A 56,901-nucleotide genomic window follows, 5' to 3' on the forward strand; every position below is an offset into this window, starting at 1 on the left:
GCACCTAATCGAGCGCAAATTCCCGAGCCGGACCGCGCAGCAATTCGCCGTCAGCACGCATCGTTCCGAACTGGTCGGCATGGTCGCGCGCCGAACCTTGCTGCCGGGCCAGCCGATCCCGGCCCGGTCGGTCGAAAAACCGCTATTGGTCCGGCGAGGCGAACCTGCCCGACTGGTGTTCCGCGAGCAGGGACTGGTGATCATCATGCAGGTCGAAGCGCTGCAGAATGGCGGAGCCGGAAATTTCGTTCGGGTGCGCAACATAGACAGCGGTCTGGTCGTGTCCGGCAGGGTCCAGGAAGACGGCACCATCCGCGTGGAGAACTAAGAAATGACCCGGATACTCCTTTGTTTGCTCGCCCTGATACTGGCCAACCCGGCGAGCGCCATGGTCCGCATCAAGGACATTGCCAGCCTGCAAGGCGTGCGCGACAACCAGCTGGTCGGCTACGGTCTTGTCATCGGTCTCAAGGGGTCCGGAGACACCTTGCGCAATTCGCCGTTCACGGAACAGTCGCTGCAATCCATGCTGGACAGCCTCGGCGTGAATGTCCGCGATGTGCGCCTGCGCACCCAAAACGTCGCCGCGGTGGTCGTGACGGCCGAAATGCCGTCTTTCATCGGTATGGGGGCCACGATTGATGTGTCCGTTTCCTCCCTTGGCGATGCCACATCGCTTGCGGGCGGAACACTTGTGGCTACCCCGCTGCTCGGCGCGGACGGTCAGATTTACGCAGTCGCGCAGGGGCCAGTGGCCGTATCGGGCTTTGCGGAACTCGGCCAGGCGGAAAGCCTGACCCAGGGCATTCCCACTGTCGGACGGGTTCCGAATGGCGGTCTGATCGAGAGAGATTTGCCGGCTAAGTTTTCGCAAATACCGGGACTGGTGCTGGAATTGTCCAACCCGGATTTCCGGACAGCGGTGCGCATCACGGACGCCATCAACCGGTTCACCCGCGAGCGCTACGGCGTGCCGGTGGCCAGGGAGCGCGACTATCGGTCCGTTGTGCTGACGCCGCCCAAGGACCTGAGTCTGACCCGTTTCATCGCCGAAATCGAGGCCATCCGGGTCAATCCCGATCAAAGCGCGAAGGTCGTGATCGATGAGCGCACCGGAACGGTCGTGATCGGCAAGGACGTGCAGATTTCGACGGTGGCTATCACCCATGGCAATCTGACGGTGCGCATCTCGGAAGCGCCGGAAGTCTCGCAGCCATCGCCGTTCTCGCAGAACGGACAGACCGTGGTCGTACCGCGCACTTATGTCGACGCGCAGGAAACAGGCGGCCAGCTGGCCGTGGTCGGGGGAACGGATTTGCCGACTCTGGTGCGCGGTCTCAATCGCATCGGGCTCAGGCCAACCGGGATCATCGCCATCCTGCAAACCATCAAGACGGCGGGTGCGCTGCAAGCCGAGCTGGTGGTTCAGTAGACCCTGACCGGCTGACTCTTCGAAGATCTTCAGAACGCCGCTTTTCGAAGCGGCGTTTTTCGTATGCCCGCCAGCCCCGCGCAAGCTCGATCGCCGATGGTGCGATGAAACGGGTTCAGCACAAGGGAAGGCACAATGCCACGTCACATGAACCGCAGCCGGAAGGCGTGCTTTCTGGCCTGCGCCGCGGTTGCCATTGCAATCACATCCGGCGCCGCCACGGCTCAGGCCCCGCGTCACAAGCCGGTGGATGAACCCGGAACAGAGGCGGTCCTGCCGCCGCAGGACAGCGAACTGTACTGCAAGAACATTGCCGAGGCAGCGAGTGACGCTCGCGTCAAATGGCAGACCTGGAAGCTGATCAGCCTCGAAGCCCGTCTCCGGGACCGTATCGCTGAATTGCAGCGCAAGGAAAACGAGTTCGAACTCTGGGTCAAGCGCCGCGAGGATCTGCTGAACGAAGTTGAGGACCAGGTGGTGTCCATCATCGCCCGCATGCGTCCCGAAGCGGCGGCCGCACAATTGTCGACCACCGACGAAGAGGCCGCCGTTGGCGTTCTTCTCAAACTCAAGTCCCGGATCGCCAGCAGCATTCTCGACGAGATGGAACCGTCCCGGGCCGCACAGCTGACCCAGTCGATGATGGGGCTCACAAACCCGGAAGCACAACGGAGTTTTTAATGCGTGCCTACCTGTTCACTTTGGGAGCTGTCGTGCTGACCGGTTGCGCCGGACAGCTGGAAGATGTCGGACGGGCGCCGGAAATGTCGCCTGTCGGCTACGGGCTCGCCACACAGCAGCCGACGGTCTATCCGATCAATACCTTCGGCCGGGGTGTGGTGAAGGACTACAATTCGCTCTGGGCCAGCGGCCGGGACAATTTCTTTGCCGATCCGCGCGCCAAGAAGGTCGGCGACGTGCTGACGGTCACGATCCAGATCAACGACCGAGCCAACCTCGACAACAGTTCGGACCGCCGGCGCACATCCGATATCGGGATCGGCGGAGCATTTGGCAGCACCTGGGACAGCACAACCACCGAAGGCGAAGCCAATCTGGATCTCGATTCCGGTTCCGGCTCCAGAGGATCCGGCTCCATCGACCGCTCGGAGGAAATCCAGCTCTCTGTTGCCGCGGTCGTGACCGAGCGACTGCCCAACGGCAATCTGGTGATTTCCGGATCCCAGGAAGTCCGCGTCAATTATGAAATGCGCATCCTGCAGATCGCCGGCATTGTCCGGCCCCGCGACATCCAGGCCAACAATACCATTCCCTACGACAAGATCGCCGAGGCGCGCGTTTCCTACGGTGGCCGAGGCCGGATCTCCGAGGTGCAGCAGCCTGGCTGGGGCCAGCAGATCTACGACATCGTAACCCCCTTCTAAGGCAGCGGAGACGAATAGACAGACATGTCCAATATTATCGAAGTTCCGATGGAAACCGTCTCTCAGCCAGCCCGTAGTTCCGGGTTTCTGGCAGCGCTGATCCTGCTGACGCTGGTCGGCGGAGGGGCCGGAGCAGCGCTGGCCAAATACATTTCCGACAACACGGAAGAGGAAGTCCTCAACCGATTGCGGAAGCAGCAGAGTTTCACTGAAACGCTGCCATTTCCGCCGTCGACCCGGCTGCAGACGCTTGAGCCGCTGGTGACCAATCTGGCCAGTCCCAAGGAGGCCTGGATCCGCTTGCAGGCTTCCGTGCTTCTGCAAAACGAAACGGACGGCGACCTCGCCGTGATGAGGAAGAAGGTAGAAGACGATTTTCTGGCTTACATGCGGACGCTCACCCTGTCGCATCTCGAAGGCGGCATCGGCCTTCAGCATTTGAAGGAAGATCTCACAGAACGGGCCCGCACACGCACCAAGGGGCTCATTCACGAAGTCATTCTGGAATCGGTGGTGATCCAATGACGCGGTTGATTTTCGCCGTTGCGGCACTCTTGCTGATGACCGGGGCTGCTGTCGCCCAGGTGCCGGATCTGTCGACGCTTTTACCGGCGGGCGAGGGCAGTGCGAGCGGTCGCATCGTTCAGATGATCGCACTCCTGACGGTGCTGTCGCTGGCGCCCGGCATCCTGATCATGGCGACCAGTTTCACCCGTTTCGTGATCGCCTTTTCATTCCTGCGCTCGGGCATCGGATTGCAGACAACCCCCGGAAACCTCATCCTCATTTCACTGGCCCTGTTCATGACCTTCTATGTGATGGCGCCGACGTTCGACAGGGCCTGGGAAAACGGCGTTCAGCCGTTGATGAACAACGAGATCTCCGAAGAAGAGGCCTATGTCCGGATCACGACGCCGTTCCGGGAATTCATGCTGAGTCAGGTGCGCGAAGAGGACCTGGTGTTGTTCGACGATCTGGCCGCGGGTCGGGTCACGGATACGGAAGCGGCTTCCGCGGAAGAGGTCGAACTCAGGGTTCTGATCCCGGCCTTCATGATCTCTGAATTGCGCCGGGGTTTCGAGATCGGTTTTCTGATCGCGTTGCCTTTTCTCGTGATCGATATGATCGTGGCGACGATCACCATGTCGATGGGGATGATGATGCTCCCGCCGACAGTCATTTCCCTGCCGTTCAAGGCCTTGTTTTTTGTCTTGATCGACGGTTGGAACCTGCTGGTCGGTAGCCTCGTGCGATCCTTTATCTAGGGTCAGGACCCATTCATTTGAGTGAAATGGTAGGGATGAATTTGTTCGGATACGAGGCGCAAAGCTGCAGGAAACCTTCCGGTTTCCAAAGATTTGCAACGACGTTGCCGGGCAAATTCACCCTATCCCGGAGGGACGCAAAACGGCTTTGATTTGCTGCGTCAAACCGCTCAACCGGGCAGGAAGCCTGCTTTTCGTGCTTTTCCTTGCAACTCGTTGCCGTTTGTTGCGCCATTTCGACCAAATTGATGAGTCCTGACCCTAGTCACCCGAATCTGAAGTTCGTCTTATTTCCCGGCACACTCGGAACGAGCTTCAGATTCAAAAGGGTGACTAGCAAGCATATGTTTCTAGTGTGGTTTTCGAATTTGAAATTCGCTTCGATGGTCGCTGCAACAATGAGGCGAATTTCAAATTCACCACACTAGGTAAAACAAACTCTTGCCGGAATAATGGAGGCGGGGCCGAAGGGTCTCGCCTCTTTCAGCTTCGATAAGATCGTGCGCGATAATATCGTTGAGGCGAGTGCCTTCTCCGTGTCCAAATAGTAGATTTCCAAAAAGATCAAATTGACCGCAATGGCGTAAGCTTCACGCAAGATTGGCCCGCTAGGGTCATTTTCACAGCAGGTTGAACCGCTACCCATCGGGGTTCAAAAGCATGACGCTGCTCCTGCTGTGCCGGTGCAAACCCGGCATGTCCCGCTCCAATCCAGTACCTAACTGACACATTGAAAGGGACATATCATGTCTAGCTTGATGACCAACGCTTCCGCAATGACCGCTCTGCAGACCCTGCGGAGCACCAGCGCCAACCTGGCGGAGACGCAGAACCGCATCTCCACCGGTTACCGCGTTGCCGGTGCGGAAGACAACGCTGCCTACTGGTCCATCGCGACCACCATGCGTTCCGACAACATGGCTCTCAGCGCCGTTGAAGACTCTCTGGGTCTGGGTGCCGCGACCGTCGACGTCATGTACACCGCCATGGACAGCACCGTTGATGTTATGAACGAAATCAAGGCCAAGCTCGTTGCCGCCCGTACCCCGGGTGTTGACCGCGGCAAGATCCAGTCCGACATCAACGAACTGCAGAACCAGCTTCAGTCGACCGCTGAATCCGCCGTCTTCAACGGTGAAAACTGGCTGTCTTCCGATGTGTCCACCGTGACCTCGAAAGAAATCGTCAGCTCCTTCACCCGCGTTGGCGGTGCTGTTTCAGTCCTGACAACCACCGTCGATATCACCGCTACCCAGCTCTATGATACGACAGGTGGCGGTAGCGGCATCCTCGATGGCGCTCGGACCAACGGTAACGTTGTCGATACCATCGACATCTCCGCTCTGACGGACAGCGCTGCCGACCTGACCACGCTGGAGGGCATGATCGAGGACGTTGATGAAGCCCTGGGCGCCATCACGGACTCCGCTACGCTGCTCGGCTCCACCAAGAAGCGCGTCGACCTGCAGAAGGACTTCGTGTCCGCTCTGATCGACTCGATCGACCGTGGTGTTGGCCAGCTCGTGGATGCTGACATGAACAAAGAGTCCACCCGCCTTCAGGCTCTGCAGACCCAGCAGCAGCTCGGCATCCAGGCTCTTTCGATCGCCAACCAGGGTTCGCAGAACATTCTGTCCCTGTTCCGTTAATCCCTCACCGGATTTCTGGATAAGAGGACCGCGCCCTCCGGGGCGCGGTCTTTTTTGTTGTCCGTTTTTCTCCGCCAATGCCGTCTTTGACAGGCTCGCGCAAGCTCCGCTGCCGATAGTGGCAGCAACAAAGTGATACGTGCATGAAGGGGTTATGCATGCCGGGCCGTGAACACGCCGAGAAACTATGGGCAAACTTGATGGAACTGGGCGTGCGCAGACTGATCGCGCTCGCTCTGATCGGGCTCGCCACAATCGCAACCGTCGGCGCGGGTGCCTTTTACCTGAGCCGTCCAGAGCAGACCGCGCTTTACACCGGCCTTGACGGTGAGGATGTCACGCGCATCGGCTCCGCCCTACGCGATGCCGGCATTCAGTTCGACATCAGCGCCGATGGCAGCTCCGTCCTGGTGAACCATGCGCAGACGGCGAAGGCCCGGATGCTGCTCGCCGAAAAGGGCCTGCCGCGCGGCGCCAATTCCGGATACGAACTGTTCGACGAGCTTGGCTCGCTCGGTCTCACCTCCTTCATGCAGGAAGTCACCCGCGTTCGCGCGCTGGAAGGCGAACTGGCCCGCACCATTCAGCTGATGAAGGGCATTCGAGCGGCGCGCGTTCATATCGTTTTGCCGGAAAAGGGCTCGTTCCGCCGCGATCAGCAGCCGCCGTCGGCCTCCGTGGTTATCCGGTCGGATGTCCCGGACGATGTCCGCACCGCCGACGCCATCCGGCACCTGGTTGCCGCCGGTGTTCCGGGCATGGAGGCGAGCAAGGTGACGGTCCTGGACACGTCCGGAGGCATTTTGGCCGCCGGCAAGGATCCGACCAAAGCCTCCGCCGGCCAACTGGCCAGCCTGGAGACCGCCGTCAGCAACCGTATCCAGGAGAATATTCGCAAGACCCTGACGCCTTATCTCGGGTTGGAGAACTTCCAGGTCAGCGTTGCGGCCGAACTCAACACCGACCGCAAGACCATCGCGGAGACGATCTTCGATCCGGATTCGCGCATCGAAAGGTCTGTGCGCACCATCCGGGAAAACGAAAACGCGCAGAACTCCAGCGTGTCCGCACCGACAACCGTTGAGCAGAACCTGCCTGAAGAAGACGTCTCCGCTGACAACGGCGAACGTTCCAGTGAAGAAAACGAACGGCGCGAGGAAACCGTCAATTACGAAATCTCTTCCAAACGGATCGAGACCTCCCAGGACGGCTACAAGGTTGACCGGTTGTCGATTGCTGTTCTTGTCGACAAGCCCCGCCTGACGCAATCGCTTGGTGGCGAGCCGACACAGGCGCAGATCCAGGAACAGCTGACGGAAATCGAAGCGCTGGTGGCGTCCTCGGCCGGTGTGGAAGCCGACCGCGGCGACCATGTCAAAGTCTCTGTGGTCGACTTTGTCGATGGCGGCAAGGCACTGGAACCGATCCCGCCGATCAGCATCTCGGAATATCTGCTGCGCCAGTCCGGCAACATCATCAACGCACTGGCCATCCTGACCGTGTCGATGCTGGTGATCTGGTTCGGACTGCGGCCAGCCGTCGCTGCCCTGGTGCCGCAGGTGTCCCAGCCGCAGGTGGAAATGGCCGAGCTCGGTATGCTGCCGGAAGGTGGTGAGGCGACAGTCGAACCCTTTGACGGCGAACAGGCCTTCCTGGTGCCGCCGGATCATTCCGACATGCTTCAGGACCTCAACAGCAAGCGCAATCAGTCCGCTCTCCGGAAGCTGGAATCGCTGCTGGAATACAACGAAGAACAGTCCGCTGCGATCCTGCGCCAGTGGCTCTATGAATCGGAGCGTGTCTGATGTCGACGTCTGTTGCCTCCCATATTCCCGTACTCTCCCTACCGAAGTTCAAAACCTTCGGTGTCTATGACGGAGCTCTCGCGGAAGTGCTTGAGCCCTATGACGATCTTCCATCGGAACCGACGGTCGAAGAACGTCTCCAGGCGGAGTTCGAGCGCGGTCTTGCCGAGGGTAGCGAACGTACGCGTGCCCACTACGAAGCCATTCTGGAAGCCGAGCGGGCAGAGCATGCACGGCTTATCGAGGAAGAACGCGTCCGCTTCGACATGCGCGAAGCCGCCAATGTCAGCGCCTCGATCGAAGGCTTCGTCGATATCGTCGAACAGCGGCTGTCCTATTCGGTCGCGAAGCTTCTGCAACCGTTCCTGAAGGACCGGATCGTCGATCAGCTTGTGGCCGCCTTCGCGGTCAATCTCCGCCAGCTCACTGAAGACGACCTGGACAAGTCCATCCGCTTGCGCGGGCCTGAGACGCTTGTTGCCAGGGTTCTGGACCAGGTGCCGGCGCTGCGCGACCGGATCGAGGTTCAGCAGGCAGACCAGGTCGAACTGGTGGCCTTGTTCGATGAAACAACCATCGAAACCCGGCTTGGGCAGTGGTTCGCCCAGGTGGACATGATCGAGAAGGAGGTCGACTGATGCTGGATGGGCTTCCGAACGAAATCGTCATTGTCCGGCGCAAGAACAGCTGGGAAGACGATCACCTGCCGCATGGCGTCTGGAAGATTGCCTATGCGGATTTCATGACCGCGCTGATGGCCTTCTTCCTGGTGATGTGGCTGATCAACGTCACCGACGACAGCGTCCGCCGCGGAGTTGCCCAGTATTTCAATCCGGTCAAGCTGGCCTCGACCGCTCCAAACCGGAAGGGGCTCAACGATCCGCAGATCAACGGCGACACCAACGAAAACGGCACCAAACTGTTCACCGGCAAGCTGGGCGGTTCCGAAGAACCAGTTGACCAGGACGACAATTTCGGAGCCGGCCTTGAGGCGGGACACAAGATGGAGGAGGTCGAGGAACTGCTGGAAACCGGCGGTGCCCCAGCCTCGGGTCAGTTCACCCAGACCCATTCGGAATCGATCCTGTTCTCCGATCCTTATGCCGTGCTCGACACGCTGGCGGACAAGATCCGCGTCGCCAAGACCCAGGAAGACAATCCGCGCGGCATCGGCACCGGTCTGCAGAAACAGGAAGGCGCGCAAGGCGGACAGGCTTACCGCGATCCGTTCGACCCGATGTTCTGGCAGTTTCGTCCGGGCCGCGGCGTAGACGGGGCGGAAGCTGCGCCCGTTGCCACACCGGGGGAAAGCTCCGGACCGAGCGACAAGAAGCTGGCGGGCGAGTTCGCCTTCGGCGCTCCGTTTGCCGAGGGACAATCGAACGACACGGGCCTTTCGGCCACAAGTGAGAGCGCGCAGGCTGAAAACGTGCCCAAGGAAGCGGAATTCGCCGCTGGCGGCAGCGGCCGGACCACCTTTGACCGGACCGGCACCAGCCGATATTCCGAATCCGGCATCACCGCCGATCCCGTCATTGCTCATGTGACGGGTGGTGCGAACCAGGTGAAATCGGCAGGTGCGACATCAACTGCCGACGACGAGACGGAGCAGACCGCCCCAACCGCCGCGGATCGTCTGGTGACGCGTCTGACCGAGGTTCTTGCGGAGGCCGATGGCACGGCGCTTGAAAAAACCGCCGGCCAGGTCACGGTGACCCGCACGGACGAAGGTGCCTTGATCAGCCTCACCGACGATCAAAATTTCGGCATGTTCGCAATCGGCTCGGCCGAGCCGCGTCCGGAACTGGTCAAGCTGTTGGAGCGGATCGGCAAAGTGGTCGCGGAGACGCCCGGCCAGATCGTCATCAAGGGCCACACCGACGCCCGGCCGTATCGCAGCAAGACCTATGACAACTGGCGGCTGTCGTCGGCCCGGGCCCATATGGCGCTCTACATGCTGTCGCGCGGCGGTGTTGCAAAGACCAGGTTCGACCGCGTCGAGGGCTCCGCCGACCGTCACCTGAAGGACCGCGACGATCCCTTTGCCGCCAGCAACCGGCGCATTGAGATCTATCTTCTGGCGGGGGCGGATTGATGCGGCATTGTCAGACCCTCAACCGAGTTCTGGCCGGTTTCCTCTTGGCTCTTTGCCTGTCGGTCATCGTGACACTCGGTAGCCAGGCGCAGGAGCCGGCCGCTGAAGCCGGCCCTCAGCCCTACGAGATGGTCCGGTCGTTGCAAAGTCTCCAGGAACAGATTGCCCAAGGCAACAGCCATGCCATCGCCGCGCAGCGCGAACTGCTTTCCAAGATGGATGCGGCCTTTGTTGATCTACCCGCCGGCACCTGGGAGGAGCCGCGCAATGCGCGGGCCGCGGTGGTGCATCTCCTGAGCGGCGGCCATCCCCGGGTCATGCGCAACCTGCTGACGCTCGATCCGTTGCCCAATATCGACAAGCGGCTGATGGAAGCTTCGCTTGCCTATATCGAGGGCCGGGAAGAGGATATGGCCGTGCTTCTGGAGGAGATCGATCCGCTGGATCTTCCCTCAGGTCTTGGCGGTCATGTCGCACTGGTCAAGGCCGCGCCTTACATTCGCACCGATCCCGCCAGGGCCATGGAGCTGCTGCAGGTCGCCAGCCTGCTGATGCCGGGAACCCTGGTGGAGGAAGCCGCACTGCGTCGGGAAGTGTTCGTGGCCGGCATGATGGCCGATGTCGACCGGTTTCGCGTGCTCAGCATCCGCTATCTGCGCCGCTTCAGAAGCTCCGTCTATGCGGGGGACTTCCGCCGGCGCTTCGCACTGGCGCTGGATACGCTCGGCTTCGTCAAGAGCGAGGACAAATTCGCGCTGCTCAACCCGGTTCTTCATGAATTCGATGCCGACTCCCGACGGGGACTTTACCTGAGGCTGGCCCGGTCCGCGCTGCTCGCCGGTCATCTGAATGTGGCGCGCAAGGCAACGGCCGAGGCAATGTCTCTTGCCGTTGAAGGCACCAAGGAACACGAAATCCTGAAGATCTATCGGGCCGCGACCCGGCTGGATCCGGAGACGATCAGCGCCAACCGGGATCTTCTCTGGTCCGTCGACAAGCGCATGCTGAGCGAACAGGACCTTGCGGTGCTCGACGGGGTCTATGTGGTGCTCAATTCCGTGCGCCACTTCCCGGAACCGCCGGCCAACGTGATCGGTGAATTCAATGTCGCCAGCTCCATGAAAGACCCCGAACAGCGCGCCTGGGTCACCTCCGACATGGAACTCGCCGAGGTGATACTGCGCCGAACCGACAAGGTCCTGGCGGAATTGGGAGAACAACATGACCGTTAACACCAGCGCGCTGATCCCGGCGGCCACGAAATCCGGTAAATCCGTCGATGGCTCGACAGGAGAACGTAGCCAGCAATCCGCCAAGGACGCAGCCGCCGCGTTCCAGTCCGTTCTTAGGGGAATGAAAGGCGAGGGCACCCCTGTCGAGGGCGCCGGCGACACCGGCGCGGGGGCACAAGGCCAGAACCCGGGTCAGGGCGATGCCGATGCTAACACCGCTGTGGACCAAACCGGCGGCACGGCAGAGGATGCTGCAAAGCTGCCAAGTGGCACGGCCTTTTCCACCAGCAACCTCGTCGATGCGCTGCGCCAGGTTTCGCACAATGTGATGTCCAGGGTTTCCGGCGGCGAAGCCGGTGACACGGTCCAAGCCAATGGAGGGGACGCAATTGCGGACGGTCGCCCTGGTGCGGCAGCCACGCTTTCCCTGGAAGCCGTGCTGGTGCCAAAACCGGGGCAGATTGCAAAAGGCTTGGCATATCAAGCCGGAGCTGCCACGCCGTCTCATGTCATGATGCCCGCCAGGACCGGACAGGATTTGACCGGACAGGAGGGGGCGGGAAAAACCGGGACATCGTCTCTGTTCGCTCAATTCGGCGTTGAGCCCGAGAGCGTATCGGAGCCGCTGACGGCCGGCAGTCGCCGGTCCTTGCTTCCGGAGGAAGCTGCCGGCACCGTCAAGATCCTGCGCCAGGAAACCCATTTCGCACCGAATCTGCGTCTCTCTCCAGCACAGCAGGTCGGCGATGAGCTTGCGACCGCGCTGAAGTCTCTGGCGTCCGAGACTGCGCGAGCAGGTCAGGGCGGCGTTACCCACAAGGCCGAAGGGCCGGTGCTGAAAACGCTGGATATCCAGCTCACGCCGCATGAATTGGGCACGGTGAAAGTGTCGCTGCGCATGGTCGGTGATACCGTGGAGGTGACGCTCCAGACCAGCAAGGCACAAACCGCCGAATTGCTCAGGCACGACCGGCAATTGCTCGACCAGATGCTGCGGGCAACCGGCTTCAAGGCCGACGCGATCACGATCCAGGTGGCCGATGACCGCGGAACAGTCGCGGCGGGATCGTCTGCGAACGGCAATTCGGTCATGAACCAGAATAATTCCGGCAACGGTGCCTTTGGCGATGGCCAGTCGCAGAACTCCGGTAACAACGCCTCCGGACAGCACCAGGGCCGGTCCGGCGAGCGTGCGCGTGACGAGCAGTTTCAGTTTTCCGAGCAAACACGAGGAAATGGTCATGAAGAAGCGACTGGCAACAGCCTGTCTGACGGCCTCTATCTTTAGTCTTGTTGCAAGCCTGCCGGCGGCGGCGGAAACCCAGAATGTCTGCGAGCGCGAGATGGTAGCGGCGGCGCAGAAATACCGTGTGCCTCTTGGTGTGCTCTACGCCGTCGGCCTGACCGAAACGGGACGGCGCAACTCGCTCTATCCCTACGCGCTGAACATCGAGGGCAAGTCGGTCTTTCCTCCCAGCCGCAAGGCGGCGGAACAGGATATCCGGGCGGCGCGGCAGCACGGCAAGAAACTGATCGACATCGGCTGCATGCAGATCAATCACTATTACCACGGCGACAAATTCCGCTCGGTCGAACACATGCTGGAGCCGCGCGCGAATGTGCAATACGCGGCCCAGTTTCTGAAAGACCTGCGCCAGCGCCAAGGCTCCTGGACCATGGCGGTTGCCCGTTACCACGCCGGGCCGAACAACAATCCGGCCCAGAAACGTTATGTCTGCACGGTGATCCGCAACATGGTGGCCACCGGTTTCGGCAACTGGACGCAGAAATCCAGGCAATTCTGCGGCGTTTGACGTGAAGGCATTGGTGGAAACTGCGCCAATATTTTTCTCTTACCTGATAGTTAAAATTTTACTCAATTAATTATCTGAATATAAAGAAGAAATATTTCGTCAGAACAGCTTCGCACAAGTTAGCGCGGTTTGACTGTGGTCAGTTGATCTGGACACAGGAGACCTGTCATGGGCCTTTTTGGAGTGATGCGCAGCGGCGTATCTGGCATGAATGCGCAATCGAGCAAGCTCGGGACCGTTGCCGAAAACATCATGAACTCGAGCACGACCGGCTATAAGCGTGCGCAGTCGGAATTCTCTTCCCTCGTGGTCTCGCAAGGCGCCGGTTCCTTCAACTCCGGTGGCGTCGAGGCCCATACCCAGTATCAGGTCTCGAAACAGGGCAACATCAGCTTCACAACGTCGAAGCTCGACCTTGCCGTCGACGGCAACGGCTTTTTCGTGGTCGGCAACGAATCTGGCGAAAGCTTCCTGACCCGGTCAGGCCATTTCGTGCCGGACGGTGACGGCTATCTCCTGAACACGGCCGGCTACTACCTGCAGGGCTATCCGATCACCGGCAACACGGCGCCGACCACGGTGGCCAACGGCCTGGGCGGTCTGGAAAGGATCAACATCACCCAGAACCAGCTGGAAGCGACGCCGACAAGCGAAGCTTTTCTGCGTGTGAATGTCAGCGAAGACGCCGCCATTGTGCCGGCGGTCGATCTGCCGTCCGCCAACGCGGCCACCGCAACTTACTCCCACAAGACTTCCATGATCGTCTACGACAATCTCGGCAACGAAGTGAAGCTGGACGTCTACTATTCCAAGGTCACCGAAACGGCGGTCGATTCCGACTGGGAAGTCGCGATTTACAACGCCGCGGACGCGGCGCCAGGCGGCGGATTCCCGTATACAGCGCCCGCGCTGAACACCCAGACCCTGACCTTCGACGTCACCAACGGCAACCTCACAGGTGCCAGCCCGACCACCATCAACGTGGCGGTTCCCAACGGCGGCACCTTCGACATCGATCTCGACCAGTCGACCTATCTGAACGCCGACTTCACGGTGACCAATGTGGACGCCGATGGCAACGCGCCGAGCTCGGTCAAGAATGTCGAGTTCGACGACGACGGCACGCTCTACGCCATCTACACCAACGGCGACCGTCGGGCGATCTACCAGATCCCGATCGCCAACGTGCCGAGCCCCGACCGGCTGACGCCGCAATCCGGCAACGTCTATAGCCCGTCCTTCGATTCAGGCGATGTCCGGGTCGGCTTCGCGGGCGAGGGCGGCATGGGCAAGATCAAGGTCGGCGGCCTGGAAGACTCCAACGTCGATCTCGGCACCGAACTGACCTCGATGATCGAATCCCAGCGCACCTACACCGCAAATTCGCAGGTGTTCAAGGCCGGTTCCGACCTGCTCGAACAGCTCGTCAACCTGGTCCGCTAACAGGGCAACTCCGCCAACTGGAAAGTTTTCATCATGAGTTTGTCCGTAGCCCTTAAAGTCGCCCAGTCCGCGCTCGCGGCCAGGCAGACGGAATCCGCGGTGATTTCCCGGAACATATCCGGCGCCCAGGATCCCGGTTATTCACGAAAATCCGTTCTCTTGAGCCAGACCTATACTGACGGCGGCCAGGCCGGCGGTCTCAAGGTGGATGGCATCGGCCGGGTCACCGACAGCGCGCTTTACTATTCGCTGTTGCAGTCGACCTCGACCGGGACGTCCCAGGAAGCCGTGCTGGCGGGATTGACCCGCATGGCGGAGACCACGGGCGACACACAGGACCAGATGTCGGCGGCCGCAAGGCTCGGGGCATTGAAATTGTCCCTGCAGAACTTTGCTTCGGATCCGAACAACACCATCCAGTCGCAGGACGTTCTGCAGGCTTCCAAGGACATGGTGCGGACACTTCAGTCGGGCACCGCGCTGGTTCAGGATGTGCGCGCCAACGCGGATGCGGACATGGCGACCTCCGTGCGCGAGATCAATACGCTGCTGTCGCAGCTGGAAGATCTCAACGCGGTGATCGTGAAGGGCAATCAGTCCGGCGCGGACGTGACCGATGCGCTCGACAGCCGCGACCAGGTGCTCCTGAACCTTTCCGAGGAAATCGGCATCACGACGCTGACCCGCAGCCATGGCGACATGGTGGTCTATACGGACAGCGGCGTGACCCTGTTCGAGACAACGGCCCGGGAGGTCAGCTTCCAACCGACCGTGGTCTATGACGCGACCACAACAGGCAACACGGTAACGGTCGACGGAGTTCCCGTCGCCGGACCCGGCGCCATCATGGAAATCAAGTCAGGACGGCTGCACGGACTTGCCGAGCTGCGCGACGAGGTCACTGTTACCTATCAGAGCCAGCTGGACGAAGTCGCCCGGGGCCTGATCGAGGCCTTTGCCGAAAGCGATCAAAGCGGCGGCGGCAATCCGGATCAGGCCGGCCTGTTCACCTGGTCCGGTGGCCCGGCCATGCCGGCAGCCGCAACCCTTGTGCCGGGTTTGGCGGCAGAAATCGCGGTCAATGCCAATGCGGACCCGGATCAGGGCGGCAGCCTCGACCGGCTGCGCGATGGCGGCATCTCCGATCCTTTCGATCCGAACTACGACTACAACCCGTCCGGGGCAGCGGCCTTTTCCGACCGCCTGCAGGAGCTGGTCTCGGCTTTCGACAAGGACACGGTCTTTGACGGCGGCGTGGAACTCGATCCGACGGATTCCCTGAGCGGTTTCGCGGCGTCCTCGGTCAGCTGGCTGGAGAGCGGCCGCAAGACCATGACCAGTAATGTCGAGGTCCAGAGCGTCATTCTCGGCCGCACCGCGGAGAACCTCAACAACAAGACCGGCGTCAATATCGATGAGGAAATGACGCTGCTTCTTGAAATCGAACGGTCCTATTCAGCGGCGACACGCCTGATCTCCGCGGTCGACGCCATGCTTGAAGACCTTCTGGCGGCAGCGAGGTAACCAGCCATGAAAACCACCTATATCTCGACACTTTCGCTGTCGGACGCCTCGCGCCGGCAAATCCAGAGCCAGTCGAGCCTTGTGCAACGGCTGAGTGTGGAACTGTCCTCGGGCCGCAAATACGATGTCGGTCTGGATCTCGGCACCAAGACCGGCGAGGCGGTGTCGGTGCGCGCGGAATTCCATTTCCTCAACGGCATCATCGACACCAATGCCCTGGCGGCGTCGCGCCTAGATGTCAGCCAGGCGGCCATGGACGATGTTCTGACCGATGCGCAGGACTTCCTGGCGACCCTGGTGGCCCTGCGCGAAAACGGTGGCAGTGCGGATATCGTCAAGGCGGATGCGGTCGGCAATCTGGAACTGCTGACCTCGCGGCTCAACACCCAGCTGAACGGCAACTTCGTCTTTGCCGGCATCAACTCCGACCAGGAACCGTTTGCCGACTACGCGGATCCGGCATCGACCAACAAGATCGCCGCCGATGCTGCTTTCCTGACGGAATTCGGCATCACCCAGTCCAATCCGGCAGTGTCTGCTATCACGCCGGCAGCCATGGACACCTATCTGACCGGTGCGTTTGACACCATGTTCCAGGATCCCGCCTGGGGCACGACCTGGTCGACCGCCTCCAGCAGTGTGATGGTAAGCCGTATCTCGGCCAGCGAAAGGGTGTCGAGTTCGGTCAGCGCAAATGAGCAGGCCTTCCGCGATCTAGCGGCCGCTTACACCATGATGTCGGATCTCGGCAACGAGGACCTCGACGTAGAAACCTGGAAAGTGGTGGTCAACAAGGCGATCGAGAAGGTCGGCTCCGGCATCGCCGGCGTCACCAGTCAGATGGGCAAGCTCGGCAATGTCCAGGAACAGGTCAAGCTCGCGAGTGAACGCCTGACGGTTCAGACGGACATTCTCAACCGGCGCGTCAACGATCTCGAAAACGTCAATCTGGAGGAAACCTCCGTGCGGCTGAACACCGCGCTGACCCAGCTGGAAACCAGCTACGCGGTGACCGCCCGCATGCAGGGCCTCAGCATCCTGAACTACCTCTGATCCAGACCAAGTGTCTGACTTTTCGCATCAAAATCAAGCTTGAGAGGGCCCATGTACAATCTGTCCTATGCCGAGGTTATGGATGATCTCTGCTCCGACCAGCGGCTCAATGAACACGAGGCCATGTCGATCGTGATCGACAAGCTGAATGTCGCCGCGGAAGCGGGGGTCAAGTCGCCCCAGGCGGTCGACGCCCTGTTCTACACGAGACGGCTGTGGAGCTACTTCCTGGAACACCTGGCGGACGACGCCAACGAGCTGCCCATCGAAACCAGGGCCAACCTGATCTCGGTCGGGATCTGGGTCCTGAAAGAGGTCGAAGCTCTGCGCCAGTGGGAGCAGGAGGACTTTGCCGACATCATCCAGATCAATTCCATCATCCGCGACAGCCTGGACGGGTAACTCATGAAAATCGGACTGAAAGCGGGCGAGCGCCTGTTCATCAACGGCGCGGTGATCCGGGCCGACAAGAAAACCAACATCGAGCTCATGAACGATGCCGTGTTTCTGCTCGAAGCCCATGTTCTGCAGCCGGAAGAAGCGACAACACCGTTGCGCCAGCTCTATTTCATCCTGCAGACGATGATCATGGATCCGGCCTCCGCGAGCGCCGTGCAGGATATGTTCCACCTTGTTCTCGGCTCTGTGAAATCGGCCTTTTCGACCCGGGAAATCCTGGTCCGCCTCGATGAGGTTGAGGAGCTCGCGAAATCGGAGCGCTGGTTCGAGGCGATGAAGGTGGTCCGCGCGCTTTATCCGATCGAGGCGAACCTGATGGTCGCGGAAAAAAGTCAGAGCGGGCAGGGCGGCAAGCCGCAACGCCCGGCAACGCGGACGGCTTCGGCAAGTCGGTTCCAGGGCGGCCTGCAACTGGCCGCGGTTTAAGGAGAAAGACAATGACTGCAGTAGAAGGCGTAAGCGCCACCCAGGGCGCCGGCGGCGCCGCCTCGGCGCAGAAGCAGCTGACGGTCGATTACGACACCTTTCTGCAGCTGATGATGGCGCAGATGCAGAACCAAGATCCAACCAATCCGATGGACGCTTCCGAGCAGTTGTCTCAGCTCGCAAGCTTCAGCCAAGTTGAGCAGTCTATTCAGACCAATGCCAAGCTGGAGACGCTGTTGACCAACCTGTCCTTCGGCCAGGTTGATGACCTGATCGGACGCACGGTCACGGATCCGAACGGCACCACCGGCGTGGTCGAACGCGTCGAGGTCTATTCGGACGGCACCGTTCTTGCCCTCGACAATGGCGCGGGCATCCTGCTTGGGCCTGGCGTTACCATCTCCTGAGGGACCCGAGCCGCATGAATGAAGTTGACGCCCTGGACCTGGTCAGGTCCGCCATCTGGACGATCCTGGTCGGTTCCGCCCCCGCGATTGTACCCGCCATGATCGTCGGCATCGGCATTGCGCTGATGCAGGCCCTGACCCAGGTCCAGGAAATCACCCTGACCTTCATTCCCAAGATCGTCGCCATCCTGGTGATGATCGTGGTCGCCGGACCCTTCATCGGCGGCCAGATCTATGCGCTCACTTCCCTGATCTACAGCCGCATCGAAACGGGGTTTTAGCGTTGTTTTCTGGGTTTTTGTGACGGAACTACCGAAAACCTCGGTGTCACCCCGGGCGAGCAACGCGAGACCTGGGGCCCACTCGTTACCAGAGACGCGATTCTTTGCGGATGCCTTCCTGAAAAGACACCTTGGTTTCAGCAAGCTGATTTGCGAGTTGGCCCCGGATCTGCGCTGCGCTTGTCCGGGGTGACACCCGTTGTTGCTGGTGTGCAGTCACACAGTCTTCCCTGATTTTCCGTCTCACAAAAAGCCTCGCACAAGCTTCAGGGGCGAGGTTGCCTCTCAGATGAGATCCAGCAGAGGAACGGCATGACTGACACTTCCCTTTCGCCTGTGGCCGACGGCGCGCCCGACAGCCGCCGGGACGTTGCTTTCGCGCTCGGCATCGTTGTCATTCTGGCGGTGCTGTTCCTGCCGATCCCGACCTTCCTGATCGATATTGGCCTTGCCATGTCGATCGCGCTGTCCGTGCTGATCCTGATGGTCGCGCTGTGGATCCAGAAACCGCTGGATTTCTCGTCCTTCCCGACGATCCTGCTGATCGCGACCATGCTGCGCCTGTCCTTGAACATCGCAACCACACGCGTGATCCTGGCCAATGGCCATGAGGGGTTGAATGCCGCCGGTTATGTCATCAATGGCTTTTCGCAATTCGTGATGAGCGGCGACTTCGTCATTGGCCTGATCGTCTTTGCCATTCTGGTGACCGTGAACTTCCTGGTGATCACCAAGGGCGCGACCCGTATCGCGGAAGTCGGCGCCCGGTTCACCCTGGATGCCATTCCCGGCAAGCAGATGGCGATCGACGCGGATCTTTCCGCCGGCCTCATCGACGAAAAGGAAGCCCAGCACCGGCGCAAGGAGCTTGAAGAGGAAAGCTCCTTTTTCGGGGCCATGGACGGGGCCTCGAAATTCGTGCGCGGCGATGCCATCGCCGGTCTGATCATCACCGCGGTCAACATTCTCGGCGGCATCGTCATTGGTGTCACCCGCTACGACATGACGATTGCCAGCGCCTCCGACGTCTTCACCAAGCTCTCCGTCGGCGACGGCCTGGTCTCCCAGATCCCCGCGCTGATCGTGTCGCTGGCCGCCGGTCTTCTGGTCTCCAAGGGCGGTACCAGGGGGTCGACCGACAAGGCCGTGCTCGGCCAGCTCGGCAATTATCCGCGCGCGCTGTTCGTGGCGGCGGTGCTCATGGGGATCTTTGCCCTGATGCCGGGCCTGCCGATGCTGCCCTTCCTGCTGCTCGCCGGCCTGATGGGCTTCATCGGCTACACCATTCCAAGACGTCTGGCGGCGCAGCGGAAGGTGGCTGAGGAAAAGCAACGCGCGGCCGACGAACAGGCCAAGCTGGAGGAAAAGGACTCTGTCAGGGAGACCCTGAAATCGGCCGAGGTCGAGCTGGTGCTCGGCAAGCAGCTCTCCGCCGACCTGATGACCAAGACCGGGGAACTGTCGCGCCGGGTCGCCAAGATGCGCCGTAAATTCGCCGAGCAATACGGTTTTGTGGTGCCCGATATCCGGGTCACCGACAGCCTGACGCTCGATCCGAAGAGCTACCAGATCAAGATCCACGGCACGATCATCACCTCGCAACAGATCAAGGTCGGTGAACTGCTGGTGATCCCGAACAGCGATGCGCCGCTGCCGGTGCCGGCCGACGAGACGCGCGAACCCGCCTTCGGCATGACCGCTTATTGGGTGCCGCAGGCCTACAAGGACGAGATCAAGCGCCGCGGCCTGATGCCGGCGGAGAACATCACCGTGATCCTGACCCACTTGAGCGAGGTGATCCGCAACAACCTGCCGCAACTTCTTTCCTACAAGGACATGCGCAAGCTGTTCGACCGGCTGGACACGGAGTACCAGAAGCTGCTCGACGACATCTGTCCGGCGCACACCTCCTTCTCGGGTCTCCAGGCGGTGCTGAAGCTGCTGCTGGCCGAACGGGTGTCGATCCGCAACCTCAACCTGATCCTGGAAGCGGTCGCCGAGATCGTGCCGCATGTGCGCCGGTCCGAGCAGGTGGTCGAACATGTGCGCATGCGCATTGCCCAGCAGATCTGCGGGGATCTTGCCGAAGGCGGGCCGCTCAAGGTTCTGCGGCTCGGCAACCGCTGGGATCTCGCCTTTCACAACGCGCTGAAACGCGACGGCAAGGGCGACGTGATCGAATTCGACATCGAACCGCAGCTGGTCGAGGACTTCGGCACGCAGATGTCCGATGCGGTCAAGAAACACATGAAGGATGGCAGCCGCTTCGCCATTGTCGCCGCGCCCGATGCCCGTCCCTACGTGCGCATGATCGTGGAACGCATGTTCCCGACGCTGCAGGTGCTGTCGCATCTGGAAATTGCCCGCGGCGTCGACGTCTCGGCTCTCGGAACCGTGTCGTGATCACCGGCGGGCTGTTCTTCAGCAGCTACAGCTCGTCGCTGCTCCTGGCGGTGTTCCTGCTGTTCTGTCGGGTCGGATCCTGTCTGATGGTGATCCCGGGCTTCGGTTCCAACCGCATTCCGACACGCGTGCGCTTGTTCGTGGCCCTGTCCGTGTCGCTGGCTCTGTCGCCTTTGCTGGCGCCGGGCGTGCAGGCTCTTTTGCCCGACGAGCAATTGGGCACGGTTGCCTGGTTCATCGGCACGGAGATCCTGACCGGGGCCTTTATCGGCTTTCTGGGGCGGATCTTCCTGGCCGCTCTGGAAACCCTGACCACTCTGGTTTCCATGGCGATCGGCCTCTCCAACATGCCGGGCATGCCGATTGACGGTTCGGATTCCATCCCGCCGGTGGCCAGCCTGTTCACGGTGACGGCGACAGCCATGGTGTTCATCACCAACCAGCACTGGGAGATCCTGCGCGGTCTCGTGGCCTCCTATGAGGCGATCCCGCCAGGACAGCCGCTTGCCGCCGTGACCGGCCTGGAGCAGTTCGCCGAGCAGATGGGGCGCACCTTTGTGCTGGCGCTCAGGATCTGCAGCCCGTTCATCGTCTACACCGTGGTGGTCAATTTCGCGATCGGCCTGATCAACAAGCTGACGCCGACGATCCCGGTCTATTTCATCTCCATGCCGTTCGTGATCGCGGGCGGTCTCTACTTCCTCTACCTGGTCATCGCGGAAGCCATCATGATCTTCCTCGACGGCTATTTCCAATGGCTCCAAATAGGGTAGATCCATGACACGCAACAGTCAGGATATCGAACGCCTGTTTCGCATGCAGAAGCAGATTTTTCTGTTCTCCTCGTGGCTTCTTCAGAAACTCGACGCGCAGGTCTATCAGCTCAGCGAAAAGGAGCGGCGCATCCTGCTGGCGCTCTCCAACGGCGATCTTGCCCAGCATGACCGTTTCATCGCCAACGCGGCCGAACGCCTGCGCCGGATCATCGAGGACATGGCCCGCCTGTCGGAAGCCCGCGCCAAGGTCAATTCCGAATATGACCGCCAGCGTTTGATGCTGAAACTCATGGCCGAACGTCTGGCGAAAATGCGCGGCGAGGAACAGCGCGCCGACGAGGAGCGCGACCTTCTGGAGTTTCTCGAGCGCCGTTACGGCTAGAGGTCTTTAGGAAATCTCCGCGTCTATCCGGAACCCAGACATCATTCGCGCGTGAGCGCGGCATTTTTCAAGGAAGTGTTCGCTGCGCTCACGTTGAAACGCTGGATTCCGGATCGGCGTGCAGCTTTGGCTGCACTTGTCCGGAATGAGGAAGTTGCGGGAAGGACAAGGATAGGCAGTGGGATTCAATGACGCAAGCCTCCCGCAAGCTCGCCGCGCTACACCTGATCCCGCAAACAGGGCCCGGCAAATGCCCATTACTTGCCTTGCCTGTCACCCGCCGGGTCCTGTTTGTACCTGAATTTTCAACAAGGAGCGCGGTATGGCGATCTCGCCCCCCTCAGACCTGATCCTGGATGTCGCAAAGGCCGCCGATCCGGTTGGGCTCAAGGAAGCGACCGGCCGGCTTCGGTCGATTTCGGCCGGAGGATCGGGCGACGGATTTGCGCTGGCCTTTCAAGGCGCCACGAACCGAGCCACTGCCGCAGGCAACAGTTTTCGCACTGCCGGGTCGGAAGCGGCCAGCAAGGCGAAATCGCCGGGCGAGGAGTTCGAGGCAATGATCCTGACCCAGTTCGTCGAGACCATGCTGCCCGACGATGCCGAAATGGTGTTCGGCAAGGGCTCGGCCGGCGAAATCTGGAAATCGATGCTGGCCGAGCAGGTCGCCACCCAGTTGGCGGCGAGCGGCGGCGTCGGTATTGCCGACATGATTGAAGACAGCCTGAACCAGGCGAAGCCCAACCAGGGAGAGACTGCATAATGGATGCCAGCCCGGAGATCGCACACCCGGAGACAGATGCCATGATGCCGGTTGGTGAGGACATCGCGTCCTCCGGCATCGTCGTACAGGCGCACCGGCCGGATCCGGTCCGCTCAACCCCGCTGATGGTGGCTGTTGGCCATGCAATCAGGGCGGTGCGCGACGAGACACGCGCGCTGCGCGCCGACCCGACCCTGGACCTGAAGGCATTCGAATACGGCAAGAGCCAGGCACTGCTCGACCTGATGCGCGCCCGTGCCCTGGTGCCACCGGCGTCCTACTCCGACGAGCTGAAAGCGGAGCTTGCCGAATTCAAGTCGGTTCTGGAAGAGAATGTCGGTCTCCTGGAACTGCACATGAACGCGGTCTCAGAGGTGGTTCAGCTGATGTCACGGACGATGATCGACTTTGACAGCGACGGCACCTACCAGGCGCCGTTTCCGGAGCGGGCGCGATGATCAAGGTTCTTGCCGCGGGCTTGTGGATGTCGGCGACCATGCTGTTGTCCGGTTACGGCACGACGCAGTATCTTGCCGCCCAGAAGCGGGTCGGCGACGAGGAGCCGGCATTTGTCGGTCTCGATTACGAGACGGTCAAACCGGTGAACGTACCGATCCTGTCGGACGGCATCCTGCAGGGCTATGTGGTCATCAAGATGGTGTTCACCGCCGATGGCGACACGCTGCGCCGGTTGCCGGTACCGCCGCATCCGTTCCTCGTCGACGAGGCCTTCCGGGTTCTCTATTCCGACGAGACCCTGGATTTCCGCGGTCTGGAACGCTACGACCTGGAGGCGCTGACCGCGCGCCTCAAGAGGACCACCAATGCCAGGCTCGGCCAATCGGTCGTGCATGATGTCCTGGTGGAGGAATTCAACTATTTCGACAAGGACGACGTGATCACGCACTGAGCGTGACCCGCAGCTGATTTGACACCTTGCTCCTGCCGCCTCCCAGGCCATTGGCGTCCAACTCAGGTTGGACGCCGTTTTTTTGGGTCGGGGTTTTTCGGTATAGTCTCAGCGTTCGGTGAGCTGGAAACGGAGCTGGCCGGTATGGGAAACGACCAGTTGGAGCGACTGCCGATGTTGGAGAATGAAGGCTCTTCCGAGCCGCCTAAAAAGGTCATGCTTTCGGCAGGCAACGCGCGCGCCGAGCTCTCCTCCGAAGATATCCAGCTTTTGGAAACGGCCGTTGAAATGCTAATTTATTCCGACCTGGGAGACGGCGAACAGGCGCGCGACATGCGCCACACCGGCAAGGAGCTGCATGCATTGATGGAGCGATTGTCTACGTTGCTCGAAGTGTGACCGGCCGGCGGGTGGCCACGCTCAGTCATCCGCCTCGAAAATCGTCTCGATCGCCTGAAAGATGGTCTTGTAGACGCCGATCTCGTCCCTGGCGAAATCGCCCTGCGGGATCGCTTTCTTGGCCTCGCGGAAGAGATCGTCCCTTATGGCGTCGAGATCGACCGCGGTGCCGGCATGGCGGGCCAGTTCCACATGCAGCCGCTTGGCAATGCCGGCATAGGCGACGATGGCGGTGACCATGTGGGTCGGATCGTCCGGGATGGGGATTTTTTTCATCTGCGCTGGATCCGTAAAATTTGCAGTTTCCTGTCGAGCGTGATTGTAAACGGAAGATTCACGCCCTAGCCAGAGATTGCATTTGGGATATGTCCGTTTAGGCGCGGGGAGCAAATGAAAAGATTCTCTATTTTTTTGCTATGTTGCTTTGTCTCTTCAAGTTCATATGGATTCAGCATTTTTCGATCTTGTCCAGACGCAACTGATCTTGATCGGGGGATAGTTATAACGCACCCGGCCAACAACAAGAGTGAGCTTCTTGTTCGGTACCGAAGATTAGATGGTCCTTTGATTGGGCACAGCTATGTGAACGGGATATTTGCCGATCATGGTGTCACCATCAGCTATGGAGGATTGTTCACACACAAGGCAATAAGAGGCGGCAAGGTAGTTCAACTAGAGGAACCAGAAACTGATTTGAGCGAGCTTTTCAAATTTGAGGTCGGCACCAAACACGAATTCGCAAGCGTCAGAAGTGACCCCGGTCGCACAAATCGAAAATGGGAAATTTCTGCAACCTTCTTCATCGAGGAGGCAGACGATTACCTGCTTTCGGATTGCCGTTACAGAGCCGTGACAATCCGTCGAGAAGGTGTGATCAGATATCCTGACGGAAAAATCAAACAAGACAATCAGAGCTTTCTGTTCGTTCCTGACTTGTTTTTGAAGGTCGCCGGCTCAGGCATCAGTTACGGAAATATTGAAATCGTGAGGCAAAGAAGTTGGCTGGACTCAAATCGCTGGCCATTCACCGATGATGCCGACTCAGTTCTGGGAGCACCGGACGACTAGGGTACTCAGCTTAAGTTGCTTTCCTACCGCAACCGCGCGTCCTTCAGTGCTTCCAGAAGCATCTCCGTTTCCTTCGCCTTGTCGCCGCCGGCGTCCGGCACTTCGACATAGGAAACGTTGACCGCGTTGTCGGGCCACGCAAGCACGATCGTGAAATAGATCCACACGCCCTTGTTGAAGAATTCCAGGTCGAGGGAGATCTTTGGGGTTCGTTCCCATTCCACGTCCGTTTGGGCGGCCATCGAATAGCGCAGCGAGCCTTCCTTGAAAAAGAGCTCGGCGGAGGTCTTGACCAGCTCCTCGATATTGCCGTGCTGGTCGGTGCGGATATAGGCGACAAAGTCGACCACATCGACCAGCTTCAGATCCTCGATGAACTCGGTGAGTGCGGTGGCGATCGCTTCCTGGCGCTGGCGGTCGCGTTCCAAGGGTGACGGCTTTCCGCCGTTTCCTTCCGGCATATCGTGCATTCCCCAAGCCTCCAAATACATTAAATTATACAGCAGTATTGGACTGGCGTGAGTACACGTAGCAAATGATTTCCGCAACTGCCCTGTAGAATTCCGGCGGAATCATTCTTTCGACCTCCGTGGCAGCATAGAGGGACCGGGCCAATTGCCGGTCCTCGATCACGGGAATATCATTGGCCTCCGCGATCTCGCGGATTTTCAGCGCAATCAAGTCCTGTCCCTTAGCTACAACAATTGGCGCGGGGTTTTGATCCCCGTCATATCGCAGCGCCACGGCAAAATGGGTCGGATTGGCCACCACCAGGGTCGCCTGGGGCACGGCGGCGATCATGCGATTGCGGGCACGGTCGCGGGCGAGAGAACGCTGGCGCGCCTTGACGATCGGGTCGCCTTCCATCTGCTTGTGCTCGTCCTTGATCTCCTGCTTGCTCATGCGCAGGTTCTTGCGCCAAAGGGCGCGCGACCACAGGATGTCGACGGTGACCAGCAAGATGGTGACGATGCACACGCCCGCGATCAGCTTCATGGAAATCTGCAGGATCGCTTCGGGCAGGGCGCTTGGGTCGGTGAACATGGCGTTGATCAGGTCCGCTTCATTCGCCCGGAACTGGCCATAGACAATGGCGCTGACCGTGGAAAACTTGAAAACGGCCTTGAGGAATTCCACAAGACCCTGGGCGCCGAATATCCGGTTCCAGCCCTTGATGAGCGAGAGCTTGGAAAAGTCCGGCTTGATCCGGTGCAAAACGATGCTCGGCGTGTTCTGGAGAAATGCCGAAGTGAGCCCGGCCGCCGCCAGCAGCGCGACGATCGGTGCCAGAAAGGTGAGCACCTCGACGGAGACCACATGGGTGAGCAGCAGGGCATCGGCGCTGTTTCCAAGATCCACTTCCCCCGATAGGTCCAGAAGATGCGTCAGCTTTTCGATCAGCTGACGGGCGGCCGATGTGAGCACGAAACTGCCGATCAGAAGCGTTGCGACAAAAGTTGCCAGAACGGGGGCTTCCCGCGAGACCGGGGTGTTGCCCTTTTCAATCGCGTCGCTGATCTTCTTCTCGGTGGGTTCCTCTGTTTTTGAATCCTTGTCTTCGTCAGACATCCGGCCTCCCGCTTATGCGGCCCCGAAAGCGCGCGGCCGCACCAGGCGTCGATCAGGCGAAAAACGCCCCTTCGTCCTGCTTCGGATTGAGTTCGATCTCGCCGCGCCCGGCCATTTCCAGCGCCAGGTTGGTGATCGCGCTGCGGGCATCGAGCACGTCGCGCTGCGCTGCCGGTTCGCCGGCAGCCAGCTCGTGTTCGGCGATGCGCCGCGCGCGCGAGGTCAGCGAGGACAGGATCACCTCCCGGAAGGTGGCGTCGGTGCCTTTCAGCGCCATGACAATCCGGTCCGTCGGGATCTGATCGAAAATCGCCATGCGCGTACGGGCGTTGAGATTGGTGATGTCGTCGAAGGTGAACAAAAGGCCCTTGAGCAGTTCCGCGGTCTTCGGCCGGACCTCGTTGAGATTGTCGAGCGCGTCTTCCATGTGCTCGCGGTCCATCTTGTTGAGGATGTCGGCCATGCGGGCATGGCTGTCGGCCTCCAGCGTGCCGGACAGATTGAGCATGAAATCCTCATGCATGGTCTTTTCGACATCGCGCATGATTTCCGGCACCACCGCCTTGATGGAAAGCATGCGCCGGACCAGCGAATTGCGGGTCTCGACATTGATTTGGCCGAGCACCTTGGCCGCCGCGCTGGGTTTGATCTTGGTCAGGATCAGCGCCGCGGTCTGCGGATGTTCCTTCAGGAGGTAATTGGCAAAGACGGTCTCCGAAACCGTGGTCAGCCGGTCCCAGATCGAGCGGTTCGAATTGCCGAGCACGTCCGACATGATGTCGGCCAGCTGGTCGTCCGGCAGCACGCCCTCCAGCATCTTTTCCACCTCGTTGGCTGATCCGTAAAGGGTCGTGCCGGTGGAGAACTGCTCGATAAACTCTTCCGCCAACCGGTCGAGTTCGGTGGAGGCCACCGTGCCGAGCTGTGCCGCGGTCACGGTGATCATTCGGATTTCTTCCTGGTCGAAATGCCGGAGCAGCTTCTGCGAACTGGTCCTGCCCAGGGATAAAAGCAGGGCCGCCACACGTTGAACGCCATTGAGGCGCCGGGCGGGCGGCGCCGGCGGTTTGACCATTGCGGTCGCGGCGGCGGCGGCGTTGGCGGTGCTCGTCATTCTCTCAATACCTTAAAGGATCTGCCAAATCGGGAAGGGGGCTTGGAAAGCCCGCCTTACATTTCCAGGGCGCCTGACTGGGCGCTGATGATTTCCGTCAGCGAAACGCCGAAGCGGGAATTGTCGTCTTCCACGACCACGACTTCGCCGCGGGCTATCACCCGGCCGTTGACGACAATGTCGATCGGCTCGCCGACCCGGTGATTGAGCGGAATGACCGCGCCTCGGCCAAGCTTCAGGAGATTGGAGACCAGCATGGTCGCCGAGCCGAGCACCACCTGGATATTCACCGGAATGCCCAGGATGGTGTCGAGATTGCGGTCGTCGCCGATGGTCTCGGCCTGGTCCTTCTCCGGCATTTCCACCTTGGCGAAGTTGGTGGCGTCGGCCGGCTTGGCCTTGGGGCCGTTTTCAGCGTCGATGTGATCGATGATGGTATCGGACATTAGAGGGTATCCTTCTGAGACATGGAAACGGTGCGGAACGGGCTGCCGAGCGAATTGTCGATGCGGTGGACCCGCGTCGGAGCCGGTTCCACGATCGGGCCGCGATGAATGGTTGCCGGCTTGCGGCCCCCGGTGGAGGTCATGGCGGTTTCAACAGGCTCCGCCTTGACACGCGTTTCAGCGATATTGTCTGCCGCGTAGAGGTCGAGATCGTCCCGCTCTGGCGTGTAGCGCTTCGGTCCGCCCATGAGGGTCGTGGCCTTGGACAGTTCCTTCAGCTCTGCCTTCAGGACAGACTGCTGCCGTTTGGCTTCACGGGTGAGACCGTCGATTTCCGCGATCAGCTCGCGTGCATCGTCCATGCGGCTGCCGAGCGCATTGAGCAACTGGGCGCTCTTGACGTTGATTTCCTGGATCGACACTTCGATGCCGTCCAGCGCCAGAGCGGTCTGGTCGAAGATGCGCTGGTAATCCGCATGGTAGCTGCCGAGCCGGCGCAGCTCGCGGTGCATGGTCAGCATCCGGACCGTGGTCGCGACAAGGGCGGCCAGCAGGACGCCATCAACGATTGCGGAGATCATCGAACAGATCCTTTTCTTCCTCGTGGATGAGTTCCTCGATCTGCAGCGTGTAGGAGCCGTTCAGCTGGCCGAGCTGGCAGGTGAAGACGGGTTGGTCGTTGCAGGCGAGGGTGACCGGAGAGCGCGCCGTTGCCTGAAGCTCGATCACCTGACCGACCTTGAGGCTTGTGAGGTCGCCGAGCGACATTTCGCGTTCCTCCAGAATGGCTTCCAGTTTGACTTCGGTGCGCTGGATTTCGTTGTGGAAGTGCTGGGTCCATTGCTTGTCGCGGCTGGACATCTCGCCGGACAACACCTGTGAAAGGCGCTGGCGCAGCGGATTGAGGGTCGAATGCGGCATCACCACGAAGACTTCGCCGCCGCGTCCGATCGCCTGTTGCAGCAGCCGGGCGACCACGGCCGGATTGTTGCGCCGGCCGACAACCGCAAAATCCATGCGGCTCTCGATGCGTTCGATCTTCAGGGTGGTTTCGGCAATTGGAGCAAAGCTCTCGGCCAGCGCCTTGGCGGCGACTTCGAACATGGTGCGGGCGATACGGGTCTCGATGTTCGAAAAGGACCGTTCGTCGTCGATGGGCGGCTCGGTGCCGTCGGCTCCGAAGAGCACATCCACCAGGGTGAAGATGAAGTCCCGGTCGAACCCGACCAGAACGCGGGCGTCCCATTCGGGCGAATAGAGCACGGCGACAAGGGCGTTGGATTCAAACTCGTCCAGCACGTCGCCGATGCGGTTGTTCTCAACGTAGCTCACCGAAATATAGGACGGTGAGGGGGACTTCTGGCGCATGGCGTCGGCCATCAGCCGGGCCATGCGGTCGAACACCACCGGAAGCATCGGCAGGCGGTCGACGGAAATGCCGGCGGCGTCCAGAAGGCGGTCGGCGATCATTGCCCGTTCGGAACTGGAAGTGCCGGAGCTTGCGGTCGCTGCTTCAATCATGGCTTAGGCGGCTCCCTGCAGGTCCTGGACATTGTCGGCGCCGGCGGCGCCCGCGCTCATGGTTTCGTTCTCGACCTCATCGATGGTCGGCCGGTCGATGTCGGAGATGGTCTTGCGACCGTGCTCCAAAGCGATCTGCGGATCGGCACCGTTCATGAAGGCGAGAAGGGTCTGTTTGACGACGATGTAGGTGCGCAGTCGGCTCTCCCGGACCATGCGGATTTTCGAGGCGAGCGGTCCGAACAGCGAATAGGAGAAGAAGATGCCGACAAAGGTGCCCACGAGCGCCGCGCCGATCAGGCTGCCGAGTAGCTGCGGTGACTGGTCGATGGCGCCCATGGCCTTGATGACACCGAGCACGGCGGCGATGATGCCGATGGCGGGCAGGGCATCGGCCGTGCTCGACATGGCGTGGAACGGCTTCATCTGATCGCGGTGGATGGTGTGCAGCTCTTCGTCGACCAGCGCCTCGATCTCATGCGCTCTGGCATTGCCCACAATGATCAGCCGGAAATAGTCGCAGATGAACGTGGTCAGGTTGGCATTACGCAGAACCGACGGATATTTCTGGAAAATAGGCGAGGTGTTCGGGTCCTCGATATGCGGTTCGACCTGGTTTCGGCCCTTGGCCCGCAATTCGCGCATCAGCCCATAGAGAAGCGCCAGCACATCCAGATATTCGCGCTTGTTCGGAACCGCGTTGCGCAGGGCATCGGATACCGCGACGACGGTGCCTTTGATCACCTTCATCGGATTGGCAACAACAAAGGCGCCGACGGCAACCCCCAGGATGATGAGGAGTTCCCACGGTTGCCAGAGAACGGAGACCTTGCCTCCAAGCGCGGCAAAGCCGCCGATAAGGGACGCGCCCGCTATGATCAGGCCGATTAAAATAGTCACCTAACAGCTCCCGACTGGTGTGGATGTCAACTCGGATCGGGACGACGCTAGAAGCTGAGACTTGTCTGAAGCTGACTCGCCAAAAACCGGATTTGACAAAGCAATTCGTCAGCCTGGCGTAAGCTTTGGCAGTAACAGTTCCTCAAACGCCTGCCCGCGATCCGGGCGCAACGGGAACCGAAACGATGATCAATACCTTGACGCAGGTTCAGCTGGTCAGAACCAACATGGAACGCTCGCTGAAAACGGTGGCCGCGGATCCGACGGTCGAGCGCCAGAGCGAGTATTACCTGGAGAATATCCGCAACATTAAGTCGGTCGATGAGTTCCTCGCCGACGACCGGATCTTCAGCTATGCGATGACCGCCATGGGTCTTGAGGACATGACCTACGCCAAGGCGTTCATACGCAAGGTTCTGGAGGAAGGTACCGATGACCGGACCGCCTTTGCCAACCAGCTTGCCGACACGAAATACAAGGACTTCGCGGAGACCTTCAATTTCAAGCGCTACGGCGAGACGGCCACGTCCTTTTCCCGGACCCAGGACGGCATCGTCGCCAAGTTCCACCGGCAGACGCTGGAAGTCCGTGAGGGCGAGCAGAACCAGGGTGTGCGCCTGGCGCTTTATTTCGAGCGCCGGGCACCGGACATCACCAGCGCCTATGACGTCCTGGCCGACCGGGCTCTTGCGGAAACCGTCTACACCTCGCTCGGTCTGCCGCAGGAATTCGCCATGACCGACATCGACAAGCAGGCAGCCTATCTGGAAGAGCATCTGGATTTCGACATGTTCGGCGACGCCGACTACCTGTCGAAATTCCTGAGCCGGTTCTCCGCGCTTTACGATCTCGCCAATGGACCGGTGGCTGTGAATTCACCGGTGCTCAGCCTTTATGGCAACTCGAACGGTGTCATCCCGATGGGCGAGGGCCTCCTCGCCAGTATCCAGAAATTGCGCCTCGGAGGCTTTTGATCCATGCAATCCGCTCTTTACGTCGCCCTGTCGGCGCAGGTCGCCCTGTCCAACCGGCTGGAAACGGTGGCGCGCAACGTTGCCAACATGAACACGGCCGGCTACCGGGCCGACGAAGTGAAGTTCGCCGAGCTCATTTCTAAGGCCGGCCAGGATCAGGTCAGTTTCGCCACCGGCGGCGAACGCTATATTTCGCGTCAGGTTGGCGGTCTCAACAAGACGGACAACCCGCTTGATCTTGCAATTGAGGGCGATGCCTGGTTCGCGATCCGCGACCAGAACGGCACGATGTCCTATACGCGGGACGGACGGCTTGAGATCGGCCTGGACGGGACCCTGCGCACCCTGACCGGTCAGCAGATCCTTGGAGCCGGAGGGCAGCCGATCTCGCTCGATCCGGAAGCCGGGCCGCCGCTGATCAGCCAGTCCGGTGAGATCAGCCAGGGTGAGGTCGGCGTGGTCGGCCAGGTCGGACTGTTCCTGATCCCCGAAGACGCCGCACTCACCCGAGCGGAGAACTCCGCCGTCATCCCGGACAAGCCGGTCACGCCGGTCCAGATCTTCGATCGGAACGGCGTTCGCCAGGGCTATGTCGAAGGCGCCAACATCAATCCGGTCCGTGAAATGACCAAGATGATCATGATCTCGCGGGCGTTCGAAAGTGCGACCAAAATGATCGACAACAGCAATGAAAGCCAGGAAAAGGCGATCCGCGAATTGGGGGCAACCTCATGACCGCCGTCGACCTGATCCAACCGGCCGGACGGCCGATGGACCTGAATGCCGTGCTGGACAAGCCGGACGTCAGAACCGCGCGTCCGGAGCCCAAGATGGCTCAAAAGGCCGGGTTCAGCTTTGGCGACTTCATCGATGTAATCAATCCGTTGCAGCATATCCCGGGTGTGGCCGAACTCTACCGCTCGGTGACCAACGACCAGATCTCCGACGATGCCCGCAGGGCCGGCAATGTGCTTTACGGCTTTGCCCTTGGCGGCCCGGTCGGCGTTGGCGCAATGATGGCCTACAACGCGGTCGGTGACCGGATGGCAGATCCGCAGGCGACACAACAGTTGGCGTTGTCCCAGGTTGCCGAAACCGCTCCCGCCGTCGAAGCTTTCGTGCCGGAGACGCCGCCGCTACCGCCACGCAAGCCCGAGACGGATGAGACGCCGCTTCCGAAACAGGCTCCGGAAGCGACCCTGTTGGGCACGTCTGTTGCGGCAGCGGGGCAGGGGCTTCAGAACACACCGCCCCTGGCCGGACTGTTGAACGGTACTCAGGCTTCGACAGCGCCGGCTGCAACTGCGGATCCGGACACGGCCGCCTCGTCCGTCGCCTATGTCAACATTCAGAAAACGCCGGATGACACGGCTGCGGTGATCCCGAACGCAGCCGGTCTCGATCGTCTCGCCACCCATCAGTCGAACCGTCTGCCGCTCGATGTTTTGAAGGCTCTCCAGGAACGCCATGCCGAACGCACCGCATCTGAACGCACTTGACCAGATTTCGGCGTCGCTTGCGGCGCTGGACACGGAAGTCGGTCCGGTCAAATTGAGCGGCCGTGTGACCCAGGTCTCGTCCGAGGCAATCCGGGTCTCCGGCCTGTCCCGGGTCGTCTGTCTGGGCGACCTGGTTGAATTCGAGGGCCGGTCAGGCATCCGCCAGGGCGAGATCATCCGGCTCGATCAGACCGACATCGTCATCAAGCCGCTGGAACGGGTCACCGATATCGGCATCGGCAGCGTTGCGTCCGTCATGGGTGGACTGGCGATCCATCCGGACATGACCTGGCGGGGCAGGATCATCAACGCGCTCGGCGAACCGATTGACGGCGCGGGCCCTCTCAGCCACGGGGTCGAGGCGTTCCTGCTGGACCGCGCACCGCCTCCGGCCATGAACCGCAACAAGATCTCCGAGGGCGTCAAGACCGGGGTTCGTGTGGTCGATCTGTTCACGCCGCTCTGCGTCGGCCAGCGCGTCGGCATCTTTGCCGGTTCGGGGGTCGGTAAGTCGACCTTGCTCGGGATGCTGGCCGGATTTGGCGATTTCGATACGGTCGTGGTTGGACTTGTCGGCGAGCGCGGCCGCGAGGTGCGCGAATTCATCGAAGATATTCTTGGCGAAACTCTGGCCAATTCGGTCGTCGTCGCCTCCACCGGTGACGAAAGCGCGATGCAGCGCCGGCTTGCGCCCAAGACAGCGATGAGCGTCGCGGAGTATTTCAGGAGCCAGGGCCACAAGGTGCTGCTCATTCTGGATTCGGCAACGCGCTTTGCCCACGCGGCCCGCGATGTCGCTCTGGCAGCGGGCGAACCGCCGGTGGCGCGTGGCTATCCGCCGAGCGTCTTTGCCGACCTGGCGCGGCTGATCGAGCGGGCAGGCCCCGGCAGCAGCGGCGAGGGTTCGATTACCGGCATCTTCTCGGTTCTGGTCGACGGCGACGATCACAACGATCCCGTGTCGGACGCAATCCGCGGCCTGCTGGACGGACACATCGTGCTCGACCGGCAGATCGCCGAATCCGGCCGCTACCCGCCGGTCAATGTACTCAGGTCCACATCCCGCCTGGCGGACCGGGCCTGGACGCCCGACCAGCAGGACCTCATCCATCGCATCAAGGGGCTGATTTCCCATTTCGAGGACACCAAGGACCTGCGCCTGATGGGCGGGTTCCAGGCCGGCGGCGATGATAAGCTCGAAAAGGCCTGCCGGCTGGTTCCGAAAATCTACGAGGCTCTGCGTCAGCGGTCCGACCAGATCGTTCCGTCAGATCCGTTTGCCGACCTTGCTCAAGCGCTCGCAGCCGACGGTTAGTCAAAAGAACTGAACAACAGTAGAAATCTAAAAAGGCCGCTTTCTAAAGCGGCTTCCTTTGTATATAGGTATGTAATATTCTCTTAACGGTCGCGGAAAACAGCGGTAAAAATCATTTTAATCAATTTTTCTCTCAAACTATTCGCAATGTCTGTGAGTTTTTATTTAGTTTTCTATGTGGATATAAGAAATACCGCTACCTTAAGTTTCAAAATAGTATCTGGAACAGGGAAGAAACATTGACCTTATGAACCGTCAAAACTACGGATTGTGTATTGGAAAAATCCAAGGGGCTGACATGTTCATCTTAGTAGATTCACGAGAGATTGTGACCGCGGGCTATGCCTCGGCATTTGAACGGGAAGGCTATGCCTCCCTGGAACTGCAACCAACGGAATTGCTCGATTGGCTGGAAATCACCTGTGCGCAGGATCTGAGTTCTGTCGATGCGATCCTCTTGGGGGAATGCCCGGAACGCTGTGGCTACGTCGCTCCGATCCGTTCGCGTTGCCCGGAAGCGCAGATCGTTGCGCTTGAAGACACGGGCAACCTGGAAAGCACGCTTGAACTGTTTTCCGCCGGCATGGACGATGTCCTGAAAAAGCCGGTTCATGTGCGGGAAATCATTGCCCGTGTCGGCGCTTTTCGGCGGCGGATCACCTCGCGCAACAACTCGGCGGGAACAGGGGCGATCGAGGTCTTTTTCGACGGCCGTGATCCGCTCGTTGGCGGTGATGTCATGGAATTGCCGCGCCGCGAGCGCCGGATACTCGAGTATCTCGTCAAGAACAAGGGCCGGCGGGTGACCAAGACCCAGATTTTCAACGCGGTCTACGGCGTGATGAATGACGGGGTCGACGAATGTGTGGTGGAAAGCCACATTTCCAAACTCCGGAAAAAACTGCGCAAAAAGCTTGGTTTCGACGCAATCGAATCCACCCGGTACATCGGATACATGCTCAAGGACGGCTCAACGGCCAAACAGAAGGTCGGCGATACGCGGCGCCAGGTACAGGCATCGGTCCATGCGTCACAGACGGTTGAAACGCCGGCCGAAAGCCGTGGTCAGGGCAAACCGTTTTTGTCCGTCGTCAACGCTTGATGGAAATAGTGACGTATTCCTAGGTACTTGCTCGGGGTGGCATGACATATGAGAAAATTTGGAGCGGACTGGCATGAAGGCTTTGCCGGGAATATTCGCATGATGCGAAGCCGCTCGATTTGGTCTCACAACCTCGGCAAGGGTGAATTATGCAACCCGCAAATCCTCCGCACAGGGACTGTTTCTATTTACAATTGATTTTTATGGAAAATTTAGAAAACCTAGCCACAATGATCGACACACTGACGCTCTGGTCACCTGATGTGCAAGGCATCTGGCTGACAAGGGGCTAGGGGCAAAGTTGATGTGTCTGTGAAAAAAGTATTGAAGAAACGGTCCGCTCCTGCGGTTCGGCTTGCGCCCGGTCTGGGGTTAAATCGAAGCAAATCGTTTTGCCGTATTCTTGAACGACCGAACGGGCACCATGAATCGAGGTGGGCGTCTTGAGTCTTAGCGGCAGTACGTCGTTGCCATATACTCCAAAGGAGATGGGCCGAGCCAGCCTGTCCCGGACCTTTATTCTCTACACGCTCGGTCTGTTCGCGATCCTCGGCGTCATTTTCATCGGTATTCTCACAAAAATTACCTGGGACGCCTCCCATGCGCGCGCCATTCGCGTGACCGAGGCTTTCTTTCAGGCAACCAAACGTCCGTTTGAGAGGGCGATCTGGACCGTGAACGCCGATGCGACGCTGCAGCTCATTCGCGGTCTGGAAAGCCTTGAAGTCGTCGAAAAAGTCTGGGTCGAGACCCCGGATACAGGCAATTTCGGTGAGCCGGTCACCGGCGCGCGCGCATCGGAAGCGCTGAGCTACACCTTGAACTCGCCGAGCACAATCTTGCACAAGGACGCGATCGGCCAAGTCTATATTTTGATCGACCGCAACACGATTTCCTACGAGATCGTCTCCACAGTCGGTTTCATCGTTACCGCGATCATCATCTACCTGCTGCTTCTGGCAATCGTCATCCGGACCGTCTTCCGCAGACTGATCGGTCAGCCGCTCTCGGCTATTGTGGAATATCTTTCGACGCCGCGCCTGATCGAGGACCCGCCCAAGGCCGAATTGATGCCGGGCCGAGCGGACGAAATCGGTATTTTGTCGGCCAGTCTTCAGTCGATGGTGCAGCGCCGTCATTTGGATTTGCAAAAAATTCAAGAATATCAAACTAACCTTGAAGACTTGGTGGCTCACAGGACGGAGCAGTTGAAGTTGGTGCAGGAAGAGCTCATTCAGGCAGACAATCTTGCCGCGCTCGGAGCCCTGGTGGCCGGTGTGTCGCACGAACTGAACACGCCCCTTGGAAATGCCCTGATGGCGGCGACGACGATCAAGGATTCGACTGGGTACCTGAGCAAGGAACTTGAGCAGCAAAGCCTCAGCAAGGAAGCGCTCGAGAACGAAGTCGACCGGATCTCCGAAACCGCGAACATCATCGAGAAGACGTTAGGTCGGGCACGGGAGCTGGTCGGCAATTTCCGTCAGGTCGCCGTCGACCGGCAAAGCGAGAAAAAGCGTTCCTTCAATTTCGATCACATCATTCGGGAAACTTTGGCGACGTTGCAGCCAACCCTCAAGAAGACCCCGTTCACTGTGGAAATGGATCTGCATGCGGACGAGGTCATCGACAGCTACCCGGGTGCGGTGAGCCAGTTGGTCTCGAATCTTGTCGAAAACGCCATCAAGCACGGCTACGAGGGCCGCAGCGAAGGCGTGATCAAGTTGTCGTCCCGCGTTGTCGTGCCAATGGAAAGGGGCAGGGCTTCCCCGAAGGACAAAAAGGTCATCTTCAAGTGCCAGGATTTTGGTGTCGGAATCCCGGAGAAGAACCTCAAAAAAGTATTTGAACCCTTCTTTACGACCAAATTCGGTAAAGGAGGATCAGGTCTGGGTATGGCAATTTGCTACCAATTGGTAACGGAAGCTCTGAACGGAACCATTTCTGTCGGGTCGAAGGTCGGCTCCGGAACCGAATTCACCATCGAGTTTCCTGCCGAAGCGGTGATCGAGGCCAGCAAACGTCACGGACAGAAGGTACATTGATATGGTGATGGACTTTCTCGCTCCTTCCGAACCGGACATTAAGAAATCCACCAAGGCGCCTTGGAAGATTCTCATTGTCGATGACGATCCTGACGTGCATGAGGTCACGAAGATCGCCGTCGCCGGCTGTATCTTCGAGAATCGGGCGTTCGAACTCCTGCATGCCTTGTCCGCGCAAGAAGCGCGCGACATTCTGGAAAAGCAGAATGACATTGCCGTCGCGCTCGTCGATGTGGTCATGGAGAGCGACACCGCCGGCTTGAGCCTGGTCAGCTGGATCCGCTCCGAACTCAACAACCATTTCACACGTCTGATCCTGCGCACCGGCCAGCCCGGTTATGCGCCGCAGACAGATGTGATCATGAAATTCGACATTGACGGCTACACCGAGAAGGCGGAACTGTCCAGGACCAAGCTGATCACGGCCATCATCACCGCGTTGCGTGGCTACAAGCTGGTGATGTCTCTGGAAACCAACCGCAAGAAGCTGCAGCAATTGAACCAACACTTTGCTGCGATCGTCGAAAAGAACGCCCTCAGTGAGTTTGCGGCCGCGGTTCTCAAGCATTTTTGCGACCTTGTTGGACATCCGGTCGACTGCTTGTTGTGCGGTCTGGAAGCCTTGCCCGACTACGGTTCCGTCGACCGGTCCAATATCCGCGTTCTGGCGGCAACCGGAGACTTTGAGGACAAGGTCGATCTTCCTGTTGATGTCATCAGTGACGACGCCATTCGCGGTTGCGTCGCCAAATGCGTGGACACGCACGAGACGAGCTCCACCGCAAGTGGCGTGGCCCTGCCGCTCGTAACCCGCAACGGCATGACCGGCGCGATCTATCTGGGCATATCCGAGGAACTTCTGGAGGAACTGGTCGGGTCCGAAGTCGTCAAGCTGTTCGTTTCGAATGTCGCTCTTGGCTACGAGAAAACCGGACTTCTGGAGCATATCCGCAACCTGGCTTATGTCGATCGGGTCACCGGCCTGTCGACCTTCTCCGGCTTTATCGAGACCTTCCAGCGACATGCGGCCAATCGTGTCCCGCTTCTGGTGTTGCATTCCGATATTCAGCGCTTCCGGGTGATCGTTGACGGTATTGGCGATGAAAAGGCCGGCGCCGTGCTCAAGCGGACTGGACACCGGCTGTCGCAAACCTTCCCCGATGCTCTGACCATTGCGCGCAAGGAGAAGGATGAATTCCTGATCCTGCTCAAGGGCGGCGACGCCAACAAGATTCAGGACGTGGTGACTCGTGTCGAGGAAGCCTTCCAGGAGCCCATCACGCTTGAGGACAACCAGATCACCCTGCGCATGCGGCTGGGATTCGCGTCGGAAGACGCCGACAGCCAAAATGCGGAACAGCTCGTGCGCTTTGCCTCGATTGCACTGAATGACGTGCGGCAGAAGGGGCTGACCAACCATGCCGTTTTCCACCCGCTGATGCAGGAAGCGGCGTTTGAACGCCTGCGGCTGGCCTCGCTTTTGACCAGCACAAGCAGCCAGACCGAATTCTCGCTTCATTACCAACCGATCATGCTGGCCAAGGACGAATCCATTGCGTCCTTCGAGGCGCTGATGCGGTTCCGGACGCCATCGGGAACGTATCTCAACACTGCCCGCATGATCGAGGCGGCGGAGGCCAGCGGCCTGATCACGGAAATCGGCGCGTGGATGTTCAAAAACGCGTTCTCCGAATTCAGTCAATTGCCCGGCCTCGCCGAAGACGTGCGCCTGAACGTGAACCTGTCACCCAGACAGGTCCAGACCAACCGGATCTACAAGGACATCGAGGACGCCATTTCCGCGGCCGAATTGCCGATGCAACGCCTCGTGTTCGAAGTCACGGAGGGGCTGTTCCTCAGCAACGACCAGGTGACCCTGGCGCTGCTTACCTGGCTGCGCAACAAGGGGGCGAAAGTCGTCATTGACGATTTCGGCACCGGTTATTCGTCTTTCAGCTATCTGCGCAAATTGCCGGTCGACGGTATCAAGATCGACCGCAGTTTCATAATGAACATGGATCAGGATGCGGACGCTCTGGCCGTGGTGAAATCCATCATCGCCGTGGCTCAGGCACTGGACCTGAGCGTCACCGGCGAAGGCGTGGAAACCGTCGCGCAGCGGCAAATCATGCAGGATCTCCACTGCGATTACCTGCAGGGCTACCTCTATTCCAAGCCGCTGAACACCGATGACCTGAATGTCTTCATCCAGAAGGCAGTGGAACCTGGCGTGGCCTTCGGGTGATCCCCTGCAGGGGCATGCCATCTTGCCCCTGAAATTCCCCGTTGTTTCCTAAGGCAAACGGACACCGCATCACCTGGCCGTGGCCGCGGCAGCTGCCGTTCTTCCGACACATCCGGCCAATCTGGCGTCTTCATCATTTAAGCGATTGAAGTTTTGCACGAAACACGTTCTCATATTGCGGACGCGTTTTTCGGATGCGCGAGGGTTGCGTCGCGTGTTTCCAAAGCCATTTTAGAATATCGCCAAAGAGCGAGCGGGGAGAAAACAACATGGACATGAGCGGCTCCCACCGGATTCCGGCCAAGCGGGAAAAAGTCTGGGAGGCATTGAACGACCCGGATATCCTGAAAGCCTGCATTCCGGGCTGCGAAAGCCTGGAAAAGACCTCCGACAATGAGATGTCCGCAGCCGTGACTTCGAAAATCGGCCCGGTCAAGGCCAAGTTCAAAGGCGCGGTCACGCTGGAAAACATCAAGGCGCCGGAAAGTTACACGATTGTCGGCGAAGGCAAAGGCGGTGTCGCCGGTTTTGCCAAGGGCTCTGCGGATGTGTCACTTGCGGAAGAGGGAGACGAAACCGTGCTCTCCTACGCGGCCAAGGCCCAGGTCGGGGGTAAGCTGGCCCAGCTCGGCAGCCGGTTGATTGATTCCACCGCGAAGAAGATGGCGGAAGACTTTTTCACCAAATTCACGGAATTGGTCGGCGGTGATGGATCCGGCGACGGCGCCGCGGACAGTGACCTGGAAGCCTCGGACGACGACCTGGATCCCGGTGTTGCCGAGGAAGCCAAGCGCATCGCAATTGAGGAAACTCCTGGAGAAGTGCTGCATGCGATCGAGGAGGCGGAGCATGCGGTTGAGGAGACAATCCACAAGGCCGAGGAAAATATCGAGGCGGCGGCGGGACGCAACGCCTATGGCGGTCCGATGGTCTGGGGACTGGTTCTGCTCGGCGCGTTGATTGTCGTTCTTGCTCTTGCAAGTTGACCGGGCGGTCTAATTTTTGAAAGATCGGGATCTGGCAGCCAGGCACATGGCAGGTCTCCATAGAACACGGTGAAAAGCCGGAATTTTCACGGGCGCCAGCCCACGGAATTTCATGAGGGAGAGAAATTTATGTCGAAAGTATCGATGGTATTGAACGGCAAGACGGTCTCGGCGGATGTCGAAGACCGCACGCTGCTCGTATCGTTTATCCGCGAAACCCGCGGCCTCACCGGCACCCATGTCGGCTGTGACACCTCGCAATGCGGTGCTTGCGTGGTTCATGTGGATGGCAAGGCCGTGAAGTCCTGCACCATGCTGGCCGCCCAGGCTGATGGCTGCGACGTAGTCACTCTGGAAGGTATCGGCTCCGCCGACAGCCTGCATCCGGTCCAGGCCGCTTTCCGTGAGCATCACGGTCTGCAATGCGGCTTTTGCACGCCGGGAATGATCATGACGGCAGTCGACATGATCAACCGGCATGGTGCCGGCAATCTGGACGAGGCGACCATCCGCCACGAACTGGAAGGCAATATCTGCCGCTGCACCGGCTATCACAACATCGTCAAGGCCATCAAGGCGGCCTCAGACCAGATGGCCGGCATGGCCCAGGCTGCCGAATAGCAGCTCCACTCCCAAGCTTGTTGCGCGGGGCGTCCCGCGCCGAGACACCAAGACCTCATCAAATGCCCAATTGCCGGGAGGAGACTGGCACCAGGCATTTGCCCGCCGGGTCTTGACCAAGATACGCCCGTCGGGCGGCCACCGGCAGAGCCGGTTGGAGGAGGATTTCCGGTCACGGCGGAACCGGACCAGATATTTGGGAGAGAATTCATGGCAGTAGAGGGGATTGGCGCCCGCGCCCTGCGCAAGGAAGACAAGCGCTTCATCACCGGCAAGGGCCGCTACACGGACGACATGACCATGCCCGGGATGGGCTTCGCGGCCTTTGTCCGCTCGCCACATGCCCATGCCAAGGTCACCGGCATCGATGCAAGCGCGGCCCTGGCTATGCCGGGTGTCGACGCTGTGCTTACTGGAGACCAGCTTATTGGCGACGGCATCGGCAACCTGATTTGTGGCTGGATGATCCATTCCAAGGACGGCTCGCCGATGAAAATGGGCGGCTGGCGCGCCCTGGAACCGGAAATCGTGCGCCATGTCGGCCAGGCGGTCGCCGTGGTCGTCGCCGACACCCAGGCCCAGGCCCGCGACGCGGCGGACGCTGTTGTCGTCGACTATGAGGAACTGCCGGCCGTGATTGATCCGCTGGCAGCGCTTGAGCCGGGCGCGCCGCAGCTTCATCCGGAGGCCGAAGGCAACCTGATCTACGATTGGGAGATCGGCGACGAAGCCGCTACCAACGCGGCATTCGAGAAGGCGGCCCATGTCACCCGCATGGAGATCCACAACAACCGCCTGGTTCCGAACGCAATGGAACCGCGCGCGGCTCTGGCGGGCTACGATGCAGCGGAAGAGCATTACACGCTCTACACCACCTCGCAGAACCCGCATGTGGCCCGTCTGGTGCTGTCGGCCTTTTATAACGTCGCGCCGGAACACAAGCTGCGCGTGATCGCGCCGGATGTCGGCGGCGGTTTCGGTTCAAAGATCTACATCTATCCGGAAGAAATGGTCTGCCTGTGGGCTTCCAAGCGGGTAGGACGTCCGGTCAAATGGGTCTCGGACCGCACCGAGGCCTTCCTGACGGATGCCCATGGCCGCGATCACCGCTCGGAGGCGGAACTGGCTCTGGACGCCGACAACAGGATTCTGGGGTTCCGGGTCAAGACGGTGGCCAATCTCGGCGCCTACATGTCGCTGTTCTCGTCGTCGGTGCCGACCTATCTCTACGCAACGTTGCTGTCGGGCCAGTATGACATCCCGGCGATCCACGCCAACGTGAAGACGGTCTATACCAACACCACGCCGGTGGATGCCTATCGCGGCGCAGGTCGTCCGGAAGCGACCTATCTTCTTGAGCGGGTGATGGAAACAGCGGCACGCGAGGTTGGCCTGTCTCCGGCCGAGTTCCGCCGCAAGAACTTCATCCGTACCTTCCCGCACCAGACGCCGGTGATCATGTGCTACGACGCCGGCAACTACGATGCGACGCTGGATGCGGCTCTGAAGGCCGCCGACTATGACGGTTTTGCCGCTCGCAAGGCTGAGGCCGCTTCGCGCGGCAAGCTGCGCGGCATTGGCCTGTCCTGTTACATCGAGGCCTGCGGCATCGCACCGTCGGCGGCCGTCGGGTCCCTGGGAGCCGGCGTCGGTCTCTGGGAATCGGCCGAGGTGCGGGTCAATCCGGTCGGCACGATCGAGGTGCTGACCGGTTCGCACAGCCATGGCCAGGGCCATGAGACCACCTTTGCCCAGCTGATCAGCGAACGCTTCGGCCTCGACACGGACGCCGTCTCGATCGTTCATGGCGATACCGACAAGGTACAGTTCGGCATGGGCACATACGGCTCCCGGTCTGGCGCCGTCGGCATGTCGGCGATCGTCAAGGCGCTCGACAAGGTCGAGGCAAAGGCCAAGAAGATTGCGGCGCATCTGATGGAGGCCGCCGAGGGCGACATCCAGATCGAGGGCGGCGAGTTGAAAGTGGCCGGCACCGACAAGAAGTTGAGCTTCACCGAGGTCGCGCTAGCCGCCTACACCGCCCACAACCTGCCGGAAGGCATGGAGCCGGGATTGAAGGAAGGTGCGTTCTACGACCCGACCAACTTCACCTTCCCGGCAGGCACTTATGTCTGTGAAGTGGAAGTCGATCCGGACACCGGCAAGACCGAGGTGGTCAGCTTCGTCGCCGCCGATGATTTCGGAAACATCATCAACCCGATGATCGTCGAAGGCCAGGTCCATGGCGGTATCACACAGGGCATCGGCCAGGCACTGCTGGAAAACGCGTCCTATGACGAGAACGGTCAGCTCCTGACGGCGTCCTACATGGACTATTGCATGCCGCGCGCCGACGACGTGCCGTCCTACCAGCTGTCCACCCATGTCACCGAATGCCCGGGCAACCCGCTCGGCATGAAGGGCTGCGGCGAGGCAGGTGCGATTGGATCGCCGCCGGCGGTGATCAACGCCATCACCGATGCCATCGGCAACAACGGTTTGTCCATGCCGGCTTCTCCGGAAAAGGTCTGGGCCCTGTGCCAGGCTGGCATGAGGCAGGCGGCCGAATAAACACTTTCGGGCGGGGGACCCCCGCCCATCCTGGAACAGACTTTTTCGGGGGAGACCCAACATGTATGAGACAAATTATCACCGCGCAGGTTCCGTTGCCGAGGCCGCGGAGAAAATGGCCGGCGCCGATGACGGCAAGTTTCTTGGTGGCGGTCAGACGCTGTTGCCGACCATGAAACAGCGACTGGCCGCGCCGTCCGATCTGATTGACGTCACCAAGATCGCCGAAATGAAAGGCATTTGCGCCGATGGCGACGGTGTCTCCATCGGAGCCGCGACAACCCATGCGGAAGTGGCAGGATCAGACCTTGTGAAACAGACCCTTCCTGGGTTGGCCTCCCTTGCGGGCGGCATTGGCGATCCAGCCGTTCGCCATATGGGCACGATCGGCGGGTCGATCGCCAACAACGATCCGGCGGCGGACTATCCGGCCGCTCTTGTCGCGCTCGGAGCCACGGTGATCACCAGCAAGCGTGAACTTGCCGCCGAAGACTTCTTCACCGGCATGTTCGAAACGGCGCTTGAGGATGACGAAGTGGTTGTCTCCGTCAAGTTCCCTGGAGCTGCCGCCAGCGCCTATGCTAAATATCCAAACCCGGCCTCACGCTATGCCATGGCGGGCGTCTTTGTGGCCAAGGGCAAGGATGGCGGCGTAAAGGTCGCCGTGACCGGAGCCGGCCAGGACGGGGTCTTCCGCATGTCGGCCATGGAAACGGCGCTTGCTGGGAATTTTTCTCCGGATGCGGTTGCCGGCATTGCACCGAATGCGGACGATCTCCTGTCTGATCTGCACGGTTCGGCCGCTTATCGGGCGAACCTGGTCACGGTGATGGCCAAGCGTGCGATTGCAGCGGCTGGATAAACAGCCTATACGAGAAAAGCTGGAGCCCGGCCGGGAAACGGCCGGGCTTTCTTGCTGGATTTTCAGCAGGTTCGACAAAAACTGTCATCTTACGTTCACGGGCAGTGGGCAGGTGACTAATGAGAAACAGCGACGACTTCCGGCCCGATCGCCTGTGGCGGATCGATAATTTCGCCGCAATGCAAAGTCACGTAGGCTCGAAAGGCGGGTGTTGTGACCGGTGGCACATTGTATCAGGTCGCTAACGGGCATATTCAGGGACCTGGCAATAGCCCGCAAATGGAGACCACGAGGAGCCGATGGCTGGAGCAAAACAACAACCGATGAAGCATAGCGGCGGGCGTGACAATCCGGTCTCCCAGGCGTTCCGGCCCGTTCGCACAGCCTTTTGGGGCGTTGCGCTGGTCAGTTTCGTCATCAACATCCTGATGCTGACCGGACCCGTCTTCATGCTTCAGGTGTATGACCGTGTTCTGGCCAGCGGCTCCGTGCCGACACTCGTGGTGATCGGTTCCCTCGCGATTGTGCTCTACGTATTCTACGGCCTTCTGGAAGGGGTGCGCGGCCGCATTCTGGCCAGGCTCGGCCAGCGGGTCGATGCCAGGTTGTCCGGGATTGTCTACAGGGTCTCCAACAGCCTGCCCATTCGTCTCGGCAGTAGAGCCGCCAAGCTCCGGCCGGTGCAGGACCTGGATACGGTGCGCCAGTTTCTCTCGGGACCCGGACCGGCGGCGATTTTTGATATTCCCTGGCTGCCGCTTTACCTCGGCATCGTGTTCCTGTTCCATCCCTTGCTCGGCGTTGTCGGGCTCGGCGGCGCGCTCGTGATTTCCGTGCTGATCGGCCTGAATGAAATGATGTCGCGCGGACCATCGGAAGAGGCGGCCGGACATGCGGGCCGGCGCGCTGCCGAGATCGAAATGGGGCAGCGGAATTCCGAAGTGCTGACCGCCATGGGCATGCAGGACGCCTTGACTGGCAAATGGAATGCACAGAACGGCGACTACCTGGCAACACAGCGCCGCGCGGCCGACCGTACAGGACTGTTCGGCACGGCCATCAAGACCATCCGCTTTGTTCTGCAATCGGCTATCCTGGGTGTGGGCGCCTGGCTTGCCATCAAGCAGGAGATCAGCCCGGGTGTCATGATCGCTGCTTCGATCATGACCTCGCGCGCGTTGTCACCGATCGAGCAGGCCGTTGCTCAGTGGCGCGGCTTTGTCGCCAGCCGTCAGGCCCTGAAACGGCTCCGGGAAGTGCTCCAGGTCGCGGAAGCAGAACCGGAAAAAATGGACCTGCCGATGCCCAAGGAGAAACTCACCGTGGAACAGGTGTTCTGCGGTCCCTTCGGCGAGGCCATGCCATACGTGCAGAATGTGTCCCTGGAACTGCAGGCCGGGGATGGCCTTGGCATTATCGGGCCTTCCGGTTCAGGAAAATCGACCTTTGCCCGGGCTTTGGTTGGAGCGACTCCGGCCCTTAAAGGGGTGATCCGCTATGACGGCGCCGAGCTCGGCCAGTGGCCAAGCGGCCGTCGCGGTGAATTCATAGGGTATCTGCCGCAGGACCTGCAATTGTTCGACGGCACGATTGCGGACAATATCGCCCGGTTCAGCACCAACGCTTCGCCGGACATGATCATTCAGGCCGCGAAGCTCGCCGATGTGCATGACCTGATCGTCGGTCTTCCCGAGGGCTACAACACGGTGATCGGCCGCACCGGCCGTCTGCTTTCCGCCGGGCAAAGACAGCGTATTGCATTGGCCAGGGCCCTTTATGGTGACCCGTTCCTGGTTGTGCTCGATGAGCCGAATTCCAATCTGGACGCGGAAGGCGAGGGCGCTCTGACCGGCGCCATCAAGGCCATGCGTGAAAAAGGCTCCATCGTCGTGATCATTGCACACCGACCGAGCGCGATTGCGACGGTCGACAAGATCCTGTGCCTGAAGGACGGCAAGATGGCTGGCTTTGGGCCGAAGGAAGAAGTGCTCAGGCAAGTGGTTCAGCCGGTGCAGCAACAGCGCGCCGTGGTTGGCACGGGACGGTGATGATGTCGAAAAACAAAAACGCAGACGTGACGGCGAAACCGCAATCCGACCCCGATCAGGAGCTGCGCCAGACCGTGCGCAATCATCTCCTGTTCGCCCTGTTTCTGGCGCTGTTGGTGGTTGGCGGCATCGGTGGCTGGGCCACCTTTACGGAGATTTCCGGCGCAGTGGTCTCTTCCGGAACCATTGTCGTGGAGACCAATACCAAGCATGTTCAGCACCGCGAAGGCGGTATTGTCCGGCAGATCCGCGTCAAGAACGGCGACACGGTGGAAGCCGGCGACCTTTTGATCAGCCTGGACGATACGGTCACGCGTGCCAATCTGGCGGTGATCACAAAGCAGCTGACAGAGCTGACGGCCCAGGAATACAGGCTCGAGGCGGAACGCGATGATCTGCCCACGATCGACTGGCCGGAAGAACGTAAGCGAGACCTGGGCGATATCGAACGCGGCCAGCAGCTGCTGCTGGAAGCGCGCCGAAATTCCAAGGACGGGCGCAAGAACCAGCTGGAAGAACAGATCCGCCAGTTCAACAAGCAGACCGAGGGCCTTCAGGCCCAGGTCGATGCCAAGGATTCCGAAATTGAGTTGATTGACGAAGAACTGGCCGATCTCGGGGGGCTGCTCAACAAACAGCTGGTCTCCAAGAGCCGTGTGACCGGTTTGCGCCGTGAAAAGGCGCGCCTGTCGGGGGAATATGGCGATCTGATCGCCCAGATCGCCCGCACCAAGGAAGCGATCAGCGAGCGGCGTATCCAGATCCTGCAGATCGAGGAATCCTATCGCGCCGAAGTGCTGGAACAGTTGCAGGAAGTCCGCTCGCGCATTGCCCAGCTGGAAGAACAGAAGATCGCGGCGGAGGACGAATTGACCCGTGTCGACATTCTGGCGCCCAGAAACGGGTATGTGCACCAGTTGTCCGTGCACACGATCGGCGGCGTGATAGCCCCGGGCGAAACCGTCATGCAGATTGTGCCGCGCGAAGACCAGCTGATCGTGGAGACGCAGGTGCGTCCGGTGGATATCGACCAGATGTCACCTGGGCAGAAGGCGCGAATCCGCTTTCCGAGCTTCGATCAGCGGACCACGCCGGAATTGACCGCCCAGCTTCTGACGGTATCGGCGGACCTCAACGAGGATGAGCGCACCGGCAACAGCTACTATGTAGCGCGCCTTTTGATCGACGAGGAGGAACTCAGCAAGCTCGGAGAAAAGGTCCTGGTTCCCGGAATGCCTGTCGAGACATTCTTGCAGACCGGCGATCGCACTGTGCTGAGCTACCTGGTGAAACCTGTCACCGACCAGATCGCACACGCGCTCAGGGAGCAATGACGCTCCGAAACGTCATAAAACCAGGATGGGAACGTCCGCACCGGCCTCTAGCGCCGGTGCGTGCGGTGCGCGGATGATCAGGGCGCCCGAACTGGCCAGAAGGTTCAGCATGGAACTGTCCTGCCTGCCAAACGGGGTAACGCGCAACCGGCCGTCTTCGTCCTCAGAAAGCGTTGCCCGCACATAATCCTGCCGGCGATCGTTTTCCGGCAGCGACGCGCCGAGAACAGCCGATTGCGACCGTCCTGTTGCTTCCGGCTGGCCGAGCATCCTGTGAATCAGCGGTTTCAAAAACAACAGCCCGCAGACCAGGCTGGAGACCGGATTGCCAGGCAATCCGAGCACCTTGGTGGTGCCGAGCCGTCCGGCCATGAGCGGTTTTCCGGGGCGCATGGCGATGCGCCAGAAAGCCAGATCCATGCCTTCCTTGCCGAGGACCTCCTGAACCAGATCGTGGTCGCCGACGGACGCACCGCCAAGTGTGACCAGGATGTCGGCCTTGGCGGTGAGCGCGTCGCGCACATGACCGGCCAATGTCACCGGGTCATCGGGTGAAATGCCGAGGTCGACCGGCTCGCCGCCGCAATCCTCGACCATGGCCGCGATGCCGGCATGGTTGGAGGCAATGATCTGGTCAGGGCCAGGTTCGGTGCCGGGCCGGACCAGCTCGTCACCGGTCGCCAGGATGGCCACTTTCGGCCGTTTCCGGACCGGAAGCACCGCATGGTTCATGGCGGCCGCCAGCGCCAGGTGGCGATAGGACAGTTTCAGCGGCGGTTCCAGAAGAACAGCGCCCTTGGCAAAGTCCAGTCCGGCAGGGCGCACGAATGCCCCGGAGCGGGGGGCTTCCAGTACGGTGATCGTGTCGCCGTCGCGTCTGGCATCTTCCTGGATCAGGATCGTGTCTGCACCGGCGGGAACAGGCGCGCCGGTGAATATCCGCACCGCCTGTCCCGCCGCTACGGTGCCTGAAAATCCGTGTCCGGCCGGCGCTTCGCCGATCACGTCAAGCTTTGTCGCCTTGCCGGCAAGATCCTGATGGCGAATGGCATACCCGTCCATGGCGGATGCCGGAAAGGGTGGTTGTGTCCGTGTCGAGGCGAGGGGAGCCGCCAGAATACGCCCATTGGCCTCCGCGAGCGGGACGTGTTCCACGTCGGTCCGGGTCACATCGGAAAGCAGTTTTTGCAGCGCTTCGGCAACAGGCATAAGGCTCATCAGGTACCGCCCTGGCTGCCGTCTTTCGCGATCGTCCAGTGTCCTGACTTGCCACCGGCCTTCTCCAGAAGACGGATGTCGCCGATCACCATGCCGCGATCCACGGCCTTGGCCATGTCATAAATCGTCAGGCAGGCGAGGGAACAGGCTGTCAGGGCTTCCATCTCAACACCGGTCTGGCCGCTGACCTTGGTCGTCGCCGTGACGATCAGGCCGGGCAGGGCTTCGTCCACCTCGATATCGACGGTGACCTTCGACAGCATCAGCGGATGGCACAGCGGGATCAGCTCGTGGGTTCGTTTTGCGGCGAGAATGCCCGCCAGACGGGCGGTGCCGATGACATCGCCCTTCTTGGCATTGCCGGAGCGGATCAGATCGAGTGTTTCGGTCCGCATGGTGACGGATCCGCGGGCGGTCGCGATCCGGTGGGTCACGGCTTTCTCGGAAACGTCCACCATGTTGGCGGCGCCGGCCTCGTCCAGATGCGTAAGCTTGGGGTCCTGGTCGCCCATCTCCGTTTAGACCGCCTGCGAGAGGGCCGGGCGGGCCAGCAAGTTCTTCGTCGCCGCAGCGACGTCGTCCTGACGCATCAGGCTCTCGCCGATCAGGAACGTGGAAATGCCAACCTTGTTCATGCGCGCAAGATCCGCCGGAGTGAACAGGCCGGATTCTCCGACAACGATGCGCTCGTCCGGGATTTGCGGTGCCAGTTCTTCACTGGTTTCCAGCTTGGTCTCGAAGGTCTTCAGATTGCGGTTGTTGATGCCGAGCAGCGGTGAACTCAACTTGAGCGCCCGCTCCAGTTCCGAAGCGTTGTGCACTTCCAAAAGGACATCCATGCCGAGCTCAAAGGCCGTGTCCTCAAGCGCCCTGGCGGTGTCGTCATCGACAGCGGCAAGGATGATCAGGATACAGTCGCCACCCCAGGCGCGGGCTTCAAAGACCTGGTAGGTGTCATAAAGGAAATCCTTGCGCAGGGCGGGCAGGTTGACGGCGGCGCGGGCCGCGGCCAGGAATTCGGGCTTGCCCTGGAAGGAAGGCGTGTCCGTCAGCACAGACAGGCAGGCCGCGCCGCCGTCTTCATAGGCCTTGGCGAGGAGCGGGGGATCGAAATCTTCCCGGATCAGTCCCTTTGAGGGGCTGGCCTTCTTGATTTCCGCTATCAGCGCGTAGTTGCCTTTGGCATGCCTGGCTTCGATCGCCTTTTGAAAACCGCGCGGTGCGGACGCGTCCGAAAGCCGAGCCTTCAGCTCGACCAGGGGAACGGCAGCCTTGGCGGCAGCGATCTCGTCGCGCTTGTAGGCTTCGATTTTTTGAAGAATGTCGGCCATGAATTATCCGTTGGACGCCGCTACCAGTTTTTCCAGTGTGGCGGCTGCGTCGCCGCTGTCAATGGCGCTCGCGGCCATCACGACACCGGCTTTCAGATCGCCGACCTTGTCGGCCACAACCAGCGATGCGGCGGAGTTGAAGAGAACAATGTCGCGATAGGCGTTTTTGGCACCCGCCAGCACGTCCCGAAGGGCTTTGGCATTTTCAGAGGGCAAGCCGCCCTTGAGGTTTTTCGGGTCGGCCAGAGGCAAACCGACGTCCTGCGGCGAAATCTCGAAGGATCTGAGGGAACCGTCCTTCAGTTCGCAGACATGGGTCGGACCGGTGGTTGTGATTTCGTCCATGCCGTCGGAGCCATGAACGACCCAGGCTTTTTCGGAGCCGAGTTCCTTGAGGGCCTCGGCGACGGGTTCCACCCATCTGCGGGCAAACACCCCGACCATCTGCCGCTTGGCACCGGCGGGATTGGTCAGCGGCCCCAGCAGGTTGAAAATCGTTCTTGTACCGAGTTCCATGCGGGTCGGGCCGACATGTTTCATGGCTGCATGATGCAGCGGCGCGAACATGAAGCCGATACCGGCCTTGCGGATGCAGTCCGCGATCTTGGCGGCGTCGATATCAATATTGACGCCGAGTTCCGAGAGGGCTTCGGCCGCGCCCGATTTGGATGAGAGCGACCGGTTGCCGTGTTTGGCGATTGGCACGCCGCAGCCGGCCACAACAATCGCGGTGCAGGTCGAGATGTTGTAACTGCCGGAATTGTCGCCGCCGGTGCCGACGATGTCCATCACCTTCTCGGATGTCTGAACCGGGATCATCTTGGAGCGCATGGTGGCGACCGCGCCGGTCACTTCGGCAATGCTCTCGCCACGGACGCGCAGGGCCATCAGGAAGCCGCCAAGCTGCGAGGGCGTCGCGGAGCCCGACAGGATCACCTCGAAGGCCTCCCGTGCCTCGTCCGGGCTTAGGGCATGGCCGTCGGCGACCTTGGCAATGAGGTCCTTGAATGTGCTCATATTCTCATCCCACCGCTTCAGGTCAGTTGTTGTCCAGCCCGAGAACCCGGCCGACACCGGCATTGTTGATTTCAACGCCGGCCTTGTTTTCACGGTCTGCGACAAACTGACCAAGCAGTGTGTCCTGGAGCTGCTGCGAGACCTGGGCCTCCAGGGCGGCGACCTGCTGCGATGACGGGTCAAACTCCGGCACGGACGCACCGCTGACCTTCAGGACCACGCGTCCGCTGTTATCGGCGGTGGCGGTCGAGGCGGCTTTGCCGACCGGACCGCTGAAGACCGCGCCGATCGCTTCCCGGCCAAGGTCGCCGGACGGCGTGTTGCGAGTCAGTCCTTGTGCGTTTTTCACCTCAAGACCCGTTTCCGCAGCCAGTGCGAAGAGCGGCGTACCGTTATCCACCCTGGCGAGGAGGTCTGCGGCAGTGTCATTGAGCCGCTTTGCCAGTTCGGCTTGCTTCCAGGCATCGATCACGTCTTGCCGGACTTCATCCAGGGTGCGATCGCGGGCAGGGGTCACCTCGGTGACCTCGTACCAGAGAAAGCCCTGGTCACCCGCCTGCAGAACGTCGTTCTCGATGCCGACATCGCTGTCGAAAGTGCCGGCAACAAGGCCGTCGGCCTCCGGCAGTTTGACCGCCTTGCCATCGATCCCGAGGCCCGAAGCGTCGAAAGCCGCGGGCGTCTCCACCGTCAGCGAGAAGCGTTCGCCGACTTCGTCCAGCAGAGCACCGCCAGCGCGGGCGTCTTCAATTTCGTCCAGGAGATCAAGAATTTCCCGCTCCGCCTGTTCCCGGGCGAGCTCGGTGACGATCTGCTCCTTGACCTCTTCGAAAGGCTGCGTGCTCTCCGGCAGGATATCTTCGACATTGACAATCACAGTGGAAAACCGGCCATCGACCGCGCCGCTGGTTGCGCCTTTTTCCAGCGAGAAAACGGCGTCGCTGATTGCTTCATCGAGGAAATCGCTCTTTGCCATCAGGCCGAGCGTGACATCGTTGCTGGTCAGATTGCGCTCGGTCATGAGCTCGTCAAAAGTCTTGCCGCCGGCCAGTTCGGCTGCCGCAGCCTTGGCTTCCTCTTCATTGGGGAAGGACATCTGGCGAACCTTGCGGCGCTCGGGCTGGAAAAAGTCCTCCGCGCGCAGCTCGTATTCCGCCCTGGCATCGTCCTCGGAAATGTCGCCCGGCCGTGCAAGCGTGGTCGGGGTCAGTTCCATGACCTTGACCGCTCGATATTCGGGAGCCCGGAAATTGGCGAGGTTTTCCTCGAAATAGGCTGCAAGGGCATCTTCGGCCGGATCTTCAATCACTCCGATATAGTCCGGGGTGATCAACAGATAGTCGGCGGAGCGGGTTTCACGCTGGTAGGCATCGAACGCCTGCAGATAGGCTGCCGGAGCCTTCATGCCGCCGACAAGACCTTCCGCCAGCTGTCCGCGTTCGGCCACCTTGCGCCGTTCAACCACATACTCGTCTTCGCGATAGCCGTTGGACTGAAGCACTTGCTGAAGGCGGTTCCGGTCGTAACGGCCGTTGACACCCTGAAAAGCCGGGTCCGTTTGAATGATCCTGGCAAGTCGCTCGTCTGAGACGCCCAGTTTGATAACCTTGGCGGTATCGTTCAAGGCGGCTTCGGCAATGAGTTTGCCGAGTGTCTGCTGCGGTATGCCCAATGTTGCGCCTTCCGCTGGTGTCAACGGGCGGCCGAACTGCTGGCTGACGCGGTTGAGATCCTGCCGGTAGACCCGGTCGAGGTCGAAAAGCGTGATTTCCGTGTCTCCGACCTTGGCCGCGGTGTTCTGCCCGACACCGGTAAGAAAGCCGCTAATGCCCCAGACAGCGAAGCTCAGGATCAACAGAGCAATAAACAGTTTGGCAACCCAGGTGCCGGCGCCCTTGCGCAGCGCGTCAAGCATGACGTCTCCAGTATTCTTATCAATTCCGCAGCCGGTCAAACGGCTCACCAAAGCACCGGCCCAGGCCGGAGCGGGCGGATCATAAAGACGCGGCGCTCTTGCCGCAAGGCGGGCATAGACAAACTTCTCCAGCGAAATGTGTTTTCCCGTCTTCAGGGAGATTGCATGGTACCATCGCTTCTGCTCTATAAGCGGCGACTGACGAAAAACGCTGCGGGAGACACCGAGAAATGAGCGCACAGATCAAGCCGCTGGTGGCCGGAAACTGGAAAATGAACGGCCTGAAGGCCAACCAGTCGGAATTCTACAAGATGATTGCCGGGATCTCCGAAGATCTGGCGGATCAAGTAGACGCAATGATCTGTGCTCCGGCAACATTGCTGGCAACGCTCGCCGACAAGGCCGGCAACGGTGCGATGTCGGTCGGCGGACAGGATTGCCACGCGGCGGTATCGGGTGCCCATACCGGCGATATTTCGGCTGAGATGCTGGCCGATGCCGGTGCCAGGGCTGTCATTGTCGGTCATTCGGAGCGCCGCACCGATCATGGCGAAGGCGATGAAGACGTCAATGCCAAGGCTCAGGCGGCCTGGCGCGCCGGCCTGATCGCGATCATCTGCGTTGGCGAAACCGAAGCGGAACGCAAGGCCGGTCAGGCCATCGATGTGGTGGCGCGTCAGCTGGATGGCTCCGTGCCCGACGGCGCCACGGCCGCGAACACTGTGATTGCCTATGAACCGGTCTGGGCGATCGGAACGGGTTTGACCCCGACAGCGGGCGATGTGGAAGAAATGCACAAGGCAATGCGGGACAATCTCGAGGCCCGGTTCGCGTCTGAAGGTGCTGCCATGCGTCTACTTTACGGCGGCTCGGTGAAGCCCGGAAACGCCAGGGAACTGATGGCGGTTGCCAATGTCGACGGCGCCCTTGTGGGCGGTGCCAGCCTGAAGGCCGACGACTTCCTGGGCATTCTCGACGCCTATTCGTGACGGGCGCTCTTGAAGCTTCTGTGACGAAGGCGCAATTGAAGGGTGGAAAGCTGGCGGCGTCTGGTGTAGAAGGCCGCCAATCTTGAATTCAATACAGAATGGCGTTCGATGGAAACCGTAGTCATCGTAATCCACCTGATGGTCGTCTTGGCCCTGGTGCTAGTTGTCCTCCTGCAGCGTTCCGAAGGCGGCGCGCTCGGCATTGGCGGCGGCGGTGGTGGCGGCCTGATGTCCAGCCGTGGAACGGCTAACATTCTGACCCGGGCGACGGCTTTGCTCGCGGTTGCCTTCTTTATCACGTCTCTGGCGCTCAGCCTGATCGCCAAGAATCAGGAACGTCCGGGTTCGATCCTGGATGCGGTCCCGGCGGCCACCGACGGCGCGAGCGCTCCGGTCACTTCGACCGAGGGCGGTTCCGGCGGCATCCTCGATTCGCTGCAGCAACAGAGCGAACCTTCCGGACCGCAGGTCCCGGCCGCGCAGTAACGCGGCCGCACGGGCCGAGAGGCCCATTCACCTGACATATGCCCTGCGGCTGATTTCGCAGGGCATTTTTATGTGTTGAGAACGCAACTCCCGAGTGGCCAAATCGCCCTCGGCAAGGATATGGTATTGGTCCATGGCGCGATATATTTTCATCACTGGCGGCGTGGTTTCCTCGCTTGGCAAAGGTCTTGCTTCCGCGGCCCTGGGCGCATTGCTCCAGGCGCGGGGTTACAAGGTCCGTCTCCGCAAACTCGATCCCTATCTCAATGTCGATCCGGGCACGATGAGCCCGTATCAGCATGGCGAATGTTTCGTCACCGATGACGGGGCTGAAACGGATCTGGATCTCGGTCACTACGAGCGGTTCACGGGACGTCCTGCCAACCAGCAGGACAACATCACCACCGGCCGCATCTACCAGGACATCATCGCCAAGGAGCGGCGCGGGGACTATCTCGGCGGTACGGTCCAGGTGATTCCGCATGTGACCGACGCAATCAAGAACTTCGTTCTCGACGGCAATGAAGGCTATGACTTCGTTCTTGTCGAAATCGGCGGCACGGTCGGAGACATCGAAGGCCTGCCGTTCTTCGAGGCGATCCGTCAGCTCGGCAACGACCTGCCGCGCGGCGATGTGGTCTATGTGCATCTGACGCTGATGCCTTATATTCCGAGCGCCGGCGAGATGAAGACCAAGCCGACCCAGCACTCGGTCAAGGAGCTGCGCTCGATCGGCATTCAGCCTGACATCCTGATGGTGCGCTGCGATCGCCCGATCCCGGAAACCGAAAAACGCAAGCTGTCTCTGTTCTGTAACGTGCGCGAAAGCGCCGTCATTCCGGCCTATGACGTCAAGTCGATCTACGATGTGCCGATCGCCTATCACAAGGAAGGTCTCGACGACGAAGTGCTGGCCGCCTTCGGGCTGAAGGGTACGCCAGCACCGGTGCTGGACCGCTGGCAGGGCATTTCGGAAGCGGTCGCCAATCCGGAAGGCGAGGTCAAGATCGCCATCGTCGGCAAATACACCGTTCTGAAGGACGCCTATAAGTCGCTGATCGAGGCCCTGGTTCATGGCGGCATCGCCAACCGGGTCAAGGTCGACTTCGACTGGATCGAATCGGAAACCTTCGAAAAGGAAGATCCGAGCCCCTATCTGGAAGGTGTGCATGGCATTCTGGTGCCGGGCGGCTTTGGCGAGCGTGGCGCGGAAGGCAAGATCGCGGCGGCACAATTCGCACGCACCCGCAATATTCCCTATTTCGGCATCTGTTTCGGCATGCAGATGGCGGTGCTTGAGGCGGCCCGCAATCTCGCCGGGATCGCGGATGCCAATTCGACCGAATTCGGCCCGGCCAAGGAGCCGGTGGTCGGCCTGATGACCGAATGGACCAAGGGCAATCAGAAGGAAGTGCGTGGCGAGGACGGCGATCTCGGCGGCACCATGCGCCTCGGCGCCTATCCAGCAGCTCTCAAGCCCGGTTCCAAGATCGCGGAAATCTACGGCGCGACAAATATTTCCGAGCGACACCGGCACCGCTACGAGGTCAATATCGGCTATCGGGAACAGCTCGAGAAATGCGGCCTGATATTCGCCGGCACCTCGCCGGACGGGGTTCTGCCGGAAACAGTTGAGATTGCCGGCCATCCCTGGTTTGTCGGAGTGCAGTATCACCCGGAACTGAAATCCAGGCCGTTCGAACCGCATCCGCTGTTCGCGTCCTTCATCGGCGCCGCCGTTCAGCAAAGCCGTCTGGTTTAAAGCGTTTGTCCGGGGGGAATGGCCATGCTGCGCGGACTTGATCACCTCGTTGTTGCGGTG

58 protein-coding genes (2 of these 58 only partly in view) are annotated in these 56,901 nt (G+C 60.3%); 45 read left to right on the forward strand and 13 right to left on the reverse strand.

Translation table 11 applies throughout. The features are described from left to right. The 27 genes from flgA to M0H32_RS03930 all read left to right on the forward strand — a co-directional run. Nucleotides 1–328, forward strand: partial view of a flagellar basal body P-ring formation chaperone FlgA gene (gene flgA / locus M0H32_RS03800; protein ID WP_248150875.1) — the 3' portion only. The gene continues 125 nt to the left of window position 1, outside the view; only the last 328 of its 453 coding nucleotides appear in the window; its start codon lies beyond the left edge, outside the window; the stop codon is at nt 326–328. 3 nt (nt 329–331) lie between these two features. Continuing rightward, nucleotides 332–1,432: a flagellar basal body P-ring protein FlgI gene (flgI, locus tag M0H32_RS03805; RefSeq protein ID WP_248150876.1), complete on the forward strand. Its 1,101-nt coding sequence runs from the start codon at nt 332–334 to the stop codon at nt 1,430–1,432. A 135-nt stretch (nt 1,433–1,567) separates the two neighbouring features. After that, nucleotides 1,568–2,113, forward strand: a complete 546-nt coding sequence (locus M0H32_RS03810; protein WP_248150877.1) for a MotE family protein — start codon at nt 1,568–1,570, stop codon at nt 2,111–2,113. Beyond that, entirely contained in the window at nt 2,113–2,817 is a 705-nt protein-coding gene (flgH, locus tag M0H32_RS03815) for a flagellar basal body L-ring protein FlgH (RefSeq protein ID WP_248150878.1), read from the forward strand. The genes M0H32_RS03810 and flgH overlap by 1 nt, the downstream gene beginning before the upstream one ends. A 24-nt stretch (nt 2,818–2,841) precedes the next feature. After that, entirely contained in the window at nt 2,842–3,342 is a 501-nt protein-coding gene (locus tag M0H32_RS03820; protein ID WP_248150879.1) for a flagellar basal body-associated FliL family protein, read from the forward strand. Then, a complete protein-coding gene (gene fliP / locus M0H32_RS03825) occupies nt 3,339–4,082 on the forward strand; it encodes a flagellar type III secretion system pore protein FliP (protein ID WP_248150881.1) in 744 nt (247 codons plus the stop codon). The genes M0H32_RS03820 and fliP overlap by 4 nt, the downstream gene beginning before the upstream one ends. A gap of 746 nt (nt 4,083–4,828) precedes the next feature. Continuing rightward, the gene (locus M0H32_RS03830; protein WP_248150882.1) at nt 4,829–5,731 is read left to right on the forward strand and encodes a flagellin N-terminal helical domain-containing protein; all 903 of its coding nucleotides are present in this window, start codon (nt 4,829–4,831) and stop codon (nt 5,729–5,731) included. A 158-nt stretch (nt 5,732–5,889) separates the two neighbouring features. Then, the gene (fliF, locus tag M0H32_RS03835) at nt 5,890–7,536 is read left to right on the forward strand and encodes a flagellar basal-body MS-ring/collar protein FliF (RefSeq protein ID WP_248150884.1); all 1,647 of its coding nucleotides are present in this window, start codon (nt 5,890–5,892) and stop codon (nt 7,534–7,536) included. Next, nucleotides 7,536–8,174, forward strand: coding sequence for a hypothetical protein (locus tag M0H32_RS03840; protein WP_248150885.1), 639 nt, complete (start codon nt 7,536–7,538; stop codon nt 8,172–8,174). Before fliF ends, M0H32_RS03840 begins: the two co-directional genes overlap by 1 nt. Then, nucleotides 8,174–9,631: a MotB family protein gene (locus M0H32_RS03845; RefSeq protein WP_248150887.1), complete on the forward strand. Its 1,458-nt coding sequence runs from the start codon at nt 8,174–8,176 to the stop codon at nt 9,629–9,631. Before M0H32_RS03840 ends, M0H32_RS03845 begins: the two co-directional genes overlap by 1 nt. Next, nucleotides 9,631–10,863, forward strand: coding sequence for a chemotaxis protein (locus M0H32_RS03850; protein ID WP_248150889.1), 1,233 nt, complete (start codon nt 9,631–9,633; stop codon nt 10,861–10,863). Before M0H32_RS03845 ends, M0H32_RS03850 begins: the two co-directional genes overlap by 1 nt. Next, the gene (fliK, locus tag M0H32_RS03855) at nt 10,853–12,151 is read left to right on the forward strand and encodes a flagellar hook-length control protein FliK (protein WP_248150892.1); all 1,299 of its coding nucleotides are present in this window, start codon (nt 10,853–10,855) and stop codon (nt 12,149–12,151) included. Before M0H32_RS03850 ends, fliK begins: the two co-directional genes overlap by 11 nt. Then, nucleotides 12,105–12,677, forward strand: a complete 573-nt coding sequence (locus M0H32_RS03860) for a transglycosylase SLT domain-containing protein (protein WP_248150894.1) — start codon at nt 12,105–12,107, stop codon at nt 12,675–12,677. The genes fliK and M0H32_RS03860 overlap by 47 nt, the downstream gene beginning before the upstream one ends. A gap of 168 nt (nt 12,678–12,845) precedes the next feature. Next, complete coding sequence (locus tag M0H32_RS03865; protein ID WP_248150895.1) at nt 12,846–14,120, forward strand: flagellar hook protein FlgE; 1,275 nt, start codon at nt 12,846–12,848, stop codon at nt 14,118–14,120. 33 nt (nt 14,121–14,153) lie between these two features. Next, nucleotides 14,154–15,644, forward strand: coding sequence for a flagellar hook-associated protein FlgK (gene flgK, locus M0H32_RS03870; RefSeq protein WP_248150896.1), 1,491 nt, complete (start codon nt 14,154–14,156; stop codon nt 15,642–15,644). Between the two features lie 6 nt (nt 15,645–15,650). Then, complete coding sequence (locus tag M0H32_RS03875) at nt 15,651–16,697, forward strand: flagellar hook-associated family protein (RefSeq protein WP_248150897.1); 1,047 nt, start codon at nt 15,651–15,653, stop codon at nt 16,695–16,697. Nucleotides 16,698–16,748: 51 nt separating this feature from the next. Further along, the gene (gene flaF / locus M0H32_RS03880; protein WP_248150898.1) at nt 16,749–17,099 is read left to right on the forward strand and encodes a flagellar biosynthesis regulator FlaF; all 351 of its coding nucleotides are present in this window, start codon (nt 16,749–16,751) and stop codon (nt 17,097–17,099) included. A gap of 3 nt (nt 17,100–17,102) precedes the next feature. Next, on the forward strand, nt 17,103–17,582 hold the full coding sequence (gene flbT / locus M0H32_RS03885; RefSeq protein WP_248150899.1) for a flagellar biosynthesis repressor FlbT: 480 nt from the start codon (nt 17,103–17,105) through the stop codon (nt 17,580–17,582). 11 nt (nt 17,583–17,593) lie between these two features. Continuing rightward, entirely contained in the window at nt 17,594–17,989 is a 396-nt protein-coding gene (gene flgD / locus M0H32_RS03890) for a flagellar hook assembly protein FlgD (RefSeq protein ID WP_248150900.1), read from the forward strand. A 14-nt stretch (nt 17,990–18,003) separates the two neighbouring features. Then, a complete protein-coding gene (gene fliQ, locus M0H32_RS03895; RefSeq protein WP_248150902.1) occupies nt 18,004–18,270 on the forward strand; it encodes a flagellar biosynthesis protein FliQ in 267 nt (88 codons plus the stop codon). 312 nt (nt 18,271–18,582) lie between these two features. Next, nucleotides 18,583–20,673, forward strand: a complete 2,091-nt coding sequence (flhA, locus tag M0H32_RS03900; RefSeq protein ID WP_248150904.1) for a flagellar biosynthesis protein FlhA — start codon at nt 18,583–18,585, stop codon at nt 20,671–20,673. Further along, entirely contained in the window at nt 20,670–21,446 is a 777-nt protein-coding gene (gene fliR, locus M0H32_RS03905; RefSeq protein ID WP_248150907.1) for a flagellar biosynthesis protein FliR, read from the forward strand. Before flhA ends, fliR begins: the two co-directional genes overlap by 4 nt. Nucleotides 21,447–21,450: 4 nt before the next feature. Then, nucleotides 21,451–21,831 (forward strand): flagellar biosynthesis protein R, encoded by a 381-nt coding sequence (locus tag M0H32_RS03910; RefSeq protein WP_248150910.1) that lies wholly within the window; start codon nt 21,451–21,453, stop codon nt 21,829–21,831. 322 nt (nt 21,832–22,153) lie between these two features. Next, complete coding sequence (locus tag M0H32_RS03915) at nt 22,154–22,594, forward strand: rod-binding protein (RefSeq protein WP_248150912.1); 441 nt, start codon at nt 22,154–22,156, stop codon at nt 22,592–22,594. Then, entirely contained in the window at nt 22,594–23,052 is a 459-nt protein-coding gene (locus M0H32_RS03920) for a hypothetical protein (protein ID WP_248150914.1), read from the forward strand. The genes M0H32_RS03915 and M0H32_RS03920 overlap by 1 nt, the downstream gene beginning before the upstream one ends. Continuing rightward, a complete protein-coding gene (locus tag M0H32_RS03925; RefSeq protein WP_248150916.1) occupies nt 23,049–23,504 on the forward strand; it encodes a hypothetical protein in 456 nt (151 codons plus the stop codon). Before M0H32_RS03920 ends, M0H32_RS03925 begins: the two co-directional genes overlap by 4 nt. A 144-nt stretch (nt 23,505–23,648) precedes the next feature. Continuing rightward, entirely contained in the window at nt 23,649–23,903 is a 255-nt protein-coding gene (locus tag M0H32_RS03930; RefSeq protein WP_248150918.1) for a hypothetical protein, read from the forward strand. Nucleotides 23,904–23,924: 21 nt separating this feature from the next. Here M0H32_RS03930 and M0H32_RS03935 read toward each other — a convergent pair whose 3' ends face one another. Next, the gene (locus M0H32_RS03935; protein ID WP_248150921.1) at nt 23,925–24,179 is read right to left on the reverse strand and encodes a hypothetical protein; all 255 of its coding nucleotides are present in this window, start codon (nt 24,177–24,179) and stop codon (nt 23,925–23,927) included. 288 nt (nt 24,180–24,467) lie between these two features. Between M0H32_RS03935 and M0H32_RS03940 the strand changes: the two genes are divergently transcribed. Further along, nucleotides 24,468–24,971, forward strand: coding sequence for a hypothetical protein (locus M0H32_RS03940; RefSeq protein ID WP_248150924.1), 504 nt, complete (start codon nt 24,468–24,470; stop codon nt 24,969–24,971). 23 nt (nt 24,972–24,994) lie between these two features. Here M0H32_RS03940 and M0H32_RS03945 read toward each other — a convergent pair whose 3' ends face one another. The 7 genes from M0H32_RS03945 to motA all read right to left on the reverse strand — a co-directional run bounded on the left by M0H32_RS03945 (nt 24,995) and on the right by motA (nt 30,521). Then, nucleotides 24,995–25,441 carry a hypothetical protein gene (locus M0H32_RS03945; protein ID WP_248150926.1) on the reverse strand — a complete coding sequence of 149 codons (447 nt, stop codon included), beginning with the start codon at nt 25,439–25,441 and terminating at the stop codon, nt 24,995–24,997. A 25-nt stretch (nt 25,442–25,466) separates the two neighbouring features. After that, nucleotides 25,467–26,540 (reverse strand): flagellar biosynthesis protein FlhB, encoded by a 1,074-nt coding sequence (gene flhB / locus M0H32_RS03950; protein WP_248150928.1) that lies wholly within the window; start codon nt 26,538–26,540, stop codon nt 25,467–25,469. Nucleotides 26,541–26,592: 52 nt separating this feature from the next. Then, the gene (locus M0H32_RS03955; RefSeq protein ID WP_248150931.1) at nt 26,593–27,654 is read right to left on the reverse strand and encodes a flagellar motor switch protein FliG; all 1,062 of its coding nucleotides are present in this window, start codon (nt 27,652–27,654) and stop codon (nt 26,593–26,595) included. A gap of 56 nt (nt 27,655–27,710) precedes the next feature. Beyond that, nucleotides 27,711–28,013 (reverse strand): flagellar motor switch protein FliN, encoded by a 303-nt coding sequence (gene fliN, locus M0H32_RS03960; RefSeq protein WP_248151753.1) that lies wholly within the window; start codon nt 28,011–28,013, stop codon nt 27,711–27,713. 86 nt (nt 28,014–28,099) lie between these two features. Continuing rightward, nucleotides 28,100–28,681: a hypothetical protein gene (locus M0H32_RS03965; protein ID WP_248150934.1), complete on the reverse strand. Its 582-nt coding sequence runs from the start codon at nt 28,679–28,681 to the stop codon at nt 28,100–28,102. Continuing rightward, the gene (locus M0H32_RS03970; RefSeq protein WP_248150937.1) at nt 28,662–29,621 is read right to left on the reverse strand and encodes a flagellar motor switch protein FliM; all 960 of its coding nucleotides are present in this window, start codon (nt 29,619–29,621) and stop codon (nt 28,662–28,664) included. Before M0H32_RS03970 ends, M0H32_RS03965 begins: the two co-directional genes overlap by 20 nt. A gap of 3 nt (nt 29,622–29,624) precedes the next feature. Beyond that, nucleotides 29,625–30,521, reverse strand: coding sequence for a flagellar motor stator protein MotA (gene motA, locus M0H32_RS03975; protein WP_248150940.1), 897 nt, complete (start codon nt 30,519–30,521; stop codon nt 29,625–29,627). A gap of 185 nt (nt 30,522–30,706) precedes the next feature. Here motA and M0H32_RS03980 point away from each other — a divergent pair, with 185 nt between their 5' ends. From M0H32_RS03980 to M0H32_RS04040, 13 genes are all read left to right on the forward strand, one after another. After that, nucleotides 30,707–31,495, forward strand: coding sequence for a DUF1217 domain-containing protein (locus M0H32_RS03980; RefSeq protein WP_248150944.1), 789 nt, complete (start codon nt 30,707–30,709; stop codon nt 31,493–31,495). A gap of 3 nt (nt 31,496–31,498) precedes the next feature. Then, nucleotides 31,499–32,230 (forward strand): flagellar basal-body rod protein FlgF, encoded by a 732-nt coding sequence (flgF, locus tag M0H32_RS03985; RefSeq protein ID WP_248150947.1) that lies wholly within the window; start codon nt 31,499–31,501, stop codon nt 32,228–32,230. Then, the gene (locus tag M0H32_RS03990) at nt 32,227–32,994 is read left to right on the forward strand and encodes a hypothetical protein (RefSeq protein ID WP_248150955.1); all 768 of its coding nucleotides are present in this window, start codon (nt 32,227–32,229) and stop codon (nt 32,992–32,994) included. Before flgF ends, M0H32_RS03990 begins: the two co-directional genes overlap by 4 nt. Next, a complete protein-coding gene (locus M0H32_RS03995; protein WP_248150957.1) occupies nt 32,963–34,309 on the forward strand; it encodes a FliI/YscN family ATPase in 1,347 nt (448 codons plus the stop codon). Before M0H32_RS03990 ends, M0H32_RS03995 begins: the two co-directional genes overlap by 32 nt. 298 nt (nt 34,310–34,607) lie before the next feature. Beyond that, the gene (locus M0H32_RS04000) at nt 34,608–35,411 is read left to right on the forward strand and encodes a response regulator transcription factor (protein ID WP_248150959.1); all 804 of its coding nucleotides are present in this window, start codon (nt 34,608–34,610) and stop codon (nt 35,409–35,411) included. Between the two features lie 443 nt (nt 35,412–35,854). Beyond that, a complete protein-coding gene (locus M0H32_RS04005; RefSeq protein ID WP_248150962.1) occupies nt 35,855–37,456 on the forward strand; it encodes a sensor histidine kinase in 1,602 nt (533 codons plus the stop codon). A 7-nt stretch (nt 37,457–37,463) separates the two neighbouring features. Next, entirely contained in the window at nt 37,464–39,701 is a 2,238-nt protein-coding gene (locus M0H32_RS04010) for a bifunctional diguanylate cyclase/phosphodiesterase (RefSeq protein WP_248150964.1), read from the forward strand. A 269-nt stretch (nt 39,702–39,970) separates the two neighbouring features. Continuing rightward, entirely contained in the window at nt 39,971–40,687 is a 717-nt protein-coding gene (locus M0H32_RS04015; RefSeq protein WP_248150967.1) for an SRPBCC family protein, read from the forward strand. Nucleotides 40,688–40,816: 129 nt separating this feature from the next. Continuing rightward, nucleotides 40,817–41,308 carry a (2Fe-2S)-binding protein gene (locus M0H32_RS04020; RefSeq protein WP_248150970.1) on the forward strand — a complete coding sequence of 164 codons (492 nt, stop codon included), beginning with the start codon at nt 40,817–40,819 and terminating at the stop codon, nt 41,306–41,308. Nucleotides 41,309–41,518: 210 nt separating this feature from the next. Further along, nucleotides 41,519–43,879 (forward strand): xanthine dehydrogenase family protein molybdopterin-binding subunit, encoded by a 2,361-nt coding sequence (locus tag M0H32_RS04025; protein WP_248150972.1) that lies wholly within the window; start codon nt 41,519–41,521, stop codon nt 43,877–43,879. Between the two features lie 61 nt (nt 43,880–43,940). Continuing rightward, nucleotides 43,941–44,741, forward strand: a complete 801-nt coding sequence (locus M0H32_RS04030; protein ID WP_248150975.1) for an FAD binding domain-containing protein — start codon at nt 43,941–43,943, stop codon at nt 44,739–44,741. Nucleotides 44,742–45,040: 299 nt separating this feature from the next. Beyond that, nucleotides 45,041–46,789, forward strand: a complete 1,749-nt coding sequence (locus tag M0H32_RS04035; protein ID WP_248150978.1) for a type I secretion system permease/ATPase — start codon at nt 45,041–45,043, stop codon at nt 46,787–46,789. Between the two features lie 2 nt (nt 46,790–46,791). Further along, on the forward strand, nt 46,792–48,123 hold the full coding sequence (locus tag M0H32_RS04040; protein ID WP_248150980.1) for an HlyD family type I secretion periplasmic adaptor subunit: 1,332 nt from the start codon (nt 46,792–46,794) through the stop codon (nt 48,121–48,123). 12 nt (nt 48,124–48,135) lie between these two features. Here the strand turns inward: M0H32_RS04040 and M0H32_RS04045 are convergent, their stop codons facing one another. Genes M0H32_RS04045 through M0H32_RS04065 form a run of 5 tightly spaced genes read right to left on the reverse strand, consistent with a single transcriptional unit; the run spans nt 48,136 to nt 53,604 of the window. Continuing rightward, nucleotides 48,136–49,341 carry a molybdopterin molybdotransferase MoeA gene (locus M0H32_RS04045; RefSeq protein WP_248150982.1) on the reverse strand — a complete coding sequence of 402 codons (1,206 nt, stop codon included), beginning with the start codon at nt 49,339–49,341 and terminating at the stop codon, nt 48,136–48,138. Continuing rightward, nucleotides 49,341–49,853 carry a cyclic pyranopterin monophosphate synthase MoaC gene (moaC, locus tag M0H32_RS04050; RefSeq protein WP_248150994.1) on the reverse strand — a complete coding sequence of 171 codons (513 nt, stop codon included), beginning with the start codon at nt 49,851–49,853 and terminating at the stop codon, nt 49,341–49,343. Before moaC ends, M0H32_RS04045 begins: the two co-directional genes overlap by 1 nt. Before the next feature lie 6 nt (nt 49,854–49,859). Next, a complete protein-coding gene (trpC, locus tag M0H32_RS04055) occupies nt 49,860–50,672 on the reverse strand; it encodes an indole-3-glycerol phosphate synthase TrpC (RefSeq protein WP_248150997.1) in 813 nt (270 codons plus the stop codon). Between the two features lie 3 nt (nt 50,673–50,675). Continuing rightward, nucleotides 50,676–51,689, reverse strand: a complete 1,014-nt coding sequence (trpD, locus tag M0H32_RS04060; RefSeq protein WP_248151000.1) for an anthranilate phosphoribosyltransferase — start codon at nt 51,687–51,689, stop codon at nt 50,676–50,678. Nucleotides 51,690–51,711: 22 nt separating this feature from the next. Then, entirely contained in the window at nt 51,712–53,604 is a 1,893-nt protein-coding gene (locus tag M0H32_RS04065; RefSeq protein WP_248151002.1) for a peptidylprolyl isomerase, read from the reverse strand. Nucleotides 53,605–53,834: 230 nt separating this feature from the next. On the opposite strand from M0H32_RS04065, the gene tpiA reads away from it, so the two are divergent. From tpiA to M0H32_RS04085, 4 genes are all read left to right on the forward strand, one after another. Continuing rightward, a complete protein-coding gene (gene tpiA, locus M0H32_RS04070) occupies nt 53,835–54,593 on the forward strand; it encodes a triose-phosphate isomerase (RefSeq protein ID WP_248151006.1) in 759 nt (252 codons plus the stop codon). A gap of 108 nt (nt 54,594–54,701) precedes the next feature. Further along, complete coding sequence (gene secG / locus M0H32_RS04075; RefSeq protein WP_248151009.1) at nt 54,702–55,079, forward strand: preprotein translocase subunit SecG; 378 nt, start codon at nt 54,702–54,704, stop codon at nt 55,077–55,079. A gap of 133 nt (nt 55,080–55,212) precedes the next feature. After that, on the forward strand, nt 55,213–56,841 hold the full coding sequence (gene pyrG / locus M0H32_RS04080; RefSeq protein ID WP_248151012.1) for a CTP synthase: 1,629 nt from the start codon (nt 55,213–55,215) through the stop codon (nt 56,839–56,841). A 24-nt stretch (nt 56,842–56,865) separates the two neighbouring features. Then, nucleotides 56,866–56,901 carry the 5' portion of a VOC family protein gene (locus tag M0H32_RS04085; RefSeq protein WP_248151015.1) on the forward strand. 789 nt of this gene lie beyond the right edge of the window, so 36 of the gene's 825 nt are visible here — the first part of the coding sequence; its start codon is at nt 56,866–56,868; its stop codon lies beyond the right edge, outside the window.

It is taken from the genome of Roseibium sediminicola (genome assembly GCF_023156505.1).
Classification (GTDB): Bacteria; Pseudomonadota; Alphaproteobacteria; order Rhizobiales; family Stappiaceae; genus Roseibium; species Roseibium sediminicola.

Bases quoted from the DNA above. Each gene is read 5' to 3' on its own strand.
- flgI (WP_248150876.1), top strand. From the start codon at position 332: ATGACCCGGATACTCCTTTGTTTGCTCGCCCTGATACTGGCCAACCCG.
- M0H32_RS03810 (WP_248150877.1), top strand. From the start codon at position 1,568: ATGCCACGTCACATGAACCGCAGCCGGAAGGCGTGCTTTCTGGCCTGC.
- flgH (WP_248150878.1), top strand. From the start codon at position 2,113: ATGCGTGCCTACCTGTTCACTTTGGGAGCTGTCGTGCTGACCGGTTGC.
- M0H32_RS03820 (WP_248150879.1), top strand. From the start codon at position 2,842: ATGTCCAATATTATCGAAGTTCCGATGGAAACCGTCTCTCAGCCAGCC.
- fliP (WP_248150881.1), top strand. From the start codon at position 3,339: ATGACGCGGTTGATTTTCGCCGTTGCGGCACTCTTGCTGATGACCGGG.
- M0H32_RS03830 (WP_248150882.1), top strand. From the start codon at position 4,829: ATGTCTAGCTTGATGACCAACGCTTCCGCAATGACCGCTCTGCAGACC.
- fliF (WP_248150884.1), top strand. From the start codon at position 5,890: ATGCCGGGCCGTGAACACGCCGAGAAACTATGGGCAAACTTGATGGAA.
- M0H32_RS03840 (WP_248150885.1), top strand. From the start codon at position 7,536: ATGTCGACGTCTGTTGCCTCCCATATTCCCGTACTCTCCCTACCGAAG.
- M0H32_RS03845 (WP_248150887.1), top strand. From the start codon at position 8,174: ATGCTGGATGGGCTTCCGAACGAAATCGTCATTGTCCGGCGCAAGAAC.
- M0H32_RS03850 (WP_248150889.1), top strand. From the start codon at position 9,631: ATGCGGCATTGTCAGACCCTCAACCGAGTTCTGGCCGGTTTCCTCTTG.
- fliK (WP_248150892.1), top strand. From the start codon at position 10,853: ATGACCGTTAACACCAGCGCGCTGATCCCGGCGGCCACGAAATCCGGT.
- M0H32_RS03860 (WP_248150894.1), top strand. From the start codon at position 12,105: ATGAAGAAGCGACTGGCAACAGCCTGTCTGACGGCCTCTATCTTTAGT.
- M0H32_RS03865 (WP_248150895.1), top strand. From the start codon at position 12,846: ATGGGCCTTTTTGGAGTGATGCGCAGCGGCGTATCTGGCATGAATGCG.
- flgK (WP_248150896.1), top strand. From the start codon at position 14,154: ATGAGTTTGTCCGTAGCCCTTAAAGTCGCCCAGTCCGCGCTCGCGGCC.
- M0H32_RS03875 (WP_248150897.1), top strand. From the start codon at position 15,651: ATGAAAACCACCTATATCTCGACACTTTCGCTGTCGGACGCCTCGCGC.
- flaF (WP_248150898.1), top strand. From the start codon at position 16,749: ATGTACAATCTGTCCTATGCCGAGGTTATGGATGATCTCTGCTCCGAC.
- flbT (WP_248150899.1), top strand. From the start codon at position 17,103: ATGAAAATCGGACTGAAAGCGGGCGAGCGCCTGTTCATCAACGGCGCG.
- flgD (WP_248150900.1), top strand. From the start codon at position 17,594: ATGACTGCAGTAGAAGGCGTAAGCGCCACCCAGGGCGCCGGCGGCGCC.
- fliQ (WP_248150902.1), top strand. From the start codon at position 18,004: ATGAATGAAGTTGACGCCCTGGACCTGGTCAGGTCCGCCATCTGGACG.
- flhA (WP_248150904.1), top strand. From the start codon at position 18,583: ATGACTGACACTTCCCTTTCGCCTGTGGCCGACGGCGCGCCCGACAGC.
- M0H32_RS03910 (WP_248150910.1), top strand. From the start codon at position 21,451: ATGACACGCAACAGTCAGGATATCGAACGCCTGTTTCGCATGCAGAAG.
- M0H32_RS03915 (WP_248150912.1), top strand. From the start codon at position 22,154: ATGGCGATCTCGCCCCCCTCAGACCTGATCCTGGATGTCGCAAAGGCC.
- M0H32_RS03920 (WP_248150914.1), top strand. From the start codon at position 22,594: ATGGATGCCAGCCCGGAGATCGCACACCCGGAGACAGATGCCATGATG.
- M0H32_RS03925 (WP_248150916.1), top strand. From the start codon at position 23,049: ATGATCAAGGTTCTTGCCGCGGGCTTGTGGATGTCGGCGACCATGCTG.
- M0H32_RS03930 (WP_248150918.1), top strand. From the start codon at position 23,649: ATGGGAAACGACCAGTTGGAGCGACTGCCGATGTTGGAGAATGAAGGC.
- M0H32_RS03935 (WP_248150921.1), bottom strand. From the start codon at position 24,179: ATGAAAAAAATCCCCATCCCGGACGATCCGACCCACATGGTCACCGCC.
- M0H32_RS03945 (WP_248150926.1), bottom strand. From the start codon at position 25,441: ATGCACGATATGCCGGAAGGAAACGGCGGAAAGCCGTCACCCTTGGAA.
- flhB (WP_248150928.1), bottom strand. From the start codon at position 26,540: ATGTCTGACGAAGACAAGGATTCAAAAACAGAGGAACCCACCGAGAAG.
- M0H32_RS03955 (WP_248150931.1), bottom strand. From the start codon at position 27,654: ATGACGAGCACCGCCAACGCCGCCGCCGCCGCGACCGCAATGGTCAAA.
- fliN (WP_248151753.1), bottom strand. From the start codon at position 28,013: ATGCCGGAGAAGGACCAGGCCGAGACCATCGGCGACGACCGCAATCTC.
- M0H32_RS03965 (WP_248150934.1), bottom strand. From the start codon at position 28,681: ATGATCTCCGCAATCGTTGATGGCGTCCTGCTGGCCGCCCTTGTCGCG.
- M0H32_RS03970 (WP_248150937.1), bottom strand. From the start codon at position 29,621: ATGATTGAAGCAGCGACCGCAAGCTCCGGCACTTCCAGTTCCGAACGG.
- M0H32_RS03980 (WP_248150944.1), top strand. From the start codon at position 30,707: ATGATCAATACCTTGACGCAGGTTCAGCTGGTCAGAACCAACATGGAA.
- flgF (WP_248150947.1), top strand. From the start codon at position 31,499: ATGCAATCCGCTCTTTACGTCGCCCTGTCGGCGCAGGTCGCCCTGTCC.
- M0H32_RS03990 (WP_248150955.1), top strand. From the start codon at position 32,227: ATGACCGCCGTCGACCTGATCCAACCGGCCGGACGGCCGATGGACCTG.
- M0H32_RS03995 (WP_248150957.1), top strand. From the start codon at position 32,963: ATGCCGAACGCACCGCATCTGAACGCACTTGACCAGATTTCGGCGTCG.
- M0H32_RS04000 (WP_248150959.1), top strand. From the start codon at position 34,608: ATGTTCATCTTAGTAGATTCACGAGAGATTGTGACCGCGGGCTATGCC.
- M0H32_RS04010 (WP_248150964.1), top strand. From the start codon at position 37,464: ATGGACTTTCTCGCTCCTTCCGAACCGGACATTAAGAAATCCACCAAG.
- M0H32_RS04015 (WP_248150967.1), top strand. From the start codon at position 39,971: ATGGACATGAGCGGCTCCCACCGGATTCCGGCCAAGCGGGAAAAAGTC.
- M0H32_RS04020 (WP_248150970.1), top strand. From the start codon at position 40,817: ATGTCGAAAGTATCGATGGTATTGAACGGCAAGACGGTCTCGGCGGAT.
- M0H32_RS04025 (WP_248150972.1), top strand. From the start codon at position 41,519: ATGGCAGTAGAGGGGATTGGCGCCCGCGCCCTGCGCAAGGAAGACAAG.
- M0H32_RS04030 (WP_248150975.1), top strand. From the start codon at position 43,941: ATGTATGAGACAAATTATCACCGCGCAGGTTCCGTTGCCGAGGCCGCG.
- M0H32_RS04035 (WP_248150978.1), top strand. From the start codon at position 45,041: ATGGCTGGAGCAAAACAACAACCGATGAAGCATAGCGGCGGGCGTGAC.
- M0H32_RS04040 (WP_248150980.1), top strand. From the start codon at position 46,792: ATGTCGAAAAACAAAAACGCAGACGTGACGGCGAAACCGCAATCCGAC.
- M0H32_RS04045 (WP_248150982.1), bottom strand. From the start codon at position 49,341: ATGAGCCTTATGCCTGTTGCCGAAGCGCTGCAAAAACTGCTTTCCGAT.
- moaC (WP_248150994.1), bottom strand. From the start codon at position 49,853: ATGGGCGACCAGGACCCCAAGCTTACGCATCTGGACGAGGCCGGCGCC.
- trpC (WP_248150997.1), bottom strand. From the start codon at position 50,672: ATGGCCGACATTCTTCAAAAAATCGAAGCCTACAAGCGCGACGAGATC.
- trpD (WP_248151000.1), bottom strand. From the start codon at position 51,689: ATGAGCACATTCAAGGACCTCATTGCCAAGGTCGCCGACGGCCATGCC.
- M0H32_RS04065 (WP_248151002.1), bottom strand. From the start codon at position 53,604: ATGCTTGACGCGCTGCGCAAGGGCGCCGGCACCTGGGTTGCCAAACTG.
- tpiA (WP_248151006.1), top strand. From the start codon at position 53,835: ATGAGCGCACAGATCAAGCCGCTGGTGGCCGGAAACTGGAAAATGAAC.
- secG (WP_248151009.1), top strand. From the start codon at position 54,702: ATGGAAACCGTAGTCATCGTAATCCACCTGATGGTCGTCTTGGCCCTG.
- pyrG (WP_248151012.1), top strand. From the start codon at position 55,213: ATGGCGCGATATATTTTCATCACTGGCGGCGTGGTTTCCTCGCTTGGC.